This is a genomic window from Phreatobacter oligotrophus (assembly GCF_003046185.1).
Taxonomy (GTDB): domain Bacteria; phylum Pseudomonadota; class Alphaproteobacteria; order Rhizobiales; family Phreatobacteraceae; genus Phreatobacter; species Phreatobacter oligotrophus.
Map to the genome: position 1 here is coordinate 1 of NZ_PZZL01000006.1, position 56,857 is coordinate 56,857.

At 67.2% G+C, this 56,857-nt stretch carries 49 protein-coding genes and 3 pseudogenes (1 of these 52 cut by a window edge); 34 read left to right on the top strand and 18 right to left on the bottom strand.

What is annotated here, in order from left to right; translation table 11 throughout:
• The 7 genes and pseudogenes from C8P69_RS14435 to C8P69_RS14465 form a co-directional block, all read left to right on the top strand.
• Positions 1–329: pseudogene (locus C8P69_RS14435) on the top strand (hypothetical protein); the annotation flags it as partial.
• A gap of 279 nt (positions 330–608) precedes the next feature.
• Positions 609–875 carry a zinc ribbon domain-containing protein gene (locus tag C8P69_RS24570; RefSeq protein ID WP_211353831.1) on the top strand — a complete coding sequence of 89 codons (267 nt, stop codon included), beginning with the start codon at positions 609–611 and terminating at the stop codon, positions 873–875.
• Between the two features lie 522 nt (positions 876–1,397).
• On the top strand, positions 1,398–2,459 hold the full coding sequence (rfbB, locus tag C8P69_RS14445; RefSeq protein ID WP_108178141.1) for a dTDP-glucose 4,6-dehydratase: 1,062 nt from the start codon (positions 1,398–1,400) through the stop codon (positions 2,457–2,459).
• A gap of 5 nt (positions 2,460–2,464) precedes the next feature.
• On the top strand, positions 2,465–3,361 hold the full coding sequence (gene rfbD, locus C8P69_RS14450) for a dTDP-4-dehydrorhamnose reductase (protein WP_108178142.1): 897 nt from the start codon (positions 2,465–2,467) through the stop codon (positions 3,359–3,361).
• Positions 3,362–3,364: 3 nt separating this feature from the next.
• The gene (gene rfbA / locus C8P69_RS14455; protein WP_108178143.1) at positions 3,365–4,237 is read left to right on the top strand and encodes a glucose-1-phosphate thymidylyltransferase RfbA; all 873 of its coding nucleotides are present in this window, start codon (positions 3,365–3,367) and stop codon (positions 4,235–4,237) included.
• Between the two features lie 11 nt (positions 4,238–4,248).
• The gene (gene rfbC / locus C8P69_RS14460; RefSeq protein ID WP_108178144.1) at positions 4,249–4,806 is read left to right on the top strand and encodes a dTDP-4-dehydrorhamnose 3,5-epimerase; all 558 of its coding nucleotides are present in this window, start codon (positions 4,249–4,251) and stop codon (positions 4,804–4,806) included.
• An 88-nt stretch (positions 4,807–4,894) separates the two neighbouring features.
• Complete coding sequence (locus tag C8P69_RS14465) at positions 4,895–6,394, top strand: phosphomannomutase/phosphoglucomutase (RefSeq protein ID WP_108178145.1); 1,500 nt, start codon at positions 4,895–4,897, stop codon at positions 6,392–6,394.
• 117 nt (positions 6,395–6,511) lie between these two features.
• Here the strand turns inward: C8P69_RS14465 and pgi are convergent, their stop codons facing one another.
• Both pgi and C8P69_RS14475 read right to left on the bottom strand, forming a co-directional pair.
• Complete coding sequence (gene pgi / locus C8P69_RS14470) at positions 6,512–8,167, bottom strand: glucose-6-phosphate isomerase (RefSeq protein ID WP_108178146.1); 1,656 nt, start codon at positions 8,165–8,167, stop codon at positions 6,512–6,514.
• Between the two features lie 169 nt (positions 8,168–8,336).
• Positions 8,337–9,683: an aminotransferase class I/II-fold pyridoxal phosphate-dependent enzyme gene (locus tag C8P69_RS14475; protein WP_170118248.1), complete on the bottom strand. Its 1,347-nt coding sequence runs from the start codon at positions 9,681–9,683 to the stop codon at positions 8,337–8,339.
• A 686-nt stretch (positions 9,684–10,369) separates the two neighbouring features.
• Here C8P69_RS14475 and C8P69_RS14480 point away from each other — a divergent pair.
• Positions 10,370–11,428, top strand: coding sequence for a DegT/DnrJ/EryC1/StrS family aminotransferase (locus tag C8P69_RS14480; protein ID WP_108178148.1), 1,059 nt, complete (start codon positions 10,370–10,372; stop codon positions 11,426–11,428).
• A 362-nt stretch (positions 11,429–11,790) separates the two neighbouring features.
• Here C8P69_RS14480 and C8P69_RS14485 read toward each other — a convergent pair whose 3' ends face one another.
• Positions 11,791–12,006: a transposase gene (locus C8P69_RS14485; protein WP_108178149.1), complete on the bottom strand. Its 216-nt coding sequence runs from the start codon at positions 12,004–12,006 to the stop codon at positions 11,791–11,793.
• A 443-nt stretch (positions 12,007–12,449) separates the two neighbouring features.
• On the opposite strand from C8P69_RS14485, the gene C8P69_RS23550 reads away from it, so the two are divergent.
• The 9 genes and pseudogenes from C8P69_RS23550 to C8P69_RS14530 all read left to right on the top strand — a co-directional run bounded on the left by C8P69_RS23550 (position 12,450) and on the right by C8P69_RS14530 (position 20,121).
• Positions 12,450–12,776, top strand: coding sequence for a hypothetical protein (locus C8P69_RS23550; RefSeq protein ID WP_146167345.1), 327 nt, complete (start codon positions 12,450–12,452; stop codon positions 12,774–12,776).
• Positions 12,777–12,934: 158 nt separating this feature from the next.
• Positions 12,935–14,386 carry a UbiA family prenyltransferase gene (locus C8P69_RS14495; protein ID WP_170118249.1) on the top strand — a complete coding sequence of 484 codons (1,452 nt, stop codon included), beginning with the start codon at positions 12,935–12,937 and terminating at the stop codon, positions 14,384–14,386.
• The gene (locus C8P69_RS14500) at positions 14,383–15,714 is read left to right on the top strand and encodes an FAD-binding oxidoreductase (protein ID WP_108178152.1); all 1,332 of its coding nucleotides are present in this window, start codon (positions 14,383–14,385) and stop codon (positions 15,712–15,714) included. The genes C8P69_RS14495 and C8P69_RS14500 overlap by 4 nt, the downstream gene beginning before the upstream one ends.
• Positions 15,711–16,481: an SDR family NAD(P)-dependent oxidoreductase gene (locus C8P69_RS14505; RefSeq protein ID WP_108178153.1), complete on the top strand. Its 771-nt coding sequence runs from the start codon at positions 15,711–15,713 to the stop codon at positions 16,479–16,481. The genes C8P69_RS14500 and C8P69_RS14505 overlap by 4 nt, the downstream gene beginning before the upstream one ends.
• Positions 16,481–17,407: an NAD-dependent epimerase/dehydratase family protein gene (locus C8P69_RS14510; RefSeq protein ID WP_170118250.1), complete on the top strand. Its 927-nt coding sequence runs from the start codon at positions 16,481–16,483 to the stop codon at positions 17,405–17,407. The genes C8P69_RS14505 and C8P69_RS14510 overlap by 1 nt, the downstream gene beginning before the upstream one ends.
• Positions 17,408–17,420: 13 nt before the next feature.
• Entirely contained in the window at positions 17,421–18,701 is a 1,281-nt protein-coding gene (locus tag C8P69_RS14515) for an NAD(P)/FAD-dependent oxidoreductase (protein ID WP_108178154.1), read from the top strand.
• A complete protein-coding gene (locus C8P69_RS14520; RefSeq protein ID WP_108178155.1) occupies positions 18,698–19,120 on the top strand; it encodes a GtrA family protein in 423 nt (140 codons plus the stop codon). Before C8P69_RS14515 ends, C8P69_RS14520 begins: the two co-directional genes overlap by 4 nt.
• Positions 19,121–19,334: 214 nt before the next feature.
• Positions 19,335–19,835, top strand: a pseudogene (locus C8P69_RS14525) (sugar nucleotidyltransferase); the annotation flags it as partial.
• Between the two features lie 25 nt (positions 19,836–19,860).
• Positions 19,861–20,121 (top strand): dTDP-4-dehydrorhamnose 3,5-epimerase family protein, encoded by a 261-nt coding sequence (locus C8P69_RS14530; protein ID WP_108178157.1) that lies wholly within the window; start codon positions 19,861–19,863, stop codon positions 20,119–20,121.
• 303 nt (positions 20,122–20,424) lie between these two features.
• Here C8P69_RS14530 and C8P69_RS14535 read toward each other — a convergent pair whose 3' ends face one another.
• From C8P69_RS14535 to C8P69_RS14565, 7 genes are all read right to left on the bottom strand, one after another.
• Positions 20,425–21,861 (bottom strand): mannose-1-phosphate guanylyltransferase/mannose-6-phosphate isomerase, encoded by a 1,437-nt coding sequence (locus tag C8P69_RS14535; protein ID WP_108178158.1) that lies wholly within the window; start codon positions 21,859–21,861, stop codon positions 20,425–20,427.
• 103 nt (positions 21,862–21,964) lie between these two features.
• Positions 21,965–23,296 (bottom strand): O-antigen ligase family protein, encoded by a 1,332-nt coding sequence (locus C8P69_RS14540; RefSeq protein WP_108178159.1) that lies wholly within the window; start codon positions 23,294–23,296, stop codon positions 21,965–21,967.
• Positions 23,297–23,315: 19 nt separating this feature from the next.
• Positions 23,316–24,065 (bottom strand): SDR family NAD(P)-dependent oxidoreductase, encoded by a 750-nt coding sequence (locus tag C8P69_RS14545; RefSeq protein WP_108178160.1) that lies wholly within the window; start codon positions 24,063–24,065, stop codon positions 23,316–23,318.
• Positions 24,065–25,336 (bottom strand): beta-ketoacyl-ACP synthase, encoded by a 1,272-nt coding sequence (locus tag C8P69_RS14550; protein WP_108178161.1) that lies wholly within the window; start codon positions 25,334–25,336, stop codon positions 24,065–24,067. Before C8P69_RS14550 ends, C8P69_RS14545 begins: the two co-directional genes overlap by 1 nt.
• Before the next feature lie 10 nt (positions 25,337–25,346).
• Entirely contained in the window at positions 25,347–26,552 is a 1,206-nt protein-coding gene (locus C8P69_RS14555) for a beta-ketoacyl-ACP synthase (RefSeq protein ID WP_420541447.1), read from the bottom strand.
• 9 nt (positions 26,553–26,561) lie between these two features.
• A complete protein-coding gene (locus C8P69_RS14560) occupies positions 26,562–27,035 on the bottom strand; it encodes a 3-hydroxyacyl-ACP dehydratase FabZ family protein (RefSeq protein ID WP_108178162.1) in 474 nt (157 codons plus the stop codon).
• 144 nt (positions 27,036–27,179) lie between these two features.
• A complete protein-coding gene (locus C8P69_RS14565) occupies positions 27,180–27,461 on the bottom strand; it encodes an acyl carrier protein (protein WP_106748888.1) in 282 nt (93 codons plus the stop codon).
• A gap of 287 nt (positions 27,462–27,748) precedes the next feature.
• Here C8P69_RS14565 and C8P69_RS14570 point away from each other — a divergent pair, with 287 nt between their 5' ends.
• From C8P69_RS14570 to C8P69_RS14615, 10 genes are all read left to right on the top strand, one after another.
• Complete coding sequence (locus tag C8P69_RS14570) at positions 27,749–28,771, top strand: zinc-binding dehydrogenase (protein ID WP_108178163.1); 1,023 nt, start codon at positions 27,749–27,751, stop codon at positions 28,769–28,771.
• A 10-nt stretch (positions 28,772–28,781) separates the two neighbouring features.
• Positions 28,782–29,696, top strand: coding sequence for a lipid A biosynthesis lauroyl acyltransferase (locus tag C8P69_RS14575; RefSeq protein ID WP_245902057.1), 915 nt, complete (start codon positions 28,782–28,784; stop codon positions 29,694–29,696).
• A gap of 322 nt (positions 29,697–30,018) precedes the next feature.
• Complete coding sequence (locus C8P69_RS14580) at positions 30,019–31,149, top strand: NAD(P)/FAD-dependent oxidoreductase (RefSeq protein WP_108178164.1); 1,131 nt, start codon at positions 30,019–30,021, stop codon at positions 31,147–31,149.
• Positions 31,146–32,549 (top strand): amidase, encoded by a 1,404-nt coding sequence (locus tag C8P69_RS14585; protein ID WP_108178165.1) that lies wholly within the window; start codon positions 31,146–31,148, stop codon positions 32,547–32,549. Before C8P69_RS14580 ends, C8P69_RS14585 begins: the two co-directional genes overlap by 4 nt.
• A gap of 243 nt (positions 32,550–32,792) precedes the next feature.
• Positions 32,793–34,460 carry an ABC transporter substrate-binding protein gene (locus tag C8P69_RS14590; protein ID WP_108178166.1) on the top strand — a complete coding sequence of 556 codons (1,668 nt, stop codon included), beginning with the start codon at positions 32,793–32,795 and terminating at the stop codon, positions 34,458–34,460.
• A 73-nt stretch (positions 34,461–34,533) separates the two neighbouring features.
• Positions 34,534–36,153, top strand: coding sequence for an ABC transporter substrate-binding protein (locus C8P69_RS14595; RefSeq protein WP_108178167.1), 1,620 nt, complete (start codon positions 34,534–34,536; stop codon positions 36,151–36,153).
• Positions 36,154–36,175: 22 nt separating this feature from the next.
• Positions 36,176–37,129, top strand: a complete 954-nt coding sequence (locus tag C8P69_RS14600; protein ID WP_108178168.1) for an ABC transporter permease — start codon at positions 36,176–36,178, stop codon at positions 37,127–37,129.
• Between the two features lie 4 nt (positions 37,130–37,133).
• Positions 37,134–38,036, top strand: coding sequence for an ABC transporter permease (locus C8P69_RS14605; protein WP_108178169.1), 903 nt, complete (start codon positions 37,134–37,136; stop codon positions 38,034–38,036).
• Positions 38,033–39,034: an ABC transporter ATP-binding protein gene (locus C8P69_RS14610; protein ID WP_108178170.1), complete on the top strand. Its 1,002-nt coding sequence runs from the start codon at positions 38,033–38,035 to the stop codon at positions 39,032–39,034. The genes C8P69_RS14605 and C8P69_RS14610 overlap by 4 nt, the downstream gene beginning before the upstream one ends.
• Before the next feature lie 10 nt (positions 39,035–39,044).
• The gene (locus tag C8P69_RS14615) at positions 39,045–40,043 is read left to right on the top strand and encodes an ABC transporter ATP-binding protein (protein WP_108178171.1); all 999 of its coding nucleotides are present in this window, start codon (positions 39,045–39,047) and stop codon (positions 40,041–40,043) included.
• Between the two features lie 4 nt (positions 40,044–40,047).
• On the opposite strand, the gene C8P69_RS14620 is transcribed toward C8P69_RS14615, so the two are convergent.
• On the bottom strand, positions 40,048–40,461 hold the full coding sequence (locus C8P69_RS14620) for a GFA family protein (protein ID WP_108178172.1): 414 nt from the start codon (positions 40,459–40,461) through the stop codon (positions 40,048–40,050).
• A gap of 100 nt (positions 40,462–40,561) precedes the next feature.
• The gene (locus C8P69_RS14625; RefSeq protein WP_108178173.1) at positions 40,562–41,236 is read right to left on the bottom strand and encodes a hypothetical protein; all 675 of its coding nucleotides are present in this window, start codon (positions 41,234–41,236) and stop codon (positions 40,562–40,564) included.
• 156 nt (positions 41,237–41,392) lie between these two features.
• On the opposite strand from C8P69_RS14625, the gene C8P69_RS14630 reads away from it, so the two are divergent.
• From C8P69_RS14630 to C8P69_RS14645, 4 genes are all read left to right on the top strand, one after another.
• A complete protein-coding gene (locus tag C8P69_RS14630) occupies positions 41,393–42,130 on the top strand; it encodes an aspartate/glutamate racemase family protein (protein ID WP_108178174.1) in 738 nt (245 codons plus the stop codon).
• Between the two features lie 49 nt (positions 42,131–42,179).
• Positions 42,180–42,536: a PilZ domain-containing protein gene (locus tag C8P69_RS14635; RefSeq protein ID WP_170118251.1), complete on the top strand. Its 357-nt coding sequence runs from the start codon at positions 42,180–42,182 to the stop codon at positions 42,534–42,536.
• 91 nt (positions 42,537–42,627) lie between these two features.
• Positions 42,628–42,864, top strand: coding sequence for a DUF2798 domain-containing protein (locus tag C8P69_RS14640; RefSeq protein WP_108178176.1), 237 nt, complete (start codon positions 42,628–42,630; stop codon positions 42,862–42,864).
• A complete protein-coding gene (locus tag C8P69_RS14645) occupies positions 42,861–43,421 on the top strand; it encodes a hypothetical protein (RefSeq protein WP_108178177.1) in 561 nt (186 codons plus the stop codon). Before C8P69_RS14640 ends, C8P69_RS14645 begins: the two co-directional genes overlap by 4 nt.
• A 10-nt stretch (positions 43,422–43,431) precedes the next feature.
• Here C8P69_RS14645 and C8P69_RS14650 read toward each other — a convergent pair whose 3' ends face one another.
• Entirely contained in the window at positions 43,432–43,869 is a 438-nt protein-coding gene (locus C8P69_RS14650; protein ID WP_108178178.1) for a DUF2852 domain-containing protein, read from the bottom strand.
• 180 nt (positions 43,870–44,049) lie between these two features.
• Positions 44,050–44,664, bottom strand: a complete 615-nt coding sequence (locus C8P69_RS14655; RefSeq protein ID WP_108178179.1) for a TetR/AcrR family transcriptional regulator — start codon at positions 44,662–44,664, stop codon at positions 44,050–44,052.
• A gap of 530 nt (positions 44,665–45,194) precedes the next feature.
• Here C8P69_RS14655 and C8P69_RS14660 point away from each other — a divergent pair.
• Complete coding sequence (locus C8P69_RS14660; RefSeq protein ID WP_146167346.1) at positions 45,195–46,118, top strand: DUF2865 domain-containing protein; 924 nt, start codon at positions 45,195–45,197, stop codon at positions 46,116–46,118.
• 236 nt (positions 46,119–46,354) lie between these two features.
• Positions 46,355–48,346 carry a potassium transporter Kup gene (locus C8P69_RS14665; RefSeq protein ID WP_108178181.1) on the top strand — a complete coding sequence of 664 codons (1,992 nt, stop codon included), beginning with the start codon at positions 46,355–46,357 and terminating at the stop codon, positions 48,344–48,346.
• Positions 48,347–48,352: 6 nt separating this feature from the next.
• Here the strand turns inward: C8P69_RS14665 and C8P69_RS14670 are convergent, their stop codons facing one another.
• From C8P69_RS14670 to C8P69_RS14685, 4 genes and pseudogenes are all read right to left on the bottom strand, one after another.
• Positions 48,353–49,888, bottom strand: coding sequence for a glycosyltransferase family protein (locus C8P69_RS14670; RefSeq protein ID WP_170118252.1), 1,536 nt, complete (start codon positions 49,886–49,888; stop codon positions 48,353–48,355).
• Between the two features lie 4 nt (positions 49,889–49,892).
• Positions 49,893–53,709: pseudogene (gene metH, locus C8P69_RS14675) on the bottom strand (methionine synthase).
• A 31-nt stretch (positions 53,710–53,740) separates the two neighbouring features.
• Positions 53,741–54,655 (bottom strand): methylenetetrahydrofolate reductase [NAD(P)H], encoded by a 915-nt coding sequence (gene metF / locus C8P69_RS14680; protein ID WP_211353832.1) that lies wholly within the window; start codon positions 54,653–54,655, stop codon positions 53,741–53,743.
• Positions 54,655–55,701 (bottom strand): ArsR/SmtB family transcription factor, encoded by a 1,047-nt coding sequence (locus C8P69_RS14685; RefSeq protein ID WP_420541444.1) that lies wholly within the window; start codon positions 55,699–55,701, stop codon positions 54,655–54,657. Before C8P69_RS14685 ends, metF begins: the two co-directional genes overlap by 1 nt.
• Positions 55,702–55,842: 141 nt before the next feature.
• Here C8P69_RS14685 and C8P69_RS14690 point away from each other — a divergent pair, with 141 nt between their 5' ends.
• Positions 55,843–56,857, top strand: the 5' portion of a protein-coding gene (locus tag C8P69_RS14690) for a PA0069 family radical SAM protein (protein WP_425440762.1). 197 nt of this gene lie beyond the right edge of the window; 1,015 of the gene's 1,212 nt are visible here — the first part of the coding sequence; it begins with the start codon at positions 55,843–55,845; the stop codon falls past the right edge of the window.

Consider the following 56,857-nt stretch of genomic DNA (forward strand, 5'->3'; position numbering starts at 1 on the left):
GTGGCTGGGGTCCACATCGCTCGCTCCAAGATGGCCTGAACAACCCCTTGGAATCACGAGTGCCCCAGTCGCTCAACCCTTTCGGGACGGGCTCTAAGGCCGGATGGGTTTCGGTGCGTACACACCGGGACATCGTCGGTGAGGTCAAGACCGTTACCGGCTTGCAAACCGGCGGCTGGTGGTTCGTGTCTATCGCTGTCGAGCAGGAGATCAACGAAGCAGCCTTGAAGGCCGGGCCAACGGTCGGTATCGACCTTGCCGTCGTGAACGCGATTGCGACAAGCGGCGGCGAGATGTTCGACTTGCCGCGTGTGAGCGCGCAGGAATAGCGGCAGCTCGCTGCCGCTCAGAAGACGATCGCTCGCCGCAGAAAGGGCTGACGCAATCGCTTCAGGGCGATCCTGCGTCTCCGCCGCATCCAGGCGCGCCATGCGCACCGCAGGGCTGACGCAAAGCACCAGACGACGAGCCGCTTGGTGCGGTGATCACGCTGTGATCATCATGGAGGACCTGAAGGTCCGGAACATGATGGCCTCGGCAAAAGGAACGGTCGATGAGCCCGGCTCGAAGATTGCCTAAAAGCCGGGCTAAACCTTTCGATCCTCGACATGGCGCCGGGCGAGACCCGCCGGCAGCTCGAGTACAAGATGCAGCGTGCCGGCGGTCAGCTCATCGTGGTGCCGGCGCCTTACACCTCGCAGCAGTGTTCCTGCTGCGGGGGGACGACACAGGAAAACCGATTTATCGGGAGATCGGTTCTCCTGTGTCTCCTACGGCTTCGCCGCCTGCGCAGACGTCAACGCTGCGCGGAACATCCTCGCCAAGGGTCTATCGACCCTTGGCGGAAGCGGAGGACATCCGGGGATGGCCTGTGAATCGAGCTTCGCTGGAAGCCGGAAGCCGGAACTCAGGCCGGCGACGGTCGGAAGGCAGCTCCTTCAGGGGTAGTTGTAGTCACAACCGGATAAAGGTCTTGGCAGGAGGGGCTTCGAGGCGATCTCCGAGGCGGCTAAACTGGAACCTTGAACTGCGAACGGAGCGGACCTTAGGCCGCTCCGCTTCATGACCAACGTAGACCCTAGGGTGCCCGCCCGTGTGAGAACCGACAAGGCGGATTGCACCCCTCTGACGGTCACTCCTGGCAGCGTGGAACGTTCGTATGAAGCGCTCCAGCTGGACCGCAGGAGCTGAAAGGACAAGCGCAGGGCCCGCAAGATAGAGCCTAGTCGGGAGATCTGCGATACGGGCACCGGTCTTACTCCTCGAGGGTCCGAGAGGGCCATTCCGCTTGCGGGACAAAGTGCCCCTGCGATTGTGTTAGGCAGGACCGCAGAGTATGGAGGCGAGCGTGTTAGTGGTGGGGCTTGCCGGGGTGCGGCCTGTTAACGGGGGAACCTATGGTACGACGCGTTCTCGTTACTGGCGGCGCAGGTTTTATCGGTAGTGCCGTTTGCAGGCATCTCATCGCGTCAGGCAATCATGTCCTGAATGTCGACAAACTCACCTATGCCGGCAATCTCGCGTCACTGAGCGCTATCGACAATGCGCCGGGCTACCAGTTCGCCCAGGCCGATATTTGTGATCAAGCTTCGGTATCAGAGGCGATCAACCAGTTCCGGCCCGACCACATCATGCATCTTGCAGCCGAAAGCCACGTCGATCGCTCCATCGTCGGGGCCCGCGAGTTCATCGACACCAATATCGTGGGAACTTTCGCAATTCTGGAGGCTGCGCGGGCCTATTGGCTCGCCTTACCCAGCGAACGACGGGACGCCTTCCGCTTTCTTCACGTTTCCACGGACGAGGTTTATGGCTCCTTGGGGCCGGACGGGCTCTTCACCGAGGAAACCCGATATGATCCGAGCTCGCCTTATTCGGCATCCAAGGCGGCGGCCGATCACCTCGTGACAGCCTGGGTCAGGACCTATGGCTTCCCGGCTGTCATATCCAACTGCTCCAACAATTACGGCCCCTTCCACTTCCCGGAAAAGCTGATCCCTCTCGTCATCCTCAACGCGATGCACGAGAAGCCCCTGCCCGTTTACGGGAAAGGAGACAATATCCGTGATTGGCTCTACGTCGAGGATCATGCCAAGGCCCTGGACCTGATCGTCTCCAAAGGGCGCATTGGCGAGAAGTACAATGTCGGGGGCCGGAATGAGCGCCAAAACATCGAGGTTGTGCGCCGTATCTGCGACCTTCTCGACAGGCTGCGGCCACGAGCGGGCTCCTATCACGAGCTCATCACCTTCGTCACCGACCGCCCGGGCCACGATCATCGTTACGCGATCGATGCGACGAAACTTGAAACCGAGCTCGGTTGGAAGGCGGAGGAGAACTTCGATACCGGGATCGAGAAAACGGTCCGCTGGTACATCGAGAATGAGTGGTGGTGGCGGCCGCTTCGCGAGCGCGTTTACAAGGGTGAACGCCTGGGTCTCCTGAAAACGACGGATTGATCGCGATGCGTCTCCTCGTTACCGGCCGGGAAGGCCAGGTGGTCCGATCTCTGCTGAGGCTGAGAGCCACGCAATCTGACATCCAGGTCCATGCGGTGGGCCGTCCTGAACTCGATCTGGCACAGGACCGTGACCTCGTCGGGATTTTTGAGCCGCTCAAGCCGGACGTCATCGTGAACGCTGCAGCGTACACAGCTGTCGACCAGGCTGAGAGCGACACTGACCTCGCCTTCAGGGTCAATGGCCGTGGTGCAGGCCTTGTGGCGCGAGCGGCCCGTCAACTCGGTATTCCGGTCATTCAAATTTCCACAGACTACGTGTTCCCGGGAGACGGAGTGCGTCCTTATCTCGAGTCTGACCCGGTTAGCCCGGTGAGCGCCTATGGTGCCTCGAAGCTTGCGGGTGAACGCGAAACGGCGCAGGAAAACCCGAACCATGCCGTGCTGCGCACGGCCTGGGTCTATGCTCCTGAAGGCAAGAATTTCGTCAGGACAATGCTGCGGCTCGCAAAATCGCGGGAAGAGGTGGGCGTGGTCGCGGATCAGGTGGGGAACCCGACCAGTGCTGACGACATTGCAGCGGCCGTCGCTGCTGTCGCCATCAATCTGAAAGCCAACCCCCACGACCCAGCCTTGCGCGGGATTTTTCATATGACCTCACAGGGGGAAACGACCTGGGCCGGTTTTGCAGATACCATTTTTAGAGAATCCGCAGCGAGAGGCGGCCCAAGCGCTCGGGTCAAGGGGATCGCAACGAGCGACTATCCGACGCCAGCCAAGCGGCCGGCGAACTCCAGGCTGGATTGCAGCAAGCTGAGGAACGCCCACGGGGTGGTTCTGCCGTCGTGGAATGACGGGCTGGCGCGTTGCATCAACGCTATCAGTATGACGGGAGAGTGGTAAATCATGAAGGGCATTATTCTCGCGGGCGGGAGCGGCACACGCCTGCATCCCATTACTCTTGCTGTGTCGAAGCAGCTTGTGCCTGTCTATGACAAGCCGATGATCTACTATCCGCTCTCGGTGCTGATGTTGGCCGGTATCAGGGAAATCCTGATCATCTCAACGCCCCATGATCTTCCCTCGTTCCGTCGCCTTCTCGGCACCGGCGAGGGCTGGGGGGTGAAGTTCTCCTACGCAGAACAGGCTGTCCCTAACGGGCTCGCTCAGGCGTTCGTCATTGGCGAGGAGTTCCTCGCAGGCGACCGGGCAACGCTCGTCCTCGGTGACAATATCTTCTACGGCGCTGGCCTCGGCGAGCTGCTCGATGCGGCCGTTGCACAAGAGAATGGTGCAACCGTCTTCGCCTATCACGTGGAAGATCCAGAGCGTTATGGCGTGGTCGAGTTCGCTGGCCACGGCCGCGCGATTTCAATCGAGGAGAAACCTGCCAAGCCTCGTTCAAGCTGGGCGGTGACCGGCCTTTACGTTTATGACAACACCGTGGTGGAGGTTGCCAAGGCCGTGAAGCCCTCGGCCCGCGGCGAATACGAGATTACCGACGTCAACCGGCATTATCTCGAAAACGGCAATCTGCACGTCCAGAAGATGGGACGCGGTTATGCCTGGCTCGACACGGGAACTCCGGATTCTCTTACGGACGCGTCGAACTTCGTTCGCACCATCGAGCGGCGCCAGGGCATGCGCATCTGCTGCCCCGAGGAGATCGCCTTCGAAAAGGGGTTCATCGACGCTGATCAGCTGCGCAGGCTGGCTGAGCCGCTCATCAAGGGACCCTACGGCCGCTATCTGCTCAAGGTCATCGACGAAGGCCGGTGAGGACACCCTCCATGAAGATCGAAACATTTGCCATTCCAGGGCCGCTCTTGGTTCAGCCGACAAAAATTGGCGACCACCGTGGCTTCTTCTCGGAGACGTTCCGCGCCGACCGTTTCGAGGAAGCTGCCGGACCAATCAGGTTTGTCCAGGACAACCAGTCTTTGTCAGCCACCAAGGGGACGATCCGAGGCCTTCACTACCAGAAGGAGCCTCGAGCGCAGGGAAAGCTCGTGAGGGTGACGCGCGGAGCCATTCTCGACGTCGCGGTCGATATCCGCACGGGGTCGCCCACCTACGGACAATGCGTGGCCGTCGAACTCACTGCGGACAACTGGCAGCAGCTCTGGATTCCCCCTGGGTTCCTGCACGGCTTTGCGACGCTGACGAATGATTGCGAGGTGCTTTACAAGGTGACGGATTACTACAGTCGCGAGCACGATGCAGGCGTCCGGTGGAATGACCCGGCAATCGGCGTTCCATGGCCCTTCTCCGAGGAGACAGCAGTCCTTTCGGAGAAGGACAAGACCGCGCCATTCCTGAGTGAAATCGGATCACCGTTCCGCTTCTGATCGCCGCGCCATTCTTCCATCAAGCTCTGATGCCTCCCGGGGACCTGGCAGGCAATCACAGTCTTCGCCGACACGAGGCTCAGCCCGCATGTTCCCGAAGCCGCTCGCCAGCCTGAAGCCGAACACTGCTGCCTATGAATCCCTGCCCATGGTGAAGCCCACCGGCTTCCGCGAGTACGATGCGCGGTGGTTCTTCGGCGAGGAACTGAACCTCATGGGCGTGCAGGCCGTGGGCATGGGCCTCGGCACGCTGATCGGCCGCATGGGCGTGAAGCGCGAGATCGTCGTCGGCCATGATTTCCGCGGCTATTCCGCCTCCATCAAGATGGCGCTGGTCACCGGCCTGATGGCCGCCGGCTGCAAGGTGCGCGACATCGGTCTCGCCATGTCGCCCATGGCCTATTTCGCGCAGTTCGAGCTCGACGTGCCCTGCGTCGCCATGGTCACCGCCAGCCACAACGACAATGGCTGGACCGGCGTGAAGATGGGCGCCCAGCGCCCCGTCACCTTCGGTCCCGACGAGATGGGCGCCTTGAAGAAGATCGTGCTGGAGGCTGATTTCGACCTCGTCGGCGGCGGCTCCTACCTCTTCGTCGAGGATTTCGCCCAGCGCTACATCCGCGATCTCACCAACCGTCCCAAGGTCACCCGCAAGCTGCGCGTCATCGCCGCCTGCGGCAACGGCACGGCCGGCGCCTTCGCGCCGCAGATCCTCGAGAAGCTCGGCGTCGAGGTGATCCCGCTTGATGCGGAGCTCGACCATTCCTTCCCGCGCTACAATCCGAACCCCGAAGACATGAAGATGCTTCACGCCATGTCCGATGCCGTGAAGGAGCATGGGGCGGACGTGGCGCTGGGCTTCGACGGTGACGGCGACCGCTGCGGTGTCGTCGACAACCACGGCGAGGAGATTTTCGCCGACAAGATCGGCGTGATGCTCGCCCGCGACCTCTGCAAGGTGCACGGCCCCTCGCAATTCGTGGTCGACGTGAAGTCCACCGGCCTGTTCGACGCCGACCCCGAGCTGAAGCGCCTCGGCGCCAAGACCGACTACTGGAAGACCGGCCACTCCTACATCAAGCGCCGGGTCCGCGACCTCAACGCCCTCGCCGGCTTCGAAAAGTCCGGCCACTTCTTCTTCAACGCGCCGGTCGGCCGCGGCTATGACGACGGCCTCGTCACGGCCATCGCCGTGATCGACATGCTCGACCGCAATCCGACCAAGTCCATGGCCGAGCTCTATGTCGAAGTGCCGAAGACCTGGGGCTCGCCGACCATGGCGCCGAAATGCGCCGATGAGGTGAAGTACGAGGTGGTCGATCGCGTGGTGAAGCGGTTCGAGGCGATGAAGGCAGCGGGCGAGACCGTCGCCGGTTCGCCGATCACCTCGCTGGTCACCGTCAACGGTGTGCGCGTGGGCACGCCCGACGGCACCTGGGGTCTCGTCCGCGCCTCCTCGAACAAGCCCGAGCTCGTCGTGGTGGTGGAGAGCCCGGTCTCCGAGCAGCGCATGCGCGACATGTTCAAGGCCGTCGACACGGTCCTGCGCGAGAACCCCGAGGTCGGCGCCTACAATCAGACGATCTGAGCCTATAGGCGGCGCAAGAGCCAACGCTATCAGGTCTAAATCAAGCCGCAGCGAAATGACGGGAGCGCGCAAGGCCCTGGTGCGCATTCCGCTCAACGGGATCTGCGCCATGGCGTCTCACACCCTGATACGCCTGAGGTGCTCGAGCAGCCCCGCGGTCGAGGCGTCGAGCCCGGCGAGCTCCATCGTCTTTCCGGCCACCAGCGGCTCCAGCCGGGTCGCCAGCTCCTTGCCGAGTTCGACGCCCCACTGGTCGAAGGCGTTGATGCCGAGGACGGCGGCCATGACGAAGACCTTATGCTCGTAGAGCGCCACGATCATGCCGAGCGTGACGGGATCGAGCTTGCGGTAGAGGAAGGTCGTCGAGGGCCGGTCGCCGGTGAAGACCCGGTGCGGGGCGAGCTTTTCCGCCTCCGCCTTTGACAGCCCCTTGGCGATGAGCTGGTCGCGCGCCTCCTCGAAGGAACGGCCCTTCATCAGCGCCTGGCTCTGGGCGAGGCAATTGGCCACGAGGAGGTCATGGTGCTTGCGGCCGCGCTCATGCGGCGAGGCGGCGACAAGGAAATCGCAGGGCACGACCTCCGTGCCCTGGTGCAACAGCTGGAAGAAGGCGTGCTGGCCATTGGTACCGGGCTCGCCCCAGATGATCGGCCCGGTCGGGCGCGTCACGGCCTTGCCCTCCAGCGTCACGCCCTTGCCGAGGCTCTCCATGTCGAGCTGCTGGAGATGGGCGGGCAGCCTTGCGAGGCGCTGGTCATAGGGCAGGACGGCGTGGCTGGCATAGGACCAGACGTTGCGGTGCCAGAGGCCGAGGAGGCCCATGATCACCGGCATGTTCCGCTTCAGCGGGGCCGTGCGGAAATGCTGGTCGACCCGCTCGGCCCCCGCGAGGAAGGCGGTGAAATGGCGCGGCCCGACCGCGATCATCAGCGACAGGCCGACCGCCGACCAGACGGAGTAGCGGCCGCCGACCCAGTCCCAGAAGCGGAACATGCTGGCCTCGGCGATGCCGAAAGCATTGACCGCGGCGAGGTTGGTGGAGACGGCGGCGAAGTGGCGGCCGACCGCCTCCTCGCCCAGACCTTGCGCGATCCAGTTCCGCGCCGTCTGGGCATTGGTCATGGTCTCGACCGTGGTGAAGGTCTTGGATACCACCACGAAGAGGGTGCGGGCGGGGTCGAGGCCCTTCAGCGTATCGGCGATGTGGGCGCCGTCGACATTGGAAACGAAGCGCACGGCGAGGCCGCGCTTGCCATAGGGCTTCAGCGCCTCGGCGGCCATGGCGGGGCCGAGATCGGAGCCGCCGATGCCGATATTGACGATGGTGTTGAAGCGCTTGCCCGTCGCCCCGCGCAGGGCGCCGGAGCGCACCGCCTCGGCGAAGGCAAGGCAGCGTTCCCGCTCCGCCGCCACTTCCGGCATGACGTCGCGGCCATCGGTGAGGATGGGCGTGCCGGAGAGGTTGCGCAGCGCCACGTGCAGCACGGCGCGGTCCTCGGTGGTGTTGATGCGCTGGCCTGCGAACATGGCGTCGCGCTTCTCTTCCAGCCGCGCCGCGCGGGCGAGATCGACGAGCAGGCGCATGGTCGTGGCGGTCACCCGCGTCTTCGACCAGTCCATCAGCAGGGATCCCAGCTTCAGCGAGAACTTCTGGAAGCGCCTGGGATCCTTGGCAAACAGGTCAACGATGGATGTTGCGTCTAACACACGGCGGTTGGTCTCGAGCACCTCCCAGACACGGGCAATAACTTCGGTGTCAGCATTCGAACTCATAAGGCGGCACGGCCTAGGTCAGCAACTGGGAGCCGATTCGGCCAATGTTGGGGACCCCACCGGACCACCATGATCAGCCAACGGATTAGCGGGCGTCGTATCATTGGGCACGGTCACTCGCCGCAGTCCGATCCAGCGCTCAAGAACAACGCAGTTAAGCGCCGAACAGCTACCTCGAGTGCAATCTACGACCGTGATGTTCCTCCAATCGGGTCGAAGCCTTGATGCTGTCCTTCTCGGAAGGAGCCGCTCTTGCCTGCACTGGGAGCGCGACGGCGGGCTTATCCTTCCGGATCGGGGGCTCGGACACCGGATCAATCAAGTCATTTCGCTCCATACCGAAGGCCTCCAGGAGGTCGAGTGCACGGTCAATCTGCGCCTCGGTATGGGCCGCCGACACGAACATGCGAAGACGCGGCAAATCCTTCGGGACTGCGAGCTGCACGATGGGCGGCGCGTAGATGCCGTTATCGAGCAGCATACGGTAGGCATCGAGGGCGTTCTCACGGGACGTGAAGTGGACCGGGATGATCGCAAACCCCCCTGCAAGGCCCGTGCGGAGCCCACGACGACGGGCACCGGACAGGAAGTAGCGGGAGTTGTGCTGGAGCTGGGCGACACGCTCGGGCTCGCTGTCGAGGATCTCGAGCGCCGCCGTCGCGGCAGCGGCAACGGGGGGCGGCAAGCCCACACTGTAGACATAGCCAGGCAGCGTATGGCGGAGCCACTCGATCACGGCACGGCTGGCGCCGATAAAGCCCCCGCAGGTGCCAAAGGTCTTTGAAAGCGTGCCCATCGTGAGATCGATTTCGTCGCGATCGATCCCGAAATGCTCGACAATGCCCCTGCCCGTCTTGCCGAGGACACCAAGGGAATGAGCCTCGTCGACATAGAGCCAGGTGTTGTAGCGCTTTTTCAGGGCAACGACGCGCGGAAGGTCCACGCAATCCCCGTCCATGCTGTAAAGACCCTCGCACACGATCATCGCACGCTTGTAGCTCGAACGATGCTCCTTCAGGAGCGCCTCGAGCGCATCCAGATCGTTATGCGGGAACTCAATGGCGGTCGCACGGGTGATCGACGTGCCTGCCATGATGCTGGAGTGGCTGAGGCTGTCGTAGATTAGAAGATCATTGTGGCCGAGGACATGGCCGATCAGTGACGCATTGGTGCCATAGCCGGAAACAAGCGCAAGGCAGGCTTCCGTGTCCATGAAACGGGCCAGGCCGTCCTCGAGCTCACGATGGAAGCTACGCTCTCCGCCCACGACGCGCGATGCGCCGACGCCAAAGCCAAAATGGCGGATGGTTCTTATCGCCCGCTCAGCGACATACGCTTCGTCGGCCACACCGATGTAGTCGTAATTGGCGAAGCTAACGAATTCTTTGCCGGAAGCCGCGCAAGTCGCGCGAAACTCGTCAACCACGGTATTGTAGGGCGAATCCGACCGAATGACCGAACCGATCTCAAATGTCAGTCGACGTGACGCATAAGACGACAAGCTGGCATCGATCATTGACACCTCCACGAAACTGGTGCAGCGCACACACTCATTCAACGGCAATGCACAATATCCCATGTAGCGCATGAGCGGCGAACTCGGCTAGCGAAAACCGGTTCGGCATCAACCCGCGACACGTTCACTGTTGCATCAGAACCACAAACTGGCAGCAATTTCCTTGCCAGAAGACCATGGCCGGCAAAAGATTGTTTGGGCGGGTCTGCGTCATTGAAGGTCAGCAACTGACGCGACAACGCCCGCGGCGCGACGCACGCTAGCCGCATATGAAAGAGTTATCCGACCCATCGAATGGACAGAATTCTGTGCGGCCTTGCGAATGCCGGCATGAGCGCAGCGCCGAAATCAATCCCCTATTTTCGATTGTTCGCAAAGCTTTGTGCACAGGCCGGAAGCTTTTTTGCGCAAAACAAGCGCTGCGCCTCGCCGTGGTGTCTTAGCATTGATATGATCTACGGGCTACGGTTCCGTCATCGATTGGAAGAGAAATTGATTTCGCTCCGTGTCCTGGCGCGCATAGGGTTCTTCGCCTATATCGCGAAATACACAGCGCTCACCCACAGACCCTCGTATTTCTCCGAAAGCTACCTGACTTGGCAAACGCAGCTCCTCTTGCACCGATCCCGTTCATTGATCTCGCCGCTCAGAGGCGTAGATTGGGAGAGTCGTTAGATTTCTCGATAATGAAAGTTGTGAACCATGGCGCCTACATCATGGGACCAGAAGTATTTGAACTGGAAAACGCACTTTCCGAATTCTGTGGTGCAAGCCATTCGATCTCTTGCTCCTCGGGCACCGACGCACTTGCGCTGATCCTCATGGCCAAGGGCGTGAAGCCGGGCGATGCCGTGCTCTGCCCCGCCTTTACCTTCGCTGCAACGGCCGAGGTCGTTGCTTGGCTCGGCGCGAGCCCCGTTTTCATCGATGTGAAGGCTGACACATTCAACATCGATCCTGTTTCGCTCGCCCAAGGCCTCGCCACTGCGAAGGCCGCCGGCCTCCGCCCCGTGGGTGTCATCGCTGTCGACCTCTTCGGTCAAGCGGCCGACTACAACGCCATCGAGCCCTTCTGCGCTGAGCATAGCCTTTGGTTGCTGGACGATGCCGCCCAGTCCTTTGGGGGTACCTACAAGGGCCGGAAGATCGGCACGATCGGCATGGCCACCGCTACGTCGTTCTTCCCCGCTAAACCGCTCGGTTGCTACGGCGACGGCGGCGCGATCTTCACGGATGACCCGGACTTGGCGGACATCATCCGCTCGCTGCGCGTCCACGGCCAGAACAACAACGACAAGTATGATAACCAGCGGATTGGTATGACCGGCCGAATGGATACGATCCAGGCCGCCGTACTCATCGAGAAACTGAAAGTCTTCGAGGACGAGATCGCCGCACGCAATACCATAGCGGACCGCTACAACGCAGCGCTCGCGGATGTAGTTGACGTTCCCCGGATCCAAGAAAGCATTGTGTCTGTCTGGGCGCAGTACACAATCTGCCTTCGCGGACGCGACAGGCAGGCATTCGCCGCGTCGCTAAAAGCCCAAGGAGTGCCTACCGCAATCTACTATCCCCGACCGCTGCATAAACAAACGGCCTATCGCCATTATCCCGTCGCTGGCAACGGGTTACCTGTTTCGGATAGCCTTGCGGAGAAGGTCATCAGTTTGCCGATGCATCCCTATCTCGATGCTGCCCTGCAGGACCGCATCATCGAAAGCGTCCGTGCTTCGCTAGCTTGATCGCAGCACGCATTTGCCGGCACATTCATTACCGCGCTCAAATTCGCTAGGGTTATGCTCGATGAGCTCCTCGCCCGCCACGCAGCCCGGAAGTCGACCGCCGGGTAGCATGAAGGAGATCGGGCTGCGTTCGGTGTCAGTTACGGGGCGAATCGTCGTCGTCCGCCTCCCGCGCGATTAGGAGATGACTTGGCCCTTATACCCCTTTCCGGAAGCCAAGCGGTGTATCTTAGCAGTGGAACTGTGGATAAGGACCGACCCCGATAGGCTGACCAACCAGGCGAGCGCCTCGAACATCGCAATCCGGACGCCCTTGCGCGCCAGCGCGTGTAGCGAGTGCTCAGCGTTTTGCGCGGGCCACCCTAGGCCGGCGCGTCGATCCACCTACAGCCGAACTCCAGAACTTGCACAATGTCATTGATCACGCTGCGCTTGTCGACGCTGGCCTTGCCCCATGTGTCGGTCGGCACATGCGGCTCGATCCGGCGAAACTGCTCATCAGTAACCAGAAAAGATCGCGATTTAGCGGCCTTCTTTCGGGAAGCCCTGGATCGCAGCGCTTCGCCTATGGCGACCATTATGTGGGTTCGGACAGTAGTTGAGTTCGTGATGCATTAACGAAGCCATCGGCGATTATTGCGTCGATGCTCATCTCCTGAGTGCCAATTTTCTCTGCCCTTTTCCCGCTTGAGGGCTAAAGGCGTTCAATGTAGAGGCTGCATAGTGGCGATGTCTTGTGGCCAAGGCCGCTCACGGCACTGGCTGCCCCTTGGGCATTACACGGGATTAGCAGTCGTTGCGGCGGCCCCTCGAACGACGGCGATAAGCGCTATTCCGCCTCGCGCGATAACCCAGCTACCTTCTGGCGTTGACCCAGCGCTGCCTCACCTCTAGTTAGCGGCTGTGTGCATCCCGAACCGTCTAAAACATTCTGACCCTCGCCTTCGATCCGCGGTAGCGAGAAGCGTTTTGTGATCCTCGGATCGCGTGCCGCCGAGTACTGGAGATCAAGTCTATCTCAATGCGATCGGTTAGCGACGAAGTCGAACGTTGCCTTCCCTACTTTGTCCGGCTTTGCGTCAATAGCGTTGTCGCTACTGGCGCGAAGCTTGACGAATCTGCAATTGAGGTTGCCCGCAACATTCATCGTAATCTCCCCGCCGTGACCGACCCGGTGCTCCGCGACCACTTTGAGGCGACGTTGGCAGACCTTGTGCACCTCGTATCAGCCCTCGCTCCCCGCCTGCCGCCAGAAATGATCCGTGATTTCGCCGAGAAGGCCTCGCAGGCGCAGGTCGCGGCGACCCTCAAGCGCTCCCTGATCGGAGCCCTGCGCGCCGCTAGCTGACGCCTGCCGTTTTGGCAGGCGATCCGCAGGGTTCACAGAACTTTGGCGCTGTGCCAAAAAACCTCCGCTTGGAAAGTCCAACGTCGTGCGGGGCGCCGGACAGCCCTGCCCACAGCCGTCGCTCACGCCCGAACAAAAAACTAAGGATCCATCGCGCTTTGGATGCGACCGCGGGTCATTCCGCAACTCAACAGCCTCGCCTCCCGCTGGTCGTCGACCTCGACGGCACGCTGCTGCTGACCGACACGCTCGATGAGCAGATCGCCGAGGCGCTGTTCCGCCGGCCGCTGCATCTTGCGCGAGCCCTGCCGGAGCTGGGCCGTGACCGCGCCGCGCTGAAGCGGGCGCTCGCCTCAGAGGTCGATCTCTCAACCGCGGCCCTGCCCTTCCGCGAGGACCTCCTGGTCTGGCTGCGCGACCAGGCGGCCGCGGGCCGGCAGGTCCATCTGTGGTCGGCGGCCACCCAGAGCGTCGTCGACGCCATCGCCCGCCGGCTCGGCTTCTTCGCCTCGGCCACCGGCTCGGGCGACGAAAACCTGAAAGGTCCCGCCAAGGCCGCCCATCTTGCCCGCACCTTCCCGGAAGGCTTCGTCTATGTCGGCGATTCCGCCGCCGACCTCGCGGTCTGGAAGGTGGCGAGCGGCGTCGTCCTGGCCGGGGCGAGCCGCGCCGTCGCCGAGGAGGCCCGTGCCCTCGGCAAGCCCGTCGAGGCCGAGTTCGCGGATGTGCCGCTGTCGCCGCGCGAATGGGCGAAGGCGGTGCGGGTGCATCACTGGTCGAAGAACGTCCTGATCTTCGTGCCGCTGGTGCTGGCCCATGCCTTCACCGATCCGGCGGCCGTCGCCGCCACCATCATCGGCCTCCTCTGCCTGCTGATGGTCACCTCCTCGACCTATCTCATCAACGACGTCTCCGACCTGCAGGCCGATCGCCGGCACTGGTCGAAGCGCCGCCGCGCCATCGCCTCCGGCCGCCTGCCGATCCGTCTTGCGCTTGGCGGGGCCGCGGGTGCGATCACGCTCGCCCTCGTCGTGGCGACCCTGCTGGCACCGGGCTTCGCCCTGACGCTCATCGCCTATCTGGTCCTGCCCCTCGCCTATTCCTTCGGCCTGAAGCGCATCCCGCTGCTCGACACGCTGGTCATCGGCATCCTCTTCACCACCCGCCTCGTCATGGGCATGGCGCTGCTGCCCAACCCCTATTCGGCCTGGCTGCTGACCTTCTCGGTCTTCTTCTTCACATCGCTCGCCATCGCCAAGCGCCATACCGAGATCGTCCGCGCAGCCGGTGCCAGCGAACATGCCCTCGCCAGCCGCGGCTACCGGCCCGAGGACGCGCCGCTGACCCTCGGCTTCGGCACGGCGGCGAGCGTCGCATCGCTGCTCATCATGGTGCTGTTCCTCGTCGAGGAGCTGTTTCACCGCGGCACCTACACCCAGCCGAGGCTGCTGCTTGCCGTGCCTCTGCTGCTCGCCATCTGGGTCGGCCGCATCTGGCTCCTCGCCCATCGCGGCGAGATGCGGGACGATCCCGTCAGTTTCGCCTTGCGGGACCGCGTCAGCATCGGCCTTGGTTTCGCCGTCGCCTTCGTCTTCGTACTGGCCCTATGACGCGATTCACCGAAACCGCCGACCACCTGTCCTGGGGCCGCACGCTGCGCCTGAGGCACCGCGTGGCGCGCCCCCTCTTCCGGCAGGACGTGCCGGCGACGCTCACCGAGGGCCTTAGCGCCCTGCCGAGCCTCCTGCCCACCGGGCTGCGCCGCTCCTATGGCGACAGCGTCCTCAATCCGGCAGGCGGCATCATCGACATGACCGGCGTCAACCGGATGATCGCCTTCGATCCGGACACCCGCATCCTCCGGGCCGATGCGGGCCTCTCCTTCGACGCGCTGCTCAAGGCCATGGTGCCGCGCGGCTTCTTTCCGCCGGTCTCGCCGGGCACCCGCTTCGTCACGCTCGGCGGCGCGGTGGCCAATGACGTGCACGGCAAGAACCACAACGGCGCCGGCACGATCGGCCGCTGGATCCGCCGCCTCGGCCTGCTGCGCTCCGACGGCGTCGAGCGCGACCTCGCCCCCGGCGACCCCGACGGGCTCTTCGCCGCGACGATCGGCGGCCTTGGGCTCACCGGCATCATCACCTGGGTCGAGATCGAACTCATGCCGATCTCCGGCGCGCTCATGGATGTCGAGACCATTCCCTTCGACGATCTCGACGGCTTCTTCCGCCTTACCGCCGAGAGCGAGACGACGCACGACTACACCGCCGCCTGGGTGGACTGCCTCGCCACCGGCGACAGGACCGGACGGGGCATCTTCAGCCGCGCCCGCCATGCGACCGGCGGCGAGCTATCCGCCGGCAAGGGCGCTGGCCCGACCGTCCCCGTCGACCTGCCCTCCCTCGCGCTCAACCGCTTCAGCATTCGCGCCTTCAACGCGCTCTATGACTGGAACGGCCGGCGCAAAGCCGGTCACGCCATGCAGCACTACCAGCCGTTCTTCTATCCGCTGGACGCCATCGGGCAGTGGAACCGCATGTATGGCCATGCCGGCATGTACCAGTACCAGTCGGTGGTCCCGCCAGCCGCCGCGCGCGACGCCACCGCCGCCATGCTGGCCGCCATCGCCGCCGCGGGCGAAGGCTCCTTCCTCGCCGTGCTCAAGACCTTCGGCGACAGGCCCTCGCCCGGCCTCCTCTCCTTCCCGCGGCCGGGCACCACGCTCGCCCTCGACTTCCCCAATCGCGGCGGCTCGACCATGGCGCTCCTCGCCCGGCTCGACGCCATCGTCCGCGAGGCCGGCGGCAGGCTCTATCCGGCCAAGGACGGCCGCATGCCCCGCGACATGTTCCGCGCCGGCTATCCCGACTGGGAGCGCTTCGCTGCCCATGTCGATCCGCGCTTCTCTTCGCTCTTCTGGACAAGGGTCGGCTCATGACGACGATCGCTCCCGCCGCCGGCCGGCGCCTCCGCCTCGTGGTGCTCGGCGGCACCTCCGGCATCGCCGAGGCCACCGCCCGGCTCTATGCCGCCGAAGGCGCCGAGATCCTGCTGGTCGGCCGCCAGGAGGACAGGCTCGCCGCCATCGCCACCGACCTGAAGGTGCGCGGCGCAGCGCGGGCCGAAACGGCCGTCGCCGACCTTGCGGCGCCCACGGATGCGGCCGCGGCGCTCGCCGGCTTTGCCGCGACCCTCGGCGGTATCGACCACATCCTCGTCGCCTATGGGATCCTCGGTGACCAGGCCAAGGCGACCCGCGATCCCGCCGCCGCCGAGCGGATCATCACCGTGAACTTCAATTCCGCCGCCGCCTGGTGCCTCGCCGCCGCCAACCTGCTGGAAGCCCAGGGCCACGGCTCGCTCGTCGTGCTCGGCTCGGTGGCCGGCGATCGCGGCCGCCGCCAGAACTTCGTCTACGGCGCGGCCAAGGCGGGCCTTGCAGCCCTCGTCGAGGGCATCGCCCACCGCTTTGCCGCCAAGGGTCCGCGCGCCGTGCTGGTGAAGCCCGGCCCGACCATCACGCCGATGACCGAGGGCATGGTGCGCAAGGGCTTCACCTGGGCCAAGCCCGAGGACGTCGCCGCCGTCGTGCGGCGCGCCGCCGACAAGGGCGGACCGGTGGTCTACGCCCCCTGGTTCTGGCGCTACATCATGCTGATCATCCGCTTCCTCCCCGCGCCCATCTTCAACAGGCTCGACATCTGATGCGGGTCGTCGTCACCGGGGCGGCCGGCCTCGTCGGCCAGAACGTCATCGCGCGGCTCAAGGGCGAGCCGGGCGTGACCATTGTCGGCATCGACAAGCATCCCGCCAACACGGCCCTGCTGCGCCGCATCCACCCGGAAATCACCGTGATCGAGGCGGATCTCGCGGCGGACGGTGAGTGGACCGAGGCCTTTGCCGGGGCCGATGCCGTGCTGCTCAACCAGGCGCAGATCGGCGGCCTCGACGAGGCCGAGTTCACCGCCAACAACGTCACGGCCACCGAACGCATCGTCGAGGCCATGCGCCGGCATGGCGTGCCCTATTTCGTGCACATCTCGTCCTCAGTGGTGAACTCGCGCGCCGACGATTTCTACACCCGGTCGAAAACGGCGCAGGAGCGCTACATCGACACGGTGGAGATCCCCCACGTCGTTCTGCGGCCGACGCTGATGTTCGGCTGGTTCGACCGCAAGCATCTGGGCTGGCTGCGCCGCTTCATGGACCGCACGCCGGTCTTCCCCATTCCCGGCGACGGCCGCTTCATCCGCCAGCCGCTCTATGTCGGCGATTTCGCCGCCATCATCACCGCCTGCCTGAAGATGAAGGCCACCGGCACGCACGACATCTCGGGGCTGGAACAGATCGATTATGGCGATCTCATCGGCATGATCCACGAGATCGTCCGGCCGCGGGCGCGCATCGTGCACATCCCCTACCGGCTGTTCTGGCTGCTGCTCTGGGCCTATGCGCTGGTCGACCGCAACCCGCCCTTCACGACGCGCCAGCTCGAGGCGCTCGTCATCCCCGAGACCTTTCCCGTCATCGACTGGCCGGGCATGTTCGGCGTGACGGCGACGCCGCTGCGCCAGGCCCTGGTCGAGACCTATTGCGACCCGGCCTACGCGTCGATCGTTCTGGACTTCTGAGAGGGCTTCCCGCGTGTCACGGATCGTCGTCATCGGAGCCGGCCCCATGGGCCTTGCCGCTGCCCATCGCGCCGCGACCCTCGGTCACGAGGTCGATCTCGTCGAGGCCGGCGACCGCGCCGGCGGCATGGCCGCCCATTTCGACTTCGGCGGCGTCTCGATCGAGCGCTTTTACCATTTCGTCTGCAAGACCGACGCGCCGACCTTCGCGCTGATGGAGGAACTGGGGATCGCCGACCGGATGCGCTGGGTAGGCACCTCCATGGGCTATTTCATGGGCGGCAAGGTCCATCCCTGGGGCGATCCCATCTCGCTCCTCACCTTCCCCCATCTCGACCTCGTCTCCAAGATCCGCACCGGCCTCCAGATGTTCTGGACGACGAAGCGGCCGACCATGGACGGCATCGAGAACCTCACCGCCCGGCAGTGGATCGAGGGCGGTTCGGGTCGTACCGTCTATGAGCGACTGTGGAAGCGTCTCATGGAGCTGAAGTTCTACGAGCTGGCCGACGAGGTCTCTGCCTCGTGGATCGCCACCCGCGTCAAGCGCATCGGCAATTCCCGGCGCTCGATCTTCCAGGAAGAGCTTGGCTATGTCGACGGCGGCTCGGCGACGCTGGTCTCGGCCCTGGTGGACGCGATTGGGGCCAAGGGCGGCCGCATCCACCTCTCGACCCCTGCGACCCGCGTCGAAACGGCGGAGGGCCGCGTGACCGGCGTCACTGCCGGCGGCCGGCCGTTCCCCGCCGATGCCGTCATCTCGACCGTTCCGACGCCGCTCGTCTCCCGCCTCGTGCCGGACATCCCGGAGGACTGGAAGGCACGCTACGACGCCATCCGCAACATCGGCGTGGTTTGCCTCATCCTCAAGCTGAAGCAGCCGGTGACGAAGCACTTCTGGGTCAACATCGTCGACGACCAGATCCCCATCCCCGGCATCATCGAGTTCTCCAACCTCCGTCCGACCGGCGACACCATCGTCTATGTCCCCTACTACATGCCGGTGACCCAGCCGAAATGGGGCTGGAGCGACGAGGCCTTCATCACCGAGGCCATGGCGGCCATCGGCCGGGTCAACCCCGCCATCGGCCGGGACGATCTCATCGACGCGAAGGTGGGCCGCCTCACCCATGCCCAGCCGGTCTGCGAGCCGAACTTTCGCGACAAGCTGCCGCCCATCGAGACGCCGATCGGCGGCCTGCAGGTGGCCGACACCTGCTACTACTACCCGGAGGATCGCGGCGTCGCCGAGAGCATCCGCTTCGGCCGCATGATGGCGGAGCGGGTGGCGTGAGGGGCCTCGTCGGCGATCTCGCCCGCTCCCCGTTCCTGCGCTTTCTCGCCTCGGGTGGAATCGCCGCCGGCGTCAACATCCTCGCCCGCATCCTGTTCTCGCAGGTGATGGCCTATGAGATCGCCGTGGTGGTCGCCTATCTCGCGGGGATGCTCACCGCCTATGTGCTGATGCGGCTCTTCGTCTTCGAAGCCTCGGGACGCGGCGCGGGAAGCGAGCTCTGGCGCTTTGCCATCGTCAATGCCGTGGCGCTGGTGCAGGTCTGGCTGGTGAGCGTCGGCCTGGCGCGCTGGCTCTTCCCCGCTGTCGGTTACACCTTCCACGCCGACACGGTGGCCCATGTGATCGGCGTGCTGAGCCCGGTCCTAACAAGTTACTGGCTGCATAGCGGCTTTACGTTCGGGACAGGCCGCGGGTGAGGCGGAGATGCCAACGCTTCTGGTCGTGTCGAGGCTCCGCCGTCCGATAGGTGCGGCAACGGAACGATGGAGACCAAGGGTAGACCAGTGTGATCGTTGCGTAGTGGGTCAACTCCCGGCACCACGTTAGAGGTTGGGATTGCCAAAACTGGCGTTCGCCATTTGCATCGTGTTTGCTTTAGACTCGGCCCGCTTACAGTCGGAGCGGATTGAAGCTCGGCCGACCGGTGCGACTATCTTCGCCTATCACGTCGATGACCCCGAACGGTATGGCGTCATCGCATTCGACCGCCAGGGCCAGGCTATCTCTATCGAGGAGAAGCCGGCAAAGCCCAAATCGAGCTGGGCGGTGACGGGGCTCTATTTCTACGACGCGGACATCGTCGCCATCGCGAAGACGGAGAAGCGTTCGGCGCGAAACGAATATGAGATCACCGACGTGAACCGCGCCTATCTTGAGCGCGGCGACCTGCACGTGCAGCGCAGGGGCCGGGGCTTTGCCTGGCTCGATACCGGCACGCCGGATTCGCTGACCGATGCATCCAACTTCGTTCGGACCCTGGAGAAGCGGCGGGGCACGCGCATCTGCTGCCCTGAGGAGGTCGCCTTCGAGAAGGGCTATATCGACGCCGCCCGGCTCGCGGTGCTGGCCAAGGTGCTGGGCAAGAACCCGTATGGGCGCTACCTGCGGCGCATCGTCGACGAGCGCGGATGATGCGGCACCGGAAGGAGGCGGGCACATGAAGATCACCTCGCTTGAGATCGACGGCCTGCTGCTGGTCGAGCCGACCCGCATCGGCGATGCGCGCAGATTTTTCTCCGAAACCTTCCGCGCCGACCGCTTCGCCGAGGCGGCGGGGCCGGTGACCTTCGTCCAGGACAACCATTCGCTCTCGGCGGCACGCGGCACAATCCGCGGCCTGCACTACCAGAAGGCGCCGCGCGCTCAGGGCAAGCTCGTCAGCCTGGTCGGAGCTCGGTTCAGTCGCACATCAATCTAGGGAGCAACGTGTGCCGTCGCTCTTGCGCGCCGGGCACGGCGGGGCGCCCGATCAGAACATCGGATCGCCGGTGGCGGACATGATGGGTGTCATGCGGAATGGGCCTCATGCGGAGGGCATTCGATTGCGCGCCAAATCTCGCGGCCCTGTCCGTCGCGCAACCCGTCATCAAGACGTTGACACCAGGCAACGCAGAAACCCACGACGAACATCATCACCCAAGTTGGCGCGCTGCGGACTCTTGACTGAAAGCCAGCGGAAACCAAGCAAAGGGGAGGCACGCCTCGTCCTAGCGGCCGGCGGTCAGACGCGCTTGTAGTCGTCCTGGCTTCGGACGATGTCGTCCTCGCCGAGATAGCTGCCCGACTGCACCTCGATCAGCTCCAGCGGGATCTTCCCCTCGTTGGAGAGGCGGTGCCAGGCGCCGAGCGGGATGTAGACGTTCTCGTTCTCGCGCACGATCTTGGTCTCGGCATCCACCTCGACGGTGGCGGTGCCCTTCACGACGATCCAGTGCTCGGCGCGGTGGAAATGCTTCTGCAGCGACAGGCGCGCGCCGGGCTTCACCACGATGCGCTTCACCTGGAAGCGCTCGCCGCGATCGACGCTCTCGTAGGAGCCCCAGGGGCGCAGCACCTTGCGGTGCTCGTCGGCGAGGCGCCGGGTGTCGTCGGAGGCGCGCAGATTCGCAACCAGGGTCTTCAGCTCTCCCGCAACCGAGCGCTTGGCCACCAGCACGGCGTCCTTTGTGGCGACCACGGCGACGTCGTCGAGGCCGATGACGGCGGTATGGACGTCGTCGCTGGCGACATAGGAATTGCGCGTGCCGGCAAGGGAGACGGCGCCGCGCACGGCATTGCCGGCCTCATCCTTATCGGCCAAGGCCCAAAGCGCATCCCAGGAGCCGAGATCGGACCAGGCATAGTCGGCGGCGATGACGGCGGCGCGGTCGGTCCGCTCCATCACGGCATAGTCCACCGACTTGGCGGGCGAGGCGGCGAAGGCGTCGCGATCAATGCGCTCGAAGGAGAGATTGCCGACCTGGTCGACCGCGATGGTCGAGCCGACCGCCTTGGCGGCGGCGGCGATGGCCGGCTCGAAGCTTGCGAGTTCGGCGAGGAAGACGTCGGCGCGGAACAGGAAGTTGCCGGAGTTCCAGAGGTAGCCCTCGGCGAGGAAGCGCGTCGCGGTCTCCTCGTCCGGCTTCTCCACGAAGGCGGCGACCATGCGCACGCGCCCGTCCATCAGGTCACCCGGCCGGATATAGCCGTAGCCGGTGGCGGGATGGGACGGCGTGATGCCGAAGGTGACGAGCGCGCCGGCCTCCGCCGCGGCAAGACCCGCGGCGGCGGTGGCGGCGAAGGCGCCCGAATCGGTGACCAGATGATCGGCGGCGAGCACCAGCAGCACCGCCTCCGGATCGGCAGCGGCCGCGAGTTCGGCGGCCACCGCGATGGCCGGACCGGAATCGCGGCGCATCGGCTCAAGGACGATGCGGCCGGCCGTGCCAGCGCGGGAGAGCTGGTCCGCGACGAGGAAGCGGAAGTCCTCGCCGGTGACGATGATCGGATCGGCGAAGATGGTGCGGTCGGAGACCCGCGCCAGCGTCTCCTCGAAGGTCGAGCGCGCCCCCAGCAGCGGCAGGAACTGCTTCGGATAGGCCTCGCGCGAGGCCGGCCAGAGGCGCGTACCGGCGCCGCCCGACAGGATCACCGGAACGATCAGCCTTTGCTTCGACATTGGTCGCAAATCCTTCACACTTCGCTCAGCATGGACGCCCTTGACCTAGCCGCTGGCGCAACGACGCGCCACAACCTTCGCTCGGCATGGTCAACGCCGCGGTTCAGGCGCGCGGCGGAATGCCCAGGAACGGCCGCTCGAAGCGGGTGAGGCCGACCCGGGACTGATGCGCCGCCGCCACGAGGATCAGGTAGCAGGACACGAAAACCGTGTTGGTCTGGTCATGGCTGAACAGCAGGTTGGTCAACCCGAACAGCGCGTAGCAGCCCGATAGCAGGATGGCGAAGGCGACACGGTCCGAGCGCCGCTCGTCCCGCGCCGAATCCACCGCGATGAGGATCGGCGCGGCGAGCAGCGCGATGAGCGCGATCAGCCCGATGACGCCCCGGCCCACCGCGGTGGAGATGAACTCGTTGTGCAGGTGCCGGTAGGGCGGCACGCGGTAGCCGTCCGCGGCGGCGCGCCGGCGCACCTCTTCAACCGCATTCTGGCTGCCGACGCCGAAGACCGGGTCGTCGAGGAAGGCATCGAAGCCGTAGCTCCAGAGGATGACGCGGTGGGCGGTGGAGGCGTCGCGGTGGCGGATGATGTCCTCGGCCTCGAGGGCGGCACGCACCTGGTCGATGCGCTGCGGCACCTTCATCTCCACGGCGAAGACGAAGAGGGCGCCGACGAGAACCGTCGCGACGGGCCCGGCCTGCCACAGCCGCCGGCGGATCATGGGCCAGAGATGGATGGTGACGACGAGGACCACCAGCGGCAGCGCCACCAGCGCGCTGCGGGTCTGCGACAAGAGGGTCGCCGCGATGCCCGAGGCGAAAACCGCGAGCGCGAAGACCCGCATGGGGTGCGACAGGCGCTGGAAGCCCACCATGGCAAGGCCGGCGCTCATCATCGCCGTGTCGCCGAAGGGGATGGCATTGGCCATGCCGGCCGTGGCGCGGTGATGGCCGAAGAGGAAGACCTGCACCAGCGCATGGCCGAGGGCGACGATGCAGGCGGCGCGCACACCGTTGAGGAAGAGGTCGAAGACATCGACCTTCGGCGTCTGCACCAGCGTGCCGACCAGCATCACCACGGTGAGGAAATGCAGGGCCGTGCCGACATCCATCCAGCCGGCTAGCGGGTTGGCGAAGGCCAACGGCGAGATGAGCGTCGCCGCGAAATAGCCGAGCGCCACGAGGCAGCCGAAGGCGGTGGTCTGCGGCCAGACCCAGGTGATGCGCCGGGCGAGGAAGACCAGCCCGACATAGATGCAGGCGCCGAACCAGAAGAAGGTGGCGGTGCTGCCGAAGGTCATCGGCAGGAAGCCGAGGACCGGAATGTAGAGCCAAGCCGGCCGGTTGATGTCGTTGATGGTGGCGAGGAGCCAGGCCCAGGCCCCCGACAGGAGCGAGTGGCGCCGCGGCGCGGGCGGTGTCGAGGCCGTGCTCATGACACCCCCGCCCCCGCTCTCAGCGTTGCAGACCCATCGAGGCGGTCAGGCCTCCGTCCATGGTGATGGTCGCGCCCGTCATGTAGCCGGCGAGCGGCGACAGGAGGTAGGCGACGAGCCCGCCAATCTCCTCGGGCCGCGCGAAGCGGCCGGCGGGGATCTGCTTCTCCATGGTCTCGCGATAGTCCGCGTATTTCGCCATCATGTCGGTATCGACGAAGCCCGGCGCGACCACATTGACCGACACGCCGCGCTTGGCGCTCTCGATGGCGAGCGTCCGGCAATAGGCGGCCAGCGCCGCCTTGGAGGCGCCATAGGCGGCATTGCCCTGGTTGGAGCGCTCCGCCGTCACCGAGCCGATGGCGACGATGCGGCCGGTGCGGGCCCGCATCATCGGCCTCACCACGGCATTCACCAGCCGCGTGAAGGCGAAGAAGTTGATCTGCATGACCGCCTCGGCCTTGGCCTGGTCCATGACCGCGGCGAGCTGGTCATAGGGCTGGCCGGCATTGTGGACGAGGCCATAGAGCGCCTCGCCCTTTTCGAGCTCGGCGCAGAAGGCGTCGACCGCCGCCTTGTCGGCAAGGTCGAGGGTCGCGACCGCGATGTCGCGGTCGGGATGGGCGGCCTTGAGCTCGGCGACGAGGGCATTCCCCGCATCGCCCGAGGAGCGCACCGTGAAGGTCACGTCATGGCCGGAGGCCACCACCGCCCGGACGATCGCGGCGCCCATGCCCTTGGCGCCGCCGGTGACGAGGACGCGTCCCATCAGGCGGGCTCCGCCGCGAGGACGAGGCAGACATTCTGCCCGCCGAAGCCGAAGGAGTTGGAGATGGCCCGGGTCACCTTGGCCTGACGCGCCGTGTTCGGCACGAGGTCGAGCTTGATGGCCGGATCGGCTTCCGCGTGGTTGATGGTCGGCGGGATGACGCCGCTGTTGATGGTCATCAGCGTGAACACCGCCTCGATCGCGCCGGCTGCCGAGAGCGTATGGCCGATCATCGACTTGTTGGACGAGACGGCGATGCCGGCGAGATGGTCGCCGAAGACGGCGGCGAGGCCGACATATTCCATCTTGTCGTTCTCGGGCGTCGAGGTGCCGTGGGCGTTGACGTACTGGACGTCGGCCGGCGTCACGCCGGCATCCTCCAGCGCATTCTTGATGCAGCCGATGATCGGCGCGCCATCCGGGCTTGAGCGGGTGCGGTGGAAGCTGTCGGCCATCTCGCCACAGCCCTCGACGACGCCGAGGATCTTGGCGCCGCGCGCCTTGGCATGCTCGTAGGATTCCAGCACCAGCGCGCCCGCGCCCTCCGCCATGACGAAGCCGTCGCGGTCCTTGGAGAAGGGCCGCGCCGCGCCGGTCGGATCGTCGTTGCGGGTGGAGAGCGCCGAGAGCAGCGAGAAGCGCACCAGCGATTCCTGGTTGGCCGAGCCGTCGGCGCTGACGACGAGGGCTGCTTCCGTCTCGCCGCGGCGGATGGCCTCGACGGCCAGCTGGATCGCCGTCGCGCCGGTGGCGCAGGCGGTGGAGATGGAGATCGGCGCGCCCTTGGTGCCGAAGCGGTCGGCGAGCTGGTCGGAGACCGAGCCGAACAGGAAGCGCGTCTGCATGGCGGAGAAATCCTTCGCCGCCGCGCCCTTGAGGATGTCGGTATAGGTGATGTCGGCCGCCTTGCCGGAAGCGGCGGCAATGGCTTGGCGCTGCGGCCATTCCAGCTCCACCGGCGGCATGCCGAGGAAGAGCGGGCCGGGGAAGGTGCCGGGCGCGATGCCCGCTTCCGCCACCGCCTCGTCGCCGGCCAGCGCCGCCATCTTGGTGGTGAGGTCGGGGGCGTTCTCGAAGGGCACGAAATCAACCGTGCCGGCGATGGTGGTGCGCAGGCCCTCGACGGGGAAGCGGGTGATCGTGTGGATGCCCGACTGGCCTGCGGTCAGCTTCGCCCAGTTCTCCTGCTTGCCCTGGCCGAGCGAGGTGACGACGCCCATGCCGGTGACGACGACGACGGGACGGCCGTGACGGTCCTTCATCTGGGTCATGCCCGCCTCCTCAGATCGCCTCGACGAGGGCCATGCCCTCGCCGCGCCAGTGGCCGACCGAGGTGACCACGGCCTGCTTCACCTTGCGCGTCATCTTCGCCTCGTCCTTCGACCCGCCGACGGGCGGCACGGCCTCGCCGCGCTGGACCATCATGGCGGCCAGCGCCACGTTGGCCGGGAAGGTCGCCTCGACGCTGTGGCCGATGACCGAACCGGTGGCGCGCGTCGGCACGCGGCGCTGGTCGAGGATGTCACGCTCGATGGCGACGGCCTCGGACACGCCCGTGGCGCCGGAGACGACCACCGTCGCGCCGGGAATGAGGCCGGGCGAGATCTCGTTCCACTGCACCGCCATCGTGTGCTCGGCATCGCCGTCCTTGCGGCGGGTGCGGTCGGAGGAGACCTTGGACAGGCGGGCGATGGGCTTGGCGCCCCGCGCCTCGGCGTGCTCGCGCGCCTCGATCACGAGGAAGGCGCCGACCGAACCGAGAATCGTGCCGCCGCCGTCCTTCGGACGCTCCCAGACCGGCGCCCAGGGCTTGGTCCAGTTCATGTGGCCGAGTTCGAAATGCAGGATCGTGTCGGGCCGCTCCGCCGAATAGGCGCCGCCGACGAGGAAGATGTCCCCCTGGCCGGCATGGCAGCGGTTGAGCGCCACGCGCACGGCATCGACGCCCGCCATCTCCTCGCCCATGAAGGTGCGGGAGGAGCCGACGACGCCGTGGACGATGGAGATGTTGCCGGCGAGCAGGTTCGACAGCTGGGCGAGGAAGAGCGTCGGCCTGAGGTCGTTCATCAGCCGCTCGTTGAGGAACTTGCCGGGCTCGTTGGCCCCGGCGAGGCCCGACAGGACCTGCCCGTCGACCGCATAGTCACGCTCGCCGCCGCCGGCCGCGACGATCATGTGCATGCGCTTGAGGATGTCGCCCTCGCCCTTCACGCCGGCATCGTCGAGGGCGAGGCCCGCGGCATAGGTGCCGAGGCGCTGCCAGCCCTCCATCTGGCGGCGGTCGCCGCGATCGGGGATCTGCTTGGCGAGGTCCAGCGGCACGGCCGGATGGACCTGATAGGGCGCATAGGTGGTCGAATCGAGCTTCAGCCAGGCGTCGCGATCGCCATTGAGCGCGGTCCAGTGGGCGTCGAGCCCCTCGCCCAGCGCCGAGACGAGGCCGATCCCGGTGATCCAGGCCTCACGTTCCCTGGCAATCGCCATCATGCACTCCCTTCAGGCCGCGACCAGCTTCTCGAACGGGAACTGGAGGCGTTCCCCCCACTCCCGGATCATCGCGGCAAATTTCGGATCGGGGAAGGTCTTCACCGCGAACTTGATCTCGGCCTCGGCGACGCGCTTGCCCTCGCGGGTGATGAAGGCCTTGGTGACCGCATAGCTGGAGCCGTCGCCGATGAGCTCGGCATGGACCATCAGCGGCGTCGAGGGCTTCACGAAGTCGCGCATCTTCGTGGTGTTGGTGCCGACGAGGAAGGGCATGGCGGTGAGGCCGTTGAGGCCGAGGATGAGCCAGCCCGAGGTCTGCGCCATGGCCTCGATCATCAGCACGCCCGGCAGCAGCGGATAGCCGGGGAAATGGCCCTCGAAGACCGGGCTCTCGGCCGGCACGTCGGCGGCGGCCACGAGGGTCTTCTTGTCGGCGTCGAACTCCACGACGCGGGTGATCATCTGGAAATATTCGAGCCGCATCGGAGGCGTTCTCTGCCGCGCCGCAAGGAGCGCGGGGCCCTTTTTGAGGTGTTTTTTGAAGACGAAACCGGCCGGGGGGCCCGGCCGGTCATGCAGACTGGAGCTGAAGGCGGCTGCCCTTGGGGCGACCGTCCAACCGCCGGATCAGGCGCCCTTGGCGGCGACCAGCTCGTCGATCTTGCCGCAGAGCGCGCCGAGGACGAAGTAGTCTTCCGTCTTCGCCTTGCCCTCGTTGACCTCCTGCGTCCACTTCTCCAGCGGCAGCTTGATGCCGAAGGCCTTGTCGATGGCGAAGGCGATGTCGAGGAAGTCGAGCGAATCGATGCCGAGATCGTCGATCGCATGGCTCTCGGGCGTGATCTTCTCCAGCGGGATGTCGCAGGTTTCCGAGATGATCTTCGAGACGGTTTCGAAGGTGGACGACATGGTAGCGCTAACTCCTGAGCGGCCGCCGGCTCCCGGCCGGTGGCGCAAGACAAGGCCATCGCCCGCGGCGGGCGCCTCGAATGGTCGCTGCTGCTATAGATGACGAGGCCCGGCTCATCAACCCTGTGGAGGATCGGCCCACCGTCGCACGGCCTGCGCGCCGCGCCCGGATTTGACGATCCCGCCCCGGGCCTTTAGGCAGCGGCGCTCTGCGGTTCCATCCGGCCGCCCGCTGACAGGGCCGGCCCCGGGGCTATCCCGTCCCCGCTCTTTCGAAGGATCGTGCCATGCGCGCCCTGCGTCTTCACGGTGATCGTGACCTCCGCATCGAGGAGATCGAGGATGCCCCCGCCCCGGGTCCGGGCGAGGTGCGCATCCGCGTCGCCGCCGTGGCGCTGAACCATATCGACGTCTGGGGCTTCCGCGGCATGGCCTTCGCCAAGCGCAAGATGCCGCTCGTCGTCGGCGCCGAGGCCTCCGGCACCATCGAGAGCATCGGCGAGGGCGTCACCGCCTTCGCGCCCGGCGACCATGTCGTCATGTTCGGCGCCAAGACCTGCGGCACCTGCCGCTTCTGCCAGCGCGGCCAGGACAACCTGTGCACCGACGTGCAGGGCATCATGGGCTTCCACATCGACGGCTTCGCCTGCGAGCACGTCACCATGGAGGCCCGCCACGTGCTGAAGGTGCCGGCCGGCGTGTCGCTGCGCGATGCCGCCACCGCCCCCATCACCTATTCGACCGTCGAGCACATGCTCATCGACAACTGCAAGCTTGAGCCCGGCGAGACCGTGCTGGTCCAGGCCGGCGGCTCAGGGATCGGCACCATCGCCATCAAGCTGGCGAAGTCCATCGGCTGCACCGTCATCACCACGGTGGGCGACGACGAGAAGGCGGCCAAGGCGCTGGCGATTGGCGCCGACCATGCGATCAACTACCGCACCGAGCGCTTCGAGGGCGTCGTCCGCAAGCTGACCCAGAAGAAGGGCGTCGACGTCGTCTTCGAGCACACCGGCGCCGACACCTTCAACCAGTCGCTGTTCTGCCTGCGGCGCGGCGGCCGCCTCGCCACCTGCGGCGCGACCTCGGGCGCCACGATCTCGATGAACCTGATGCAGCTGTTCCAGCAGCAGTACAAGATCTTCGGCTCCTTCGGCGCCCCCATCCGCGCCATTGCCGACGGCCTGAAGCGCATCGAGGCCGGCGTCTCCCCGGTCATCGATACCGAACTGCCGGTGGGCCGCTTCGCCGAGGCCCTGGAGCGGCTGGAGAGCCGCAAGGTCTTCGGCAAGATCCTCGTCCATATCTGAGGCCGGGTCCTTGGTCCGCTGGATCCGCCATCATGTCCCGGCGCTCATGGTGCCGTTCGACTGGATCGTCGGCATGCTGGTGCTGGTCGCGATGGCCGGCATCCGCTCGCTCGGCCCCGACCGCGCCAGCGACATCGGCGCCTGGATCCTGCCGCGCCTCGCCCCGCTGATCGGCGCCAACCGCACCGGCTACGCCAATCTCAAGGCCGCCTATCCCGAGAAATCCGAGGAGGAGATCCGCGCCATCCTGCGCGGCGCCTGGGAGAATCTCGGCCGCACCGCCTTCGAATATGCCTGCATGGACGACCTGTGGGACTATGATCCCGCCCGCCCGAACCAGGGCCGCATCGTCACCGATGACGTGCCGCTCTATGAGCGCCTGCGCGACGACGGCAAGCCGGCCATCTTCTTCGCCGCCCATCTCGCCAACTGGGAGATGCCGGCTGTCGCGGCGGCCGCCCACGGGCTCGACACCACCTCGCTCTACCGCATGCCCAACAACCGCTATGTCGCGCGCGCCATCCAGCGCATCCGCGGCCGCACCATGGGCAAGCTCGTCGCCTCCGGAGGCGGCGGCGTCCTCCATCTCGCGCGCGAGCTCGAGGCGAACAACCATGTCGGCATGCTGATCGACCAGCACCTGCATCGCGGCGTCGACGTCACCTTCTTCGGCCGCCCGGCCAAGGCCAATCCGACCGCCGCGCGCCTCGCCCGCGAATTCGACTGCCCGGTCCATGGCGTGCGCGTCATCCGCCTGCCCGGCAACCGCTTCCGGCTGGAGGCGACGGAAGCCCTCGACCTGCCCCGCGATGCCGACGGTCGCATCGACGTGAAGGGCGCCATGCAGATGATGACCGACGTTGTCGAGGGCTGGGTGCGCGAGCATCCGGAGCAATGGCTCTGGCTGCATCGCCGCTGGCGGTGAGGCCTATGGCGCGGCGCACCGGTCCCTGATTACCATTCGTCCGGGGGGACTGATTCCATCATGCTTGTGCCGCGCATCCGACAATCCACGACAAGGGCCATGCTGGCTGCTGAGGCCACGCCGCCGATCAGCGGCATGTGGCGCTATGCGCTGGTCACGAGCGTCGGGCTCTGGGGCCTCGCCGGATCGGTCATCGTCCTGATACGCTGAGGGGGACGCATGGGCGCCATGCCGCAGCGTCCGGCGGCTAGGCGAAGCCTGCGCCCCGTCCTATGACTGGGCGCATCGCCCTGTTCCCGCCCCTGGATGCCCGAACCGCCGCATGACCTGGTCCATCGACGCCGTTGTCATCGGAGCCGGCGTGGTTGGCCTTGCCACGGCGCGCCGCCTGGCGCTGGCGGGCCTTGAAACCCTGGTCATCGAGGCCGCGGACGCCATCGGCACCGGCACCTCCTCGCGCAACAGCGAGGTCATCCATGCCGGGCTCTACTATCCGACCGGCTCGATCAAGGCGACGGCCTGCCTCGCCGGCAAGGACCTGCTCTATCGCTACTGCGCCTCGCGCGGCGTCAAGGCGGTGGCCTGCGGCAAGCTGATGGTCGCGACCTCCGACGACCAGTTGCCGAAGCTCCAGGCGATCTGGGACCAGGCCCATGTCAACGGCGTCACCGGCCTGTCCTGGATGACGCCCGACGAGGTCCGGGCCATGGAGCCGGAAGTCGCCTGCGTGAAGGCCTTCTTCTCCGCCACCACCGGCATCGTCGACAGCCACGGCTTCATGCTGGCGCTGCAGGGGGACCTCGAGGAGGCCGGCGGCATGGTTGCCTTCGAGGCCCCGGTGGTCTCGGCCGCCGTGACCCCGACCGGCATCCGCATCGTCACCGGCGGCGCCGAGCCGGCGGAGATCGATGCCCGCATCGTCGTCAACGCCGCCGGCCATTTCGCGCCGAAATTCCTCGGCGCCCTCGACGGCTTCCCCGCCGCCCATGTGCCGAAGCAGTGGTACGCCAAGGGCAACTACTTCTCGCTCGTCGGACGCCAGCCCTTCTCGCGCCTCGTCTATCCCATGCCCGACACGGCCGGCCTCGGCGTCCATGCGACCGTCGACCTGCAGGGCCGCTGCCGCTTCGGGCCGGATGTCGAATGGGTGGAGAGCGAGAGCGACCTCGTCGTCGATCCGCGCCGCTCGGACGGCTTCTACGCCGCCATCCGCGCCTATTGGCCCGGCCTGCCCGACGGCGCCCTGCAGCCCGACTATGCCGGCATCCGCCCGAAGCTCCACGGGCCGGGAACGCCCATGCCCGACTTCCGCATCGACGGGCCCGAGGTGCATGGCACGGCCGGTCTCGTGAACCTCCTGGGGATCGAGAGCCCCGGCCTCACCGCCTCCCTCGCCATTGCCGACCTCGTCGCAAGCCGCCTCGACCTTCCCGCCCTGGAGACCGTGCCATGACAGACGCCACCACCGTTCTCGCTCAGGGCGCCCTCGCCACGGCCGCGGCGATCCGGGAGGGCCGGACCAGCGCCGGCGCCGTGATCGAGACGACTCTCGCCCGCATCGCCGCCGAGAACGACCGGCTCCATGCCTTCATCGCCGTCATGGCGGACGAGGCCCGCGCCGAGGCCGACATGCTCGACGCGGTGCAGGCGCGCGGCCAGACCCGCGGACCCCTCCACGGTGTGCCCGTGGGCGTGAAGGACATCATCGACGTCGCCGGCCAGAAGACCCGGGCCGGCTCGGTCACCCGCGACCACCTGCCCCCGGCCAGCGCCGATGCCTGGTGCGTGACGCGGCTGCGCGCGAGCGGCGCCATCGTCGTCGGCAAGACCCACACGGTGGAATATGCCTTCGGCGGCTGGGGCACCAACCCGATCGCCGGCACGCCGGTGAACCCGCATGACCGGGCGACGCCTCGCAATCCTGGCGGCTCCTCCTCGGGCACCGGCGTTGCGGTGGGCGCCGGGCTCGTGCCCATCGGCTTCGGCACGGATACCGGCGGCTCGGTGCGCCTGCCGGCCTCCTGGTGCGGCACGGTCGGCCACAAGACCTCCATGGGCCTCGTCAGCCGCGCCGGCGTCGTGCCGCTGGCCCTCCACTTCGACACGATCGGCCCGCTCTCCCGCACCGTCGCCGACGCGGCGCTGATGAGCCAGGTCATGCTCGGCTCCGATCCGGCCGATGCCTCGACCACGGGCGCGCCCGGCCTCGACCTCATGGCAGGCCTCGAGGCGGGTGTTGTCGGGCTCACCCTCGGCGTGGTCGAGCTCGATGCTGCCATCGCCGTCGACCCGGAGGTGGCGGCAGCCGTCGCGGCCACCCATGCGGCGCTGGAGAAGGCCGGCGCGCGGCTCGTCTCCGTGCGCCTGCCGGAGACGCTGGCGACCTACACCACCGAGTGCGGCGAGCTGATGATGGTCGAGGGCGCCCATCGCCACGGCGCGCTGGCGCGGGAGAATCCGCTGCGCCTCAGCCCCTGGGCGGCCAAGCGCATCGGCGGCGGCTTCGACATTCCGGCGGTGCGCTACTTCGCAGGCGTCGAGACGCGCCGCGCGCGGACGGCGGCCGCCAATGCGCTGCTGGCGGAAGGCGGCATCGACGCGCTCGTCTTGCCGACGACGCCGATCGTCGCCCAGCCGCTGGCGACGATCGACGAGGCCGGCCTTCCCGGCATCCTCACCCGCTTCGTGAACTATCTCGAATGGTGCGGCGTCTCGGTGCCGGTCGGAAAGACGGCCGCGGGCCTGCCCATCAGCTATCAGGTGGTCACCCCACGCTTTTGTGACGCACGCGCCCTGCGCATTGCCCGCGCGGCCGAAAAGGCCGTCGGCGGGCCGCTGCCCCTGCCCGCCTGACGCGTTTCGCGCCAGTTTGCCCATGGGCGCCCTGGGGAGAACGCGGTTCTCCACCGGAGCCTGTCGACAGGACCTTGAACCCCTGACGCTTCTGCTCAAGGATTGTGCATTCTGCCCGACGCTCCGGCAACAAAGCCAGTGCGACGCTGCGGCAGGAGCATGAAGGCCGGAGCAACCGGCCATGTGGATCGGCTGGCATGTGCCTTGCCAGCATCTGCCGAGGAAGCATCAGGGAGACTTCGTATGCGAACCATGTTCCGCCCCGTCCTGTTGGCCGGTGCGCTCGCCATTGCCGGCGCGCTCATGACGACCACGTCGCTCATGGCCCAGGAGAAGGTCCTGCGGATCGGCATGACCGCCGCCGACATTCCGCGCACCCACGGCCAGCCCGACCAGGGCTTCGAGGGCAACCGCTTCACCGGCATTCCCATGTATGACGCGCTGGTCAACTGGGACCTGTCGAAGACCGACGGGCCGTCGGTCATCATCCCCGGCCTCGCCCTCTCCTGGGAGGTCGACGCGACCGACAAGAACAAGTGGGTCTTCAAGCTCCGCCCGGGCGTGAAGTTCCATGACGGTTCGCCCTTCAACGCCGCGGCCGTGGTCTGGAACGTCCAGAAGGTCCTCGACCAGAACGCCGCGCATTTCGACCAGAGCCAGGTCGGCGTCACCGTCTCGCGCATGCCGAACCTCCTCTCGGCCCGCGCCATCGACGACCTGACCGTCGAGCTGACCACCCGCAACCCGGACTCGTTCCTCCCCATCAACCTCACCAACCTGTTCATGGCCTCGCCGACGCACTGGCAGAAGCTGCTCGGTGAGGTTCCCGCCTCGGTGACCGATCCCAAGGCCCGCGCCGCCGCGGCCTGGACGGCCTTTGCCGGCAATCCCTCGGGCACCGGCCCGTTCCGCGGCGTGCGCCTCGTGCCGCGCGAGCGCTTCGAGATGGTCGCCAACAAGGAGTACTGGGACACCGCACGCCGCCCGAAGGTGGACCGCGTGGTTCTGCTGCCGCTGCCGGAAGCGAATGCCCGCACCGCGGCGCTGCTCTCCGGTCAGGTCGACTGGATCGAGGCCCCGGCGCCTGACGCCGTGGCGCAGATCACTGCACGCGGCTTCAAGATGTATACGAATGCCCAGCCGCACGTTTGGCCCTGGCAGTTCTCGTTCCGCGAGGGCTCGCCCTTTGTGGATCGCCGGGTTCGCCATGCGGCCAACCTCTGCATCAACCGCGATGAGCTGAAGAGCCTGCTCAGCGGTCTGATGGAGGTGCCGCGCGGCACCTACCCGCCGGGCCATCCGTGGTGGGGCAACCCGACCTTCGAGATCAAGTATGACCTCGCCACCGCCCGCCGCCTGATGACCGAAGCTGGCTACTCCGCCCAGCGCCCGGTCAACGTGAAGGTGCTGACCTCCGCCTCCGGCTCCGGCCAGATGCAGCCGATCGTGATGAACGAGTGGCTGCAGCAGGCGCTGAAGGAGTGCTTCTTCAACGTCGAACTCGAAGTCGCCGAGTGGAACGCGGTGTTCAACAACTGGCGCGAGGGTGCAGGGTCGCCCGGCTCGCGCGGCGCCAATGCCACGAACGTCACCTTCTCTGCCATGGACCCGTTCTTTGGCATGATGCGTTTCGTGACGCGTCAGGCGAACCCGCCGGCCTCCAACAACTGGGGCTTCTTCAACGTCGACGAGTTCGACCAGCTCGCCGCGACGGCCCGTTCGACCTTCGACGATGCCGGCCGCGACCGGGCGCTCGCCGCGCTCCACAAGCGGATCGTCGAGGAGGCGCCGTTCCTCTGGGTCGCCCATGACGTCGGCCCGCGCGCCATGTCGGCCCGCGTCACCGGCGTGATCCAGCCGCGCTCCTGGTTCATCGACATCACCACGATGGACATCCGTCCGGGCTCCTGAGCCCCGGCGACATCACCGACCGGGCGGCGGCTCACCGCCGCCCGGTTCCATTCCCCCGAACAGCGAGGCCGACATGGTTCTGCTCGACCGCCGGACGGTGATGTCCGGCATGCTCGGCGCCGCTGCGGCCTCGACCCTCGACCTGACGCAGGTCCAGGCCCAGGGCGCCGGCACGCTGCGCATCGCCATGACGGCCTCGGACATTCCGCTGCCCAACGGCCAGACGGACCAGGGCGCCGAGGGCATGCGCTTCGTCGGCTACAACGTCTTCGACAGCCTCATCCTCTGGGATCTCGCCAAGGCCGACGCGCCGGGCGGCCTCGTCCCCGGCCTCGCCACGGCGTGGCGGGTCGACCCGGCCGACGCGACACGCTGGATCTTCACGCTGCGCCCCGGCGTCACCTTCCACGACGGCTCGGCCTTCGACGCCGCGGCGGTCGTCTGGAACTTCGACAAGATCCTGAAAGCCGATTCTCCCCAGCATGACCCGCGGCAGGCCGGCCAGGGGCGCACCCGCATCCCCTCGGTGAAGACCTACCGCGCCCTCGATCCGATGACGGTCGAGTTCGTCTCGACCACGCCGAACGCGCTCTTCCCCTATGAGATCTCCTGGATCCTGATGTCCTCCCCGGCGCAGTGGGAGAAGGTCGGCCGCAACTGGGACAACTTCCTGAACAGCCCGTCGGGCACCGGTCCCTGGAAGGTCGACCGCTACACCCCGCGCGAGCGCCTCGAACTGACCCCCAATACGACCTACTGGAACCCGGCGCGCCGGCCGAAGCTCGACCGCGTCGTGCTCCTGCCCATGCCCGAGCCGAATGCCCGCACCGCCGCCCTCCTCGCCGGCCAGGTCGACTGGATCGAGGCCCCAGCCCCCGACGCGCTGCAGCAGCTGAAGGCGCGGGGCATGCAGATCACCTCCAATGTCTATCCGCACAACTGGACATGGCACTTCTCGCGGGTCGAGGGCTCGCCCTGGAACGACGTCCGGGTGCGCAAGGCGGCAAACCTCGCCGTCGACCGCGCCGGCATGGTCGAGCTGCTTGGCGGCATGATGCTGCCCGCCCGCGGCCTCGTGCCGCCGTCGAGCCCCTGGTTCGGCAAGCCCTCCTTCGAGGCGAAGACCGACATTCCGGCCGCGCTCAAGCTGATGGCGGAAGCAGGCTACAGCCCGGCGAGGCCGCTGAGCGTGAAGGCGATCATCTCGCCCTCGGGCTCCGGCCAGATGCAGCCGCTGGCGATGAACGAGCTGATCCAGCAGAACCTCCAGGAGATCGGCATCAAGGTCGAGTTCGAGGTGATGGACTGGAACGCGCTGGTGAGCTCCTGGCGGGCGGGCGCGAAGCACGCCTCCTCGCGCGGCGCCCATTCCACCAACTCCTCCTATTTCAGCCAGGACCCGTTCACGGCGCTGATCCGCCATCTCGACAGCGCCCTCGTGCCGCCCGCCGGGACCAACTGGGGCTTCTATGTCGATGCCGACATGGATGCGCGCTTCGCCGCCATCCGCGCGGCCTTCGATCCGGCCGCCCAGCTCGCTGCCATCCAGCGGGCGCATGAGAAGATCGTCGACGAGGCCCTTTTCCTCTTCGTCGCCCACGACGTGGCGCCGCGCGCCCTTTCCCCCCGGGTGAAGGGCTTCGTGCAGGCGCAGAACTGGTACCAGGACATCGTTCCGGTGACCCTCGGATGATGCCGACCGCAAGGCGTGATGCATGCTGATCTATCTGGCCAAGAGGCTCGTCTACACGATCCCGATCGTCATCGGCGTGTCGATCGTCTGCTTCGCCCTGGTGCATATCGCACCGGGCGATCCGCTCGTCTCCGTGCTGCCGCCGGATGCCTCCGAGCAGCTCAAGCAGCAGATGATGAAGGCCTACGGCTTCGACCGGCCCTATTACGAGCAGTTCTTCCTGTGGTGCTGGCGCGCCATCCAGGGTGACCTCGGCACCTCCATCGCCACAGGCCGCGCGGTCGCGACCGAGGTGATGCGCGCGGTGCGCAACACGCTCCTCCTCGCGGTGGTCGCCACCTTCATCGGCTTCTTCTTCGGCCTGCTCTTCGGCTTCGTCGCCGGCTATTTCCGCAACAGCGCCATCGACAAGATCGCCTCGATCCTCTCGGTCATCGGCGTCTCCGTGCCCCATTACTGGCTGGGCATGGTGCTGGTCATCATCTTCTCGGCGCAGCTCAACTGGCTGCCGCCCACCGGCGCCGGCCCCGGCGGCTCGGCGGAATGGCGGCCCGACTGGGCGCATTTCCGCCACCTGATCCTGCCCGCCGTGACCATGAGCGTCATTCCCATGGGCATCGTCGCGCGCACCATTCGCGCCCTCGTCGCCGACATCCTCAGCCAGGATTTCGTGCCGGCGCTGCGCGCCAAGGGCCTCTCCGAGCTCGGCATCTTCGGCCATGTGGTGAAGAACGCCGCGCCCACGGCCCTCGCCGTCATGGGCCTGCAGCTCGGCTATCTCCTCGGCGGCTCGATCCTCATCGAGACGGTCTTCTCCTGGCCCGGCACCGGCTTCCTGCTGAACGCCGCCATCTTCCAGCGCGACCTGCCGCTGCTGCAGGGGACGATCCTCGTCCTCGCCCTGTTCTTCGTGCTCCTCAACCTCATCGTCGACGTCGTGCAAACGGCGATCGATCCCCGCATCCAGAGGAGCTGAGACCATGGCCTCCCTCTCCTCCTTCCTGCCCCAGGACCCCGCCAAGACGGCGGCACCCATCGAGAAGAGCCCCGGCTACTGGGCCGGCGTCATCCGCCGCTTCGGCAAGGACAAGCTGGCGATCGCCGCCGGCATCGTCGTGCTGATCCTTGTCCTCATCGCCATCTTCGCGCCGCTGCTGGCGCCGATGGATCCCTATGCCGGCCGCACCATCCGCCGCCTGCGTCCGGTCGGCACGGCGGGCTTCCCGCTCGGTACCGACGAGCTTGGCCGCGACATGCTCTCGCGCCTCATCTACGGCGCCCGCTACTCCCTGATGATGGGCGTCACGCCGGTCATCATGGCCTTCGGCATCGGCAGCCTCATCGGCATCATCGCCGGCTATGTCGGCGGCAAGACCAACACGGCGATCATGCGCACCATCGACGTGTTCTACGCCTTCCCCTCGGTGCTGCTCGCCGTGGCGCTCTCGGGCGCACTCGGCGCCGGCATCCAGAACGCGCTAGTCTCGCTCACGGTGGTCTTCATCCCGCCCATCGCCCGCGTGGCGGAGGCGGTGACGACGCAGGTGCGCAACCGCGACTATGTCGAGGCGGCGCGCGCCTCCGGCGCCAACGCGCTGACCATCATCCGCGTCCATGTGCTCGGCAACGTGCTCGGCCCAATCTTCGTCTATGCGACGGGCCTCATCTCGGTGTCGATGATCCTCGCCTCGGGCCTCTCCTTCCTCGGCCTCGGCGTCCGCCCGCCCGAGCCTGAATGGGGCCTGATGCTCAACACGCTGCGCACCGCCATCTACAACCAGCCGCTGGTCGCGGCCCTGCCCGGCATGATGATCTTCATCACCTCCATCTCCTTCAACGTCCTGGCCGACGGCCTGCGCAACGCCATGGATGTCAAGGTATGACGAAGCCCCTCCTCACCGTCCGCGGCCTGGTCAAGCATTTCCCCATCGCCGGCGGGCTCTTCGGTCCGAAGAAGGTCGTCCGCGCCGTCGACGACATCGCCTTCGACGTGATGGATGGCGAGACGCTCGGCATCGTCGGCGAATCCGGCTGCGGCAAGTCGACGACCGCCCGCCTGCTCATGCACCTGATGGACCCGACCGCCGGCGAGATCCTCTTCGACGGCGCCAAGGTCGGCAGCCCCGATCTGTCGCTGACCGAGTATCGCCGCCAGGTGCAGATGGTCTTCCAGGACAGCTACGCCTCGCTGAACCCGCGCCTGACCATCGAGAGCTCCATCGCCTTCGGCCCGCAGGTCCATGGCGTGCCGCAGCGCGAGGCCATCGAGCGCGCCCGCGACCTCCTCGCCAAGGTCGGCCTCGAGCCGTCGCGCTTTGCCGGCCGCTATCCGCACGAGCTCTCCGGCGGCCAGCGCCAGCGCATCAACATCGCCCGGGCGCTCGCGCTGCGGCCGAAGATCGTCATCCTCGACGAGGCGGTCTCCGCCCTCGACAAGTCGGTGGAGGCGCAGGTGCTGAACCTGCTCCTCGACCTCAAGGACGAGTTCAAGCTGACCTATGTCTTCATCTCCCACGACCTCCACGTCGTCCGCTACATGTCGGACCGGGTCATGGTGATGTATCTGGGCAAGGTCGCGGAGATCGGCCCGTCGGAGGCGATCTTCGACGATCCCTTCCATCCCTATTCGGCGGCGCTCACCCGCTCCATGCCGACCATGGACCCGGACAACCGCACCAACGAGGCGCCGCTCTTCGGCGATCCTCCGAACCCGATCGATCCGCCGCCGGGCTGCCGCTTCCACACCCGCTGTTCGCTGGCCGAGGCCGTCTGCTCCAAGCGCGAGCCGGTCCTCACCCGCGCCGCCGAGCTGCACGACGTCGCCTGCCTGCGCTCCGAGCCCGGCTCCGGCCACAGCGCCGCTCCCGCCGTGGCGGCGTGAGGAGACACGAATGGCCATCCCTCCCCTCGTCGATATCCGCGACCTTCACGTCACCTTCACCGGCGGTCCGAAGCCAATCCGCGCCATCAACGGCGTCGATCTAACCCTCGACCGCGGTGAGACCCTCGCCATCCTCGGCGAATCCGGCTCCGGCAAGTCAGTGACGCTGCGCGCCATGCTGCGGCTGAACCCCGAGAAGCGCACCAAGGTCGAAGGCTCCATCACCGTCGGCGGCAAGGACGTCCTCGCCCTCGGATCCAAGGACCTGCAGGCCTTCCGCGGCCGCGACGTCTCGATGATCTTCCAGGAACCGGCCCTCGCCCTCGATCCGGTCTATACGCTCGGCCACCAGATCGCCGAGACCATCGTCAAGCATGACGGCGGCTCGTGGGACGATGCCCGCAAGCGCGCCCTCGACCTGTTCGAGCGCGTCCGCATTCCCTCGCCGGAGCGGCGCCTCGACAACTATCCGCACGAAATGTCCGGCGGCATGCGCCAGCGCGCCATGATCGCCCTGGCGCTCGCCTGCAATCCGAAGGTCCTGCTCGCCGACGAGCCGACCACCGCGCTCGACGCCACCGTGCAGATCCAGATCCTGCTGCTCGTGCGCGAACTGCAGCGCGAATTCGGCATCGCCGTGATGTTCGTCACCCACGACATCGGCGTCGCCGTCGAGGTCGCCGACCGGGTCGCGGTCATGTATGGCGGCCGCATCGTCGAGACGGGGCCGATCCGCGACATCCTCAACGCGCCGCGCCACCCCTACACGATCGGGCTCCTGAAGAGCCGCGCCCATGGCGCCATGACCAAGGGCCAGCGGCTCGACGCCATTCCCGGCTCGCCGCCCGACCTCGCCAACCTGCCGCCCGGCTGTTCCTTCGCGCCGCGCTGCAAGCTGGCGCTGCCGGCCTGCAGCGAGGCGACGCCCGCACCGGTCGATGTCGGCTCCGGCCACATGGCGCGCTGCTTCCGCACCGAGGCCACGGCGCCGGCGCCGGTTCCGGCCTGACAGATCAGGGTGTCGGATCGGTCTCCTCGTCCGTCACCGCGATCCGCCACCAGCGAGGCCGAGCGCCGCGGTAGGAATGGCTTCTGGGCCGCAGCCCCTGCCGTCCGGGTGAATCAAAGACCCCCGTGAGCAGCGCCACCACCGGCTTGTCGTCGATGGCGCCGAGGCTGCTGCCGCACGTACTGCAGAAGGCGCGGCTGGACCCGTCGGACGACCGGTAGGTTGAGGGAGCGCCTTCCGGCCCCGTCCACTTGACCGCATCGCGGGGGAATTCGACCCAGCAAGCTGTGAGCGCACCGCTGTGCCTCTGGCACATCCGGCACGAACAGGTGTGGGGATAGTCCGCGGGACCTGTCGCTTCGAAGCGGACATTCCCGCACAGGCAGCCGCCTCGATACTGAATCCGGCGCAATTCCATCCTCCCGCATGCGGCAGGACGGCCATACTGGCACCCGGACCTTGAATGGGCAGGACGCAGATCGTCGCAGCGACGTTCAGCCCGCCGGCCGCCGGCCAGCCTAGGGCGTGCGCCGGTAGATGCCGTTGAAGGTGACGTTGGCGCCGCCGCAGCGCAGGTTGTCGCCGACGATGAGCCAGGGCCCGACCAGCTGCATCCGCATCTTGCAGGCGGTCTCCTCGCCCTTGTCATAGGGCAGCGTGCCGTCCGGACCTTCGGTGAAGGCGAGCCTGGTCGGGCCGTCGCTGCCCGTGCGCGGCACGGTCGCGGAGAAGTCGCCGATGTTCACCGCCCCGCGCCGCAGCCGCTCGGGATCCTGCGCCCCATAGGTGGCCTGCCCCTCAAGCTGCCAGTTGGCGCCGTCGCGTCGGATGGCGATGGACTGTTCCGGCCCCGACCGCCACTTGCCCACGAAGTCCGGATCATTGGCCGGCGGCAGGGTGATGAGGCCTGTTTCGGGCAGCCAGCCGGTGCGCACCTGGCCGTTCGAGGCCGGATAGACGGCGCAGCGGAAGCCCTCGTGGCGGCGGCCGGCGATGACGCCATTGCCCGGCACCAGATAGGCGCGCTCGCGGCAGGCCTCCCCCAAGGCCGGACAGCCCGGCTGGTCGGTGGCGTTCTTCACGAAATTGAGTCGCGCCCCGTCATTGCGCACCAGCGCCGCCTCGAGCATCGCCTCCGCGGTGAAGGCCTCGTAGCGGCAGTCGCCGTCAGCCGGTTGCGCCAGGGCGGCCATGGGCAGACAACAGAGGGCGACTAGGATTGGAATGCGCACGCCCGCGAACTCCCGGATGGGTTGCGATGATCCGGTTCTGGATGCGGTGCGTTTCCGCTTCATTGCGTCGGCTGCGGCGTGGCAGCATGTGTGATCACCTGCCGAGCCACGAGCCCCATGCACCTGACCATCGTCAATCCCAACACCACCGCCTCCATGACCCGCGCCATTGGCGAGGCGGCCCGCGCCGTCGCGGCGCCCGGAACCGTGATCGAGGCCGTCAATCCCGCGCACGGGCCCGCTTCCATCGAGGGCTATTACGACGAGGTCCACGCCATTCCTGGCATGCTCGCGGAAATGCGGGCGCGGCCGGGCGCCGATGCCTTCGTCATCGCCTGTTTCGACGATACGGGGCTGGAGGCCGCCCGCTCACTCATGGCCGCGCCGGTCATCGGCATTGGCGAGGCGGCGATGCACCTCGCCACCCTCGTCGCCGGCCGCTTCTCGGTGGTGACCACACTCGCCGTCTCGGTGCCGGCGCTGGAGCACAATGTCCACAAGTACGGCTTCTCCCATCGCTGCGGCCGCGTCCGCTCCTGCGAGGTGCCGGTGCTCGAACTCGAGGACCCGGCGTCCGGCGCCTACGGCCTCATCTCCGCCGAGATCGCCCGCGCCAGGGCGGAGGATCGCGCCGAGGCCATCGTGCTGGGCTGCGCCGGCATGGCGGACCTGGCTGCACGGCTTTCCGCCGAACACGGCATTCCCGTGATCGATGGCGTCGCCGCGGCGGTGAAGCTCGCCGAGAGCCTCCACGCCCTCGGCCTGAAAACGTCCAAGGCCTGCGGCTACGCTCCCCCAAGGGCCAAGACCTATAGCGGCATGTTCGCCGCCGCCGCAGTCGCAACCAACGGTTAAGGCCGACCAGCTAAGCTTTCGCGGCTCAACCTCCATCCGCGGAGCCTCCGTGAATACCGCCGCCACCCCGGAACGACGCGCCGCCCAGCGGTCGCGCACCTTCTGGAAGGGAACGATCCTGTTCCCCGGCGGCTTGCGCTCGACCGAATGCACGGTGCGCAACTTCACTCTGCAGGGCGCCCGGCTGGACTGCGGCGGCGTCGGAGACATTCCCGACCATTTCGACCTGAAGATCCCGCAGAAGGGCGAGACCTTCCCCTGCCAGGTGATCTGGCGTCGCCTGCCGGAGATCGGCGTCGCCTTCGTCGCCGTCACCGCAACGGCGGCCGACAGCCTCACCGAGAAGCTGCGCCTGCTCGAACTGCAGAACCGCAAGCTGCTGCGCCGCCTCAACGAGCAGGACTGACGCAGCGCCGCCCTGCCATGCCGGCAGCCCGCTTGCCTCTTGCACCCTGCCGGGGGATGGGACCTCATCGAGCCGTCCCGCGGAGCCTGTGATGCCCTCCAAAGCCGCCATCATCCAGCCGATCCTCATGGCCGCCGTCATGGCCTTCCTGATGACCGCGCTCATCACCTGGCTGAACCTCGGCTTCCCGCCGGACTACATCCGCAAATGGCTGACGGCCTTCGTCATCGCCTGGCCCGCGGCGGCGGTCGCCGCCTTCATCGCCATCCCCATCGCCCGGCGCGTGACCGGGCGGATCGTCGGCTTCCTCGAGGCGCGCGGCCTGTGACAGGACCGCTGGCGGCGGCGGATCGGTTCGCGGCGGCGGCAACGCCGGCCCGGCTCGCCCTGTCGCTGCTGGGGGTCCTCCTCGCCTATGGGCTCGTGACGCTGGTTCACGCGCCGATCGAGGCGGTTATCCGGGAGGGAACCTGCGCCGGCCTCGACTGTCTCCGGCCCCTGCGACCCGATACCCGCCATGGCGGCTACGGCGCCGCCGACTTCCGCCTCTACCTCGATGCCATCTGGGGCCTGCGCGACCGGGCCCTGTTCGGCGTGCTAGCCGACCTGCCGCTCATCGCCGCCGTGACGGCCGCGCTGCTCATCGCCGCGGGCCTCGCCCGCCGCGACATCCCGCTCGGCGAGCGCACGGCGACGCTGCTCGTCGGCATTCCGCTGGTCTATGCGGGAGCCGACCTTCTCGAAAATCTGGCGCTGGCCATCGCCTATGCCGGCCTTGCCGACATGGCGCCGGTGCTGCCCTGGCTCACCGCCATGAAATTCGGCACCGCCGTCGCCAGCGGTGCCGTCAGCGCGATCATCGGCCTCCTGCGGCTTGCAGCCTGAGGCCGAGGCCTCAGCCAGCCGGCTGGGCCGGCGTGGTCGCGGACTGGCGCTCGGCCATGAACTGGTCGAACTCGGCGCGGTCGCGGGCCCGCTTCAGCCGGTCGAGATGGGCCTCGAAAGCCACCTGCTCCTCGAACAGCCGCAGCCGCTCGCGCTCGAGCCGGGCGAGCTCGGCCTCCTTGTAGTCGTCGAAGGCGGTGTTGCCGCTGGCGCCCGGCGCGAAACGGTCGCGGTGACGGCCGAAGGGCAGCCGCCCCTCGCGCGGCAGCGGGCCCATCCACTTCTTCCAGGCGAGGACGGCGAGGCCGATCGGCCAGAAGATGACGAAGCCGACGATCATCGCGGTGAGCTCGACGGGGTGCCAGCGGCGGTCGGCGGCCCCGCGCCAGCCCCCCGTGAAGGGCGGCAGGCGATCGGCAGTATGGGGTGCGGAGGAAAGGCAGGTCATGGTGGGCTCCTTGTGTGAATGTAATGCATATTATCATTCCGGGATGCCATGTCAATAGCATTTACTTCACAGGTCGGAGGGCGCGGGAAGCGCGAGGACATCGGCCTCGCGCCTGGGTCGGCGATACGACCGGGTGAGGCCGGCCGTGATCCGGGAACAGTCCAGCGAGCGGCTGTCGCCTTAGCGGCCCGAAGGCATCGAAAGTCCCCGCAGGAGCGCCTCGACACCCCGGTCGAGCAGGTCCTCGGGATCGGTGAGCCCGCCGGGCGTGGCGATCGAATCCGGCGTCGCCAGCGAGGCGAGCCCATGGGTCAGGGCGAAGACCAGCAGCGCCGCCGACCTGACCTTCGCCCGATCCGTGATGCCCAGATACTGGCCGACCGCCCGTTCCAGCGCCGCGAAACCCGGATCGTCACCGCTCGGCGTCGTGCCGGGATGGCCGGTGTTGAACATGGCGGCGTAATAGGCCGGCTCCTCGCGGGCGAAGGCGAGATAGGCCCGCCCCATCGCCAGAAAGCCATCCTTGCCGCCGGCCGCCGAGGCCGCACCGAGCCGCCGGCCGAGTTCGGCGAAGCCCTGCATCGCCACCTCGCGCAGCAAGGCCTGGCGGTCCTTGAAATGGCGGTAGGGCGCGGCTGGTGAAACGCCGGCAAGCTTGGCGGCGTCCGACAGGGTGAAGCCCGCAGGCCCCCGCTCGGCAATGAGCCGCCGCGCCGCCTCGAGCAGCACCTCGCGCAGGTTGCCGTGATGGTAGCCACGCCGCTCGGCGAGGGTCTTGTCGGGTTCGGATGCCATGATGTGAAGATCCGTGACATCTTCGCGTCCCGGCGTCAAGGCGCGCGTGCCCCCGGGGCCGCCGGCAAAAGGTCAGGAACCCTCACCCGTCGCCTGGCGTTGACCAGCGCAGATTCATCAATCCTGTCAGATGGGAGCGGCGGCGTGGCGCGGCATTCGGTCATCGGGGCCTGTGGAAACGACGATTCCGCTTGGCTGGCGCCGGGGTCCGGTCCTACGCTTTCGATCCCGGTTCCTGAAAGGGAGGTCAGCCGTGGGTTACGTGCGTCACGTCAACATCGTTGCCGCGTGCGCCGCATTCGCCTTCGTCGGCGCCATCGTCCTGGGAGCGTTCTGACCCGGACATGCCTGGAGCCGGTCCCGGCTCCCTCATCGCAGCGCATGGGCGGCCCGCAACGCGGGGCCCGCCCCTTTGACCGCAGATCATGTCGTTCACCATGCCGGATGTTTCGGCGCGCGGGTCGCCCGGCGACATCGGCGTGCAATGGTGTTGCGGTAGGTCCATCGGCGATCCAAGGGAGGATCGGCCGATGATCGCCTCCGTTTCCGCACGGGCCGCCCAGGCCCTCCTGATCCTGGCCCTCGGCGGGCTCCTCGCCGGCGCCGGCACCGCTGCCGCCCAGGACAGCGACGAGTTCTACCGCATCGCCCGTGGCGAGAATGGCCGGCGCCCCGTCGCTGCCGCGCCCTCCGGCGGCGGCTTCAACCTCTTCGGCCTGTTCGGCGGCGGCCGCCGCCGCGAAGCGCCGGAGATCACCGTCCGCCCGCGCGACGAGCGGGACCAGCGGCCGCGCGACAATGCCGAACAGGCCCGCAGCGACAGCGGCGAGAATGTCGGCGGTCCGCGCGCCTACTGCGTGCGCACCTGCGACGGCTTCTTCTTCCCCATGGGGCCGGCAACCGCAGGCTCCGCCCGCGACGCCCAGCAGGCCAGCTGCAATGCGATGTGCCCGGGCGCCGAGACGGTGCTGTACTCGGTCGCCCGCCAGGGCACCATCGAGGACGCCACGAACGCCCGCGGCCAGCCCTACACGGCGCTCCGCACGGCCTTCCGCTTCCGCCAGAGCATCGACCGGACCTGTTCCTGCCAGAGCATGGCGACCAGCGGCCTTGCCCGCCTGCCCGTCACCCATGACCCGACGCTGCGCCCCGGCGACGTGGTCGTGACCGATGACGGGGCGCGCGTCTTCCGCGGCGGCTCCCGCTTCCCCTACCGCGCCCAGGACTTCGTGGCGGCCCGCGCCTATGGCCGCCTACCCGCCGACCTGCGCCGCCGTGTCGACGAGATCGAGGCGGGCCTTGCCGCCAGCGGTTCAGGCCGCCTGCCCGCCCGGTCCGCCGATGCCGGCACGGTGTCGCCGCCCTCCCCCATCTCCATCCCGGTGACGGCGGCCAGCGCCTCACCGGTCCGGGTCATCGACATCAGCCAGAGCCGCAGTGCAGCGCTGCCCTGACGCCGCCATGCCGCGGCGATGCCGCCCATTGATTGGGACCCGCCGCTGCGGTAGAAGCCTGCGCCCTGACCGCCGGGGCGTGGCATGGCCAGGGGGCACCGCCACAATCCGCCGCTGATGCGAAAGCCGGAGACAAGTCCCGTTCGCCGCGGGGCCGAGACTTGCCGAACCCGTGGTTCGGTTCCACCCTCGACGCAAGGCCGGTGACACGACCGGTCCCACAAGGTTCCACTCCAATGGCACACGACAGGACGACCGGTTCGGCACCGGTCGAACAGGGCGGTGAAGCAGTCGCGAAAGCGCCGGCCTCCGGCGAGGCGACGCATGCCGTCGATGCCAACGGCCATAATGGTGGCCCCGCCCATACCCAGGCCAGCTTCTGGGGCCTGCTGATCGGCTCGATAGGCGTTGTCTACGGGGACATCGGCACCAGCCCGCTCTACGCCTTCCGCGAGGCCGTCACGGCTGCCGTCGGCCCTGCGGGCGGAGCCCCGAGCCGCGAGATCGTGCTCGGCGTGCTGTCGCTGATTCTCTGGTCGCTGATCCTCATCATCACCATCAAGTACGTGCTGCTGCTGCTGCGCGCCGACGACAAGGGCGAGGGCGGTATCCTCACCCTGGTGGCCCTCGCCCAGCGCGTCATCGGCAAGCCGAACCTCGCCATCGCCCTGCTCGGCATGGCCGGCGGCGCGCTCTTCTACGGCGACGCCGCGATCACCCCTGCGATCTCGGTGCTGTCGGCCCTCGAGGGACTCAAGCTCGTCACCCCCGTCTTCGAGCCCTACATCCTGCCGCTGACGGTGGTGATCATCATCGCCCTCTTCGCCGTCCAGAGCCGCGGCACGGCCAGCGTCGCCCGCTTCTTCGGCCCGATCTGCATCGTCTGGTTCATCGCCATGGCGCTGATCGGCCTTATCCACATTGCCGATGATTTCGGCGTCTTCCTGGCCTTCAACCCCTATTACGGCGTGGTGTTTCTCGCCAATAACGGCACGATCGGCCTGCTCGCCCTCGGCGCGGTGTTCCTCGCCGTCACCGGCGGCGAAGCGCTCTATGCCGACCTCGGCCATTTCGGCCGCAAGTCGATCCAGTGGGCCTGGTTCGTGCTGATCTTCCCCGCCCTGACCCTGAACTATCTGGGACAGGGCGCCATGGTCCTGGCCGACCCGTCGACCATGACCAATCCCTTCTACCTCTTGGCCCCGTCCTGGGCCCTGCTGCCCATGGTGGTTCTGGCGACACTCGCCACGATCATCGCCAGCCAGGCCGTCATCACCGGCGCCTTCTCGCTGACGCGTCAGGCCATCCAGCTTGGCCTCCTGCCGCGCATGGCCATCCGCCATACCTCCGAGGAACATTCCGGCCAGATCTACATGCCGGCCGTGAACTGGGCGCTGCTGGCCGGCGTGCTGACCCTCGTGCTGCTGTTCAAGAGCTCCTCGAACCTCGCCCACGCCTATGGCCTGGCGGTCACCGCGACCATGTTCATCACGGCCATCCTGACGACCGTCGTCATCCGCCGGCTGTGGAAGTGGAACGCTCTCCTCGTCGCGCTGCTGATGGTGCCGCTGATCACCATCGACTTCGTCTTCCTCAGCGCCAACATGATGAAGCTGCTCGAGGGCGGCTGGGTGCCGCTGGTCATCGCCTTCGTCATCATGTTCCTGATGCTCACCTGGCGGAAGGGCACCGACATCCTCGCGGAGAAGACGCGCCGCATCGAGGTGCCGCTGGTCGACCTCCTGAAGAGCTTCGACAAGCGCCCGCCGCACCAGGTCGCCGGCACCGCGGTGTTCCTCACCTCGGACCAGGCCTATGCGCCGGCTTCGCTCCTGCACAACCTCAAGCACAACAAGGTGCTGCACGAGCACAACGTCTTCCTCGCCGTGAAGAGCGTTGACACGCCGCGCGTCCCCGACAGCGACCGCGTCAGCTTCGAGAAGATCAACGACCGCTTCTCCCGCCTGACCGTGCGCTTCGGCTACATGGAGACGCCCCACGTTCCGAAGGCGCTGATCGCCTGCAAGAAGCTGGGGCTCAAGTTCGACATGATGTCGACCTCGTTCTTCCTGTCGCGCCGGCACCTGAAGGCCTCGGGCAAGCTCGGCATGCCGCTCTGGCAGGACTACATCTTCATCGGCATGGCGGTGAACGCCAATTCGGCCTCGGACTATTTCCACCTGCCGACCGGGCGCGTGGTCGAGGTCGGCACGCAGGTGACGATCTGAGGCAGTTCAAGGCCGCGGCGGGAAACCCGCCGGCGGCCAGAGCCGCTTCAGCGGCTCAAGCCCTGGCAGCGGCGGCGCTTCGCTGAGCGGCGCGATCGGCCGTTCCGCGCAAGGCCCCGGGCGCTGCGCCACGCATCGCTGTCCGAAGCACCTTCCGCCGGTGATGCCAAGCGCCTCCCGCTGGCTCCGCGGAAACAGGATCGTGTTGAAGGCGGGCTCCGCCTCGCGAAAGGCCGCAATGGTCGTCGTCTCGTGGAACGGCACCGGCTGGTGCATGTTCACATAGCCGCCGCTCTGGACCCAGGCGATGCCATAGCTCCCGATGCCGCAGACACCCGGCAGTCGCGCGATATGGCGCGCCGCTTCGATGATGCTGCGCTGCTTGAGCCAGGCAAGGCCCTGATCGGGAATGATCACGAAGGTGGCAAGGCGCCCGACGACGAAGAGCGTGAGGCACCCCAGAGCCGCTGCGGCGGGCAGCCAGGCCCGGAAAGGGCGCCACGGCAGGTCGAGGCGCGGCAGGTGCTCCTGGAGCCTGGCGACAGCCCAGGCGAGGCCGATGGCGGCCAGCGCCTCCAGAAGCACCATGAGCGGGTAGAGGAAGCGGATCTCCTTGTGGCCGATCGGCTGGTGCGCCGCGAAGATCGCGAGCATGAGCACGGCGAGCAGCGGCTTGAACCGGGCCCCCGCGACGGCGAGCGGCAGCAGCAGGGCCAGCGCGGAGCCGAAGACCACCACCAGCAGCGCCGGATACTGGAACCATGGCTCGACGCCGAAATGGGCGGCGACGCCGTGGCCGATATTGTAGCGGACGTTCTGCCAAGCGGAGAGGAACGGCGCGCCCCAGGTCCACCAGTCGGTCAGGCCCGAAAGGACGACCGCAGCGAGACCGCCGGCGGCGAGCCACAGGGCCTGCCTCAACGGCCAGCGCCAGAGGGCGTACAGCCCGACCACGCCCACGGCCGGCGCCATCTGCAGGCGGATGGCCACGACGAGGCCGAGGAGGAAGCCGGCAAGGACAAGGCGTCCGCGGCCTGTCGCGGCCTCTCCCGGCAGGGCGAGATAGAGGCCGATGACGAGGAGATGGCCGGCGACGACCTCGGTCAGGGCCCGCGGGCCGAAATAGACGAGCTCGGGCGCAAAGGCGGGGATGACGGCCGCAACGAGCGCCGGCCAGAGGCCGAAAAGGCGCTGCGCCCACAGGAAGATGCAGGCGACCGCGCCGGCGCCGATCGCCGACAGCAGGGCCTGGACCACCGGCAGATAGGCCTGCGGCCCATCACCGAACAGCAGACCGACGCGCATGGCCGCGGCCAGAGCGCCCGGAAGCAGCCAGGAACGGATGCCGTGCTCGAACTCCCAAGGCACGAAGCCATAGCCGAAGACGAGGCGATGCGCCTGTTCCAGCGACTGGAAGATCTCGTCCTCGTGGTGGATCCCGGGCGCCAGGATGGCGGCGAGCAAGCGCACCAGAAAGGCGACGAGGAAGACCCCCGCCGCCGCTGAGACGAGCAACGGCCGGGGGGTGGAACCGGCCGTCACCGCCTCACTCCGCGGCCTGGCTGAGGTTGCGCAGCAGGGCCGGATCGTAGTTCAGCACCGGCGCGAGCCAGCGCTCGGCCTCCTCCACCGTCCAGCCCTTGCGGGCGGCATAGTCCTCGACCTGATCGCGCTCGACCCGGCCGACGCCGAAATAGGCGCTGTCGGGATGGGAGAAGTAGAGGCCCGAGACCGAGGAGCCCGGCCACATGGCGCGGCTCTCGGTGAGGCGCACGCCGATGGCCGCCTCGGCATCGAGCAGGCGGAACAGCGTGTCCTTCTCGGTATGGTCGGGCTGGGCCGGATAGCCGGGCGCCGGACGGATGCCGCGATACTGTTCGAGGATCAGCTCCTCGTTCGACAGCGTCTCGTCGGGGGCATAGCCCCACAGTTCCCGGCGCACGAGCTGGTGCATCCGCTCGGCGAAAGCCTCGGCCAGGCGGTCGGCCAGCGCCTTGGCGAGGATGGAGGAGTAATCGTCCTTCTGCTCCTCGAAGCGCTTCGACAGCGCCTCCTCGCCGATGCCGGCCGTGACGACGAAGCCGCCGACCCAGTCGGCCTTGCCCACCGGCGCGACATAGTCGGAGATGGCGATATGCGCGCGCTCGCGGCCCTCGCGGCGGGCGATCTGCTGGCGCAGGCCGTGCAGGCGCGCGAGTTCCTTGCGGCGGGTCTCGTCAGTGTAGAGCACCATGTCGTCGCCGACGCGGTTGGCGGGCCAGAAACCGACCACGGCCTTTGCGGTCAGCCACTTCTCGCCAACGATCCGCTGCAGCATGACCTGCGCGTCCTTGAACAGGTTGCGCGCCGCCTCGCCATAGGTGTCGTCGTCGAGGATGGCGGGATAGCGCCCCTTCAGCTCCCAGGTCTGGAAAAAGGGCGTCCAGTCGATGCAGGAGACGAGATCGGCGAGGTCAAAATCCTCGAAGACGCGGGTGCCGGTGAAGCTCGGCTTCGGCGGGTTGTAGGCGTCGAAATCGAGCTTCAGCGCATTGGCGCGGGCCTCGGACAGCGGCAGGCGCTGCTTGTTCTGTTCGCCGCGCAGATGCGCCTCGGCGATCTTGGCATATTCGGTGCGGATATCGGCGATGTAGCCGCCCTTCTGGTCCTCCGACAGCAGCGCCGAGGCGACGCCCACCGCGCGCGAGGCATCGAGCACATAGACCGTCTGGCCGCGCGTGTAGTTCGGATGGATCTTCACCGCCGTGTGGACGCGCGAGGTCGTGGCGCCGCCGATGAGCAGGGGAATGTCGAAGCCCTCGCGCTCCATCTCGGAGGCGACATGCACCATCTCGTCGAGCGAGGGGGTGATGAGGCCCGACAGGCCGATCATGTCGACCTCGTGCTTGCGCGCCTCATCGAGGATGCGCTGGGCCGGCACCATGACCCCGAGGTCGATGACCTCGTAATTGTTGCACTGGAGCACGACGCCGACGATGTTCTTGCCGATGTCGTGGACGTCGCCCTTGACGGTCGCCATGAGGATCTTGCCGGCGGCCGGCTTGTCCACCAGGCCCATGTCGCGCTTTTCCTGCTCCAGGAAGGGCTGGAGATAGGCCACAGCCTGCTTCATCACGCGGGCCGACTTCACCACCTGCGGCAGGAACATCTTGCCGGCGCCGAACAGGTCGCCGACATGGTTCATGCCGTCCATCAGCGGGCCTTCGATGACATGGAGCGGGCGGGCCGCCTGCTGGCGGGCCTCCTCGGTGTCCTGCTCGATGAACTCGGTGATGCCGTGGACGAGCGAATGGGTCAGGCGCTCGCCGACCGGCTTCTCGCGCCAGGACATGTCCTTCTTGGAATCCTGCTGCGCCGAGCCGTCGCCCTTGAAGCGGGCGGCCGCATCCACCATCCGCTCGGTGGAGTCGGGGCGGCGGTTGAGGATCACGTCCTCGCAGAGTTCGCGCAGCTCCGGGTCGATCTGGTCATAGACCGGCAGGGCGCCGGCATTGACGATGCCCATGTCCATGCCGACGCGGATGGCGTGGTAGAGGAACACGGAGTGCATGGCCGCGCGCACCGGCTCGTTGCCGCGGAAGGCGAAGGACAGGTTCGAGACGCCGCCGGAGACATGGGCGTGCGGCAGGTTCTGCCGGATCCACTTGGTCGCCTCGATGAAATCGACGCCGTAATTGTTGTGCTCCTCGATGCCCGTCGCGACAGCGAAGACGTTGGGATCGAAGATGATGTCCTCGGGCGGAAAGCCGACCTGGTCGACGAGGATGCGATAGGCGCGCTCGCAGATCTCGATCTTGCGCTGGAACGTGTCGGCCTGGCCGACCTCGTCGAAGGCCATGACGACGACGGCGGCGCCGTAGCGGCGGACCTTCCGCGCCTGCTCGATGAACTTCTCCTCGCCCTCCTTCATGGAGATCGAGTTGACGATGGCCTTGCCCTGCACGCATTTCAGGCCGGCCTCGATCACCTCCCACTTGGAGCTGTCGACCATCACCGGCACGCGGGCGATGTCGGGCTCGGCGGCCATGAGGTTGAGGAAGGTCACCATGGCCTTCTCGGAGTCGAGCAGGCCCTCGTCCATGTTGACGTCAAGGACCTGGGCGCCGTTCTCGACCTGCTCGCGCGCGACGTCGAGCGCGGCCGAGTAGTCGCCGTTGGTGATCAGCTTCCTGAACTTCGCCGAGCCGGTGACGTTGGTTCGCTCGCCGATGTTGATGAAGGACGCGACGGGGGTGGTCATCGGGCACTCAGGGCAGGAGAAAGGGGAGCGCAGCGCATCACGCCGCGAACTCGAAGGCTTCGAGGCCGGACAGGCGCAGCTTGGTCTCGAGCGTCGGGATCGGCCGCGGCTTCACGCCCGCAACCGCCTTGGCGATCGCCGCGATATGGTCCGGCGTCGAGCCGCAGCAGCCGCCGACGACATTGACGAGGCCGGCGGTGGCGAACTCGCCGACCATGGCCGCCATGGCCTCCGGGCTCTCGTCATAGAGGCCGAACTCGTTGGGCAAGCCGGCATTGGGATAGGCGCAGACCAGCGTGTCCGCCACCTTGGAGATTGCGGCGATATGGGCGCGCATTTCCTTGGCGCCCAGCGCGCAGTTGAGCCCGATGGAGAAGGGCTTGGCATGGCGCAGCGAATACCAGAAGGCCTCCGGCGTCTGGCCCGAGAGCGTGCGTCCCGAGAGGTCGGTGATCGTGCCGGAAATCATCACCGGCAGGCGCACCTTGCGCTCCTCGAAGACCTCCTCGATCGCCACCAACGCCGCCTTGGCGTTGAGCGTGTCGAAGATCGTCTCCACCAGCATGATGTCGGAGCCGCCGTCGATGAGGCCGCGGGCCTCCTCGGCATAGGCCTCGCGCAGCTGGTCGAAGGTGATGGCCCGGAAGCCGGGATTGTTGACGTCCGGCGAGATCGAGGCCGTGCGGTTCGTCGGCCCGAAGGCGCCGGCGACGAAACGGCGGCGGCCGTCCTTCGCCTCGGCGCGCCTGGCAGCGTTCTTGGCGAGACGCGCGCCCTCGTAGTTCAGCTCATAGGCGAGCGACTCCATGCCGTAATCGGCCTGGGCGATGGAGGTGGAGGAGAAGGTGTTGGTCTCGACCATGTCGGACCCGGCCTCGAAGTATTCGAGGTGGATCGCCTCCACCACGTCGGGACGGGTGAGGATCAGGAGGTCGTTGTTGCCCTTGAGGTCGTGGTTCCAGTGCTTGAACCGGTCGCCGCGGAAATCGGCCTCCGAGAACTTGTAGCGCTGGATCATCGTGCCCATGGCGCCGTCGAGCACCAGGATGCGCTCCTTGGCGGCCTTGGTCAGGGCCGCCAGGATCTCGGCGCCATCGGCGTGGTGATGCGGGAACTGGGTCATCGGGCGAGCTCCAGAGAATTCTCGTTGTGCCTCACGCCGCAACGGCGGCAGGGGCGGCCTCGTTCGGCCGGAGGCCGAGGAGGTGGCAGACCGCATAGACGAGGTCCGCCCGGTTCATCGTGTAGAAGTGGAACTCGGTCACGCCGCGATCGACGAGATCGAGCGCCTGCTCGGCCGCCACTGCCGCGGCAATGAGCTTGCGGGTCGCCGGATCGTTCTCCAGGCCCTCGAAGCGCTTGGCGAGCCAGTCCGGCACGCTGGCGCCGGTGCGGGCGGCAAAGCCCGCCGTCTGCTTGAAGTTCTGCACCGGCACGATGCCCGGCACTATCGGAATGGTGATCCCGGCGGCGCGGACGCGGTCGAGGTAGCGCAGGTACACGTCGTTGTCGAAGAAGAACTGGGTAATGGCGCGCGTCGCGCCCGCATCGACCTTGCGCTTCAGCATGTCGATGTCGGTGTCGAGCGACGGGCTCTCCGGATGCTTCTCCGGATAGGCGGAGACCGACACCTCGAAATCGCCGATGGCGCGGATGCCGGCAATGAGCTCGGGCGAGCCCTCGTAGCCGCCGGGATGGCTCTCATAGGCCGTGCCGACGCCGCCCACGGGATCGCCGCGCAGCGCCACGATGTGGCGGACGCCCGCGGCCCAGTAGTCGCGGATGACCTCGTCCACCTGCGCCTTGGTCGCGGCGACGCAGGTCAGGTGCGCCGCCGGCTTCAGGCTGGTGTCCTTGACGATGCGCGAGACGGTCGCATGTGTGCGCTCACGGGTCGAGCCGCCGGCGCCATAGGTCACCGAGACGAAAGAGGGCTCGAGCGGGGCCAGACGCTCGATCGATTCCCACAGCGTCTGCTCCATCTCCTCGGTCTTCGGCGGGAAGAACTCGAAGGAGACCTTCAGACGGGAGCGCGAGACATAGCGGCTCGGCTTGTAGGCGGAGGACATCAGACGACCTCGATGGCTTTGGCCGCCGGGGGGACCGGGGCGTCGGTGAGAATGCGGGGGTCGCGGCCGACCCAGACGGAAACGGTGAGCTTGCCGCTGCCGGCCTCGTCGGCGACGAGGTTCTGGAAGCGGGTGGGCGTGAGGCCGGCAGCCGCCATCCAGCCCTCGACCACGTCGCGGGCGAAGCCGAGGCGGCGATGGGCATGGGCCTCGCGCAGGAATTCCTGCTCGTGGGGAGCAAAATCGACCACCACCAGACGCCCGCCGGGGCGCAGCACCCGCGCCGCCTCGCGGATGGCGCGGGCGCCGTCGTCGAGGAAGTGCAGGACCTGGTGGATGATCACCGCATCATAGGCATCGCGCGGCAGGGCGAGCGAGTAGATGTCGCCGGTGCGCACCGAACAATGGCGGATGCCAGCGCGGTCCAGCGCGGCGCGGGCCAGCGTCAGCATTTCGGGGCTGGCATCGATGCCGAGGCCGCGCTCGATCTCGGGCGCGAAGAGCTCCAGCATCCGGCCGGTGCCGGTGCCGAGGTCCAGAAGCGAACGCAGGGCGCCGCCGGCGAGGGCCTCGCGCACGGCGCGCTCCACCCGCTCTTCCGGGACATGCAGGGCGCGCAGCCGGTCCCAGTCCGCGGCATGGCGGCTGAAGAAGGCCTGCGCCTCCGACGACCGCTTGGCCCGCACCGCCGCGAGGCGATCGCGGTCGCTGGCAAGGATCGCATCGGTGGGATCGACCAGGGCGGCGAGCGCATCGACCGTGCGGGCGCCCGGCCCCTCCCCCGCGGCGCGGAAGAAGGCCCAGGAGCCCTCCTTCACCCGCTCAACGAGGCCGGCTTCCAGCAGCAGCTTCAAATGGCGCGAGATGCGCGGCTGCGACTGGCCGAGAATGTCGACCATGTCGGTGACGGTCAGCTCGGCCTCGACCAGCAGCGCGACGAGGCGCAGGCGCGTCGGTTCGCCAACGGCGCGGAGAACCGCGACGGCGTCGTCGAAACCGTAGCCGGGCTGGATCGCGCGGGCTGTCTTGGCGGCAGGGATCGTCACATCAACCACTCACATATAAAGATATCTTTATGCCCGATTGCTGGAGAGCGCAAGAGCCTCCGGCGCCCAATCCCCATCCAACCGGCGTTTTGTTCCGCCTTTGTTCTTGAGACTCGGACCGCCCGCTGCTAGCCTCCGGCCATGCCGCGCCCTGCCCCCTCGACGCGTCCCGATCCTGAACCCGAGCTGATGAACGGCACCGGAATGGAGGCCGCCGCGGCGCGCATCTTCGGGCTGCGCACCGCCCGCTCGCTCGATGTCGCCGGCGGCACCGGCATTGCCCAGGACCGCCGCCGCGGCCGCGGCACTTTGACCAACCCCTCCGGCCGCTTCGAGCGCGAGAGCCGCGAGGCCGTGGACGACGGCTGGAACAGCCTGGAGGAACTGCCGGCCTTCGCGACATCGGTGACCGAGGAGAAGGCGAAGCGGATCATCACCCGCAACGTGTCGCCCGACCTCAACTTCGACCGCTCCATCAATCCCTATCGCGGCTGCGAGCACGGCTGCACCTACTGCTTCGCCCGCCCAAGCCACGCCTATATGGGCCTCTCCCCCGGCCTCGATTTCGAGACGCGGCTCTTCGCCAAGCCCAATGCGCCGGAGCTGCTCGAGAAGGAGTTGGCGGCGCCGGGCTACCAGCCGCGCACCATCGCCATCGGCACCAACACCGACCCCTACCAGCCCATCGAGCGGCAGTGGAAACTGACGCGCCGCATCCTTGAAGTGCTGGAGGCGGCGAACCACCCGGTCGGCATCGTCACCAAGAACCACCTCGTCACCCGCGACATCGATATCCTCGCGCGCATGGCGGAGAAGGGCCTTGCCAAGGTGGCGATCTCCGTCACGACGCTGGACCCGAAGCTCGCCCGCTCGCTGGAGCCCCGCGCCTCCACCCCGCCCAAGCGGCTGGAAGCGATCCGGATGCTGTCGGAAGCCGGGATCCCGGCGGCGGTGCTGGTCGCGCCCATCATTCCCGTGGTCAATGACGCGGAGATCGAGCGCATTCTCGATGCCGCCTGGCACATGGGCGCCCGCGAGGCCGGCTATGTGCTGCTGCGCCTGCCCCACGAGATCCGCGACCTGTTCCGCGAGTGGCTCGTCGCCAACCGGCCCGATGCCGCCCGGCATGTCCTGTCGCTGATCCAGGACACCCGTG

Bases quoted from the DNA above. Each gene is read 5' to 3' on its own strand.
- C8P69_RS24570 (WP_211353831.1), top strand. From the start codon at position 609: ATGGCGCCGGGCGAGACCCGCCGGCAGCTCGAGTACAAGATGCAGCGT.
- rfbB (WP_108178141.1), top strand. From the start codon at position 1,398: ATGGTACGACGCGTTCTCGTTACTGGCGGCGCAGGTTTTATCGGTAGT.
- rfbD (WP_108178142.1), top strand. From the start codon at position 2,465: ATGCGTCTCCTCGTTACCGGCCGGGAAGGCCAGGTGGTCCGATCTCTG.
- rfbA (WP_108178143.1), top strand. From the start codon at position 3,365: ATGAAGGGCATTATTCTCGCGGGCGGGAGCGGCACACGCCTGCATCCC.
- rfbC (WP_108178144.1), top strand. From the start codon at position 4,249: ATGAAGATCGAAACATTTGCCATTCCAGGGCCGCTCTTGGTTCAGCCG.
- C8P69_RS14465 (WP_108178145.1), top strand. From the start codon at position 4,895: ATGTTCCCGAAGCCGCTCGCCAGCCTGAAGCCGAACACTGCTGCCTAT.
- pgi (WP_108178146.1), bottom strand. From the start codon at position 8,167: ATGAGTTCGAATGCTGACACCGAAGTTATTGCCCGTGTCTGGGAGGTG.
- C8P69_RS14475 (WP_170118248.1), bottom strand. From the start codon at position 9,683: ATGATCGATGCCAGCTTGTCGTCTTATGCGTCACGTCGACTGACATTT.
- C8P69_RS14480 (WP_108178148.1), top strand. From the start codon at position 10,370: ATGAAAGTTGTGAACCATGGCGCCTACATCATGGGACCAGAAGTATTT.
- C8P69_RS14485 (WP_108178149.1), bottom strand. From the start codon at position 12,006: ATGGTCGCCATAGGCGAAGCGCTGCGATCCAGGGCTTCCCGAAAGAAG.
- C8P69_RS23550 (WP_146167345.1), top strand. From the start codon at position 12,450: ATGCGATCGGTTAGCGACGAAGTCGAACGTTGCCTTCCCTACTTTGTC.
- C8P69_RS14500 (WP_108178152.1), top strand. From the start codon at position 14,383: ATGACGCGATTCACCGAAACCGCCGACCACCTGTCCTGGGGCCGCACG.
- C8P69_RS14505 (WP_108178153.1), top strand. From the start codon at position 15,711: ATGACGACGATCGCTCCCGCCGCCGGCCGGCGCCTCCGCCTCGTGGTG.
- C8P69_RS14510 (WP_170118250.1), top strand. From the start codon at position 16,481: ATGCGGGTCGTCGTCACCGGGGCGGCCGGCCTCGTCGGCCAGAACGTC.
- C8P69_RS14530 (WP_108178157.1), top strand. From the start codon at position 19,861: ATGAAGATCACCTCGCTTGAGATCGACGGCCTGCTGCTGGTCGAGCCG.
- C8P69_RS14535 (WP_108178158.1), bottom strand. From the start codon at position 21,861: ATGTCGAAGCAAAGGCTGATCGTTCCGGTGATCCTGTCGGGCGGCGCC.
- C8P69_RS14540 (WP_108178159.1), bottom strand. From the start codon at position 23,296: ATGAGCACGGCCTCGACACCGCCCGCGCCGCGGCGCCACTCGCTCCTG.
- C8P69_RS14545 (WP_108178160.1), bottom strand. From the start codon at position 24,065: ATGGGACGCGTCCTCGTCACCGGCGGCGCCAAGGGCATGGGCGCCGCG.
- C8P69_RS14550 (WP_108178161.1), bottom strand. From the start codon at position 25,336: ATGACCCAGATGAAGGACCGTCACGGCCGTCCCGTCGTCGTCGTCACC.
- C8P69_RS14555 (WP_420541447.1), bottom strand. From the start codon at position 26,552: ATGATGGCGATTGCCAGGGAACGTGAGGCCTGGATCACCGGGATCGGC.
- C8P69_RS14560 (WP_108178162.1), bottom strand. From the start codon at position 27,035: ATGCGGCTCGAATATTTCCAGATGATCACCCGCGTCGTGGAGTTCGAC.
- C8P69_RS14565 (WP_106748888.1), bottom strand. From the start codon at position 27,461: ATGTCGTCCACCTTCGAAACCGTCTCGAAGATCATCTCGGAAACCTGC.
- C8P69_RS14570 (WP_108178163.1), top strand. From the start codon at position 27,749: ATGCGCGCCCTGCGTCTTCACGGTGATCGTGACCTCCGCATCGAGGAG.
- C8P69_RS14580 (WP_108178164.1), top strand. From the start codon at position 30,019: ATGACCTGGTCCATCGACGCCGTTGTCATCGGAGCCGGCGTGGTTGGC.
- C8P69_RS14585 (WP_108178165.1), top strand. From the start codon at position 31,146: ATGACAGACGCCACCACCGTTCTCGCTCAGGGCGCCCTCGCCACGGCC.
- C8P69_RS14590 (WP_108178166.1), top strand. From the start codon at position 32,793: ATGCGAACCATGTTCCGCCCCGTCCTGTTGGCCGGTGCGCTCGCCATT.
- C8P69_RS14595 (WP_108178167.1), top strand. From the start codon at position 34,534: ATGGTTCTGCTCGACCGCCGGACGGTGATGTCCGGCATGCTCGGCGCC.
- C8P69_RS14600 (WP_108178168.1), top strand. From the start codon at position 36,176: ATGCTGATCTATCTGGCCAAGAGGCTCGTCTACACGATCCCGATCGTC.
- C8P69_RS14605 (WP_108178169.1), top strand. From the start codon at position 37,134: ATGGCCTCCCTCTCCTCCTTCCTGCCCCAGGACCCCGCCAAGACGGCG.
- C8P69_RS14610 (WP_108178170.1), top strand. From the start codon at position 38,033: ATGACGAAGCCCCTCCTCACCGTCCGCGGCCTGGTCAAGCATTTCCCC.
- C8P69_RS14615 (WP_108178171.1), top strand. From the start codon at position 39,045: ATGGCCATCCCTCCCCTCGTCGATATCCGCGACCTTCACGTCACCTTC.
- C8P69_RS14620 (WP_108178172.1), bottom strand. From the start codon at position 40,461: ATGGAATTGCGCCGGATTCAGTATCGAGGCGGCTGCCTGTGCGGGAAT.
- C8P69_RS14625 (WP_108178173.1), bottom strand. From the start codon at position 41,236: ATGGCCGCCCTGGCGCAACCGGCTGACGGCGACTGCCGCTACGAGGCC.
- C8P69_RS14630 (WP_108178174.1), top strand. From the start codon at position 41,393: ATGCACCTGACCATCGTCAATCCCAACACCACCGCCTCCATGACCCGC.
- C8P69_RS14640 (WP_108178176.1), top strand. From the start codon at position 42,628: ATGCCCTCCAAAGCCGCCATCATCCAGCCGATCCTCATGGCCGCCGTC.
- C8P69_RS14650 (WP_108178178.1), bottom strand. From the start codon at position 43,869: ATGACCTGCCTTTCCTCCGCACCCCATACTGCCGATCGCCTGCCGCCC.
- C8P69_RS14655 (WP_108178179.1), bottom strand. From the start codon at position 44,664: ATGGCATCCGAACCCGACAAGACCCTCGCCGAGCGGCGTGGCTACCAT.
- C8P69_RS14660 (WP_146167346.1), top strand. From the start codon at position 45,195: ATGATCGCCTCCGTTTCCGCACGGGCCGCCCAGGCCCTCCTGATCCTG.
- C8P69_RS14665 (WP_108178181.1), top strand. From the start codon at position 46,355: ATGGCACACGACAGGACGACCGGTTCGGCACCGGTCGAACAGGGCGGT.
- metF (WP_211353832.1), bottom strand. From the start codon at position 54,655: ATGTCCTCCGCCTACAAGCCGAGCCGCTATGTCTCGCGCTCCCGTCTG.